This window comes from Lautropia dentalis, assembly GCF_003892345.1.
GTDB classification, from domain to species: domain Bacteria; phylum Pseudomonadota; class Gammaproteobacteria; order Burkholderiales; family Burkholderiaceae_E; genus Lautropia; species Lautropia dentalis.
In genome coordinates, this window is record NZ_RRUE01000001.1 from 850,412 (window position 1) to 908,082 (window position 57,671).

The following is a 57,671-nucleotide window of genomic DNA, read 5'->3' on the forward strand; positions in this document are numbered from 1 at the left end:
TCCCAGTATGTAACCAACCCCTTGATTTCAAAGGAGCCAAACCCCATGATGGGCAGGAGGCCGGCCGCCGTTTCCGTGCCGGCCATGAACTTTCGTGGAGGCCCCACCATGCTCTGGCTGCTCAAGATCCGCCGGCTCTTCAACGCCACTGGCCGCGAGGCCGTGATGCTCTGGTACGCGCTGCGCAACCCGGCCACGCCGCCTGGCATCAAGCTGGGCATCGTGGCGCTGGGGCTGTACCTGTTCTCGCCCATCGACATCATTCCGGACTTTGCCATCCTGCTGGGCCTGGTCGATGACCTGGCCATCCTCATGATCGGCATTCCGTTCCTGGTCAACCGGCTGCCGGCCCATGTGCAGGCCGATGCAGCCCGGCGTGCCGAGCGCTCGTGGCTCGGCCGCTGGTTCAGTCGCCGCGGGGCAGCGGCACGCTGAAGATCACTTGCTGCCAGACTTGCCGTGGTCGTGATGATCGTGGCCGTGTTCGTGGTCTTCGCCTTTGGCGTGGTCATGCGTTTCGGCCTTGCCGGCGGGGGAGATGGTAGTGATCTGCAGCACCACCGGCTGGTCACCGGTGCGGGCGAAATGCTGCTGGTTGGCGCGGTGGCTGAACACGCTGCCCGGGGGCAGGGTTTTCAGTTTGGTTTCGTCGAAGGTGCGGCCAAACCCGAACTGCAGCGTGCCGCTGATGACGGTCACGAAGAAATAGCCATCTTTCGGGCCGTGCGGCTCCAGCGTGCGGTTGGCTGGAATTTCCACGCGAACGGTGCGGGTGTTGTAGGCCGAATCTTCGTCCACCGTCACACGGCCGGAGGCGGTGCTCATCTGGTCGGGCGTGAGGACCAGATCGGTTTCCGATGCCGATGCGGGGGCCGACAGGGCAAACAGGCCGGCAGCCGCCAGGGCGGCAGCAAGGTGGGAGCGGATCATGCTGAAATCTCCAGGGTGAATGAAAACGGATTCATGATAGGCGGAATGATAAATGCTGCCGCTTGAGGGAAATCAACGCAGCCAGATCATCTGTGCATGCCGTTATTTGCCCTGTATGCCATGAGAGTTGGAGCGGAGCACGCAGCACATGCGGCCAACGCGGCAGCCAATGCACACCGCCGGTGCATACAGCCACGCCCGGCCATTGCAGCCGTACGACGGACGCAGCATACAGCCACAAGGCAGCGGTTTGCGCGGCTGTGCATGCGGCGGACTGCATGACGATCTGCTGGCTTCGGGGCAATCCGTATGGCTTCAGGGCAACCTGTACAGCCAGTCACGGGTGCCGAATTTGTGTTCCACCCGGGCCACGGCTTCCACCATTTCTTCGGGGGTGATGTATCCGGGGGTACCGCCGTGCAGCTGCACGAAGGTCTCCTTCATGCGTTCGATGATGGCCTCGCGTGGCAGCCCGGTCTGGCTGCGCAGCGGGTCCACACGTTTGGCGGCGCTGGTGGTGCCCTTGTCGCTGAGCTTTTCGCGGCCGATGCGCAGCACCTGCATCATCTTGCCGGCGTCCATGTCGTAGGCCATCGTCACGTGGTGCAGGATGGTCTTGCCGCCATCGGCCGGCACGTTGGAGAAGCGTTTCTGTGCGGCGCCGCCGATCTTCCCCCTGTCGCTGGAAATGTCGTTGAGTGGCTTGTAGAAGGCAGCGACGCCCAGTGACTGCAGCGCCTTCAGCACCCAGTCATCGAGGAAGGCGTAGGAGTCGGCAATGCTCATGTCGGCCACCAGCGAACCGGGGGCATAGAGGGAATAGGTGATAATGCTGCCGGCCTCGATGAACATGGCGCCGCCGCCGGTGATGCGCCGGGTCAGCGTCACGCCCAGCCGCTGGGCCGCTTCTTCGTCCACTTCGTTGCGTACCGACTGGAAGACGCCCAGCACCACGGCCGTGGTGTCCCACTCCCAGATGCGCAGCGTGGGCGGGCGCCGGCCGGCGGCCACTTCCTCGCTCAGCACCTCGTCCAGGGCGGCATGCAGTTCGGGTGAAAATGCGGGCTCGTGAACGATCTGCCATTCGAAATCCCGCCAGGTGGTGGCCAGCCCCAGCGCGCGGCGCACGGCAATGCCCACGGCCTCGGGGCTGAAGCCGAAGAGCTGGGCGTCGGCGGGCAGGGCGCTGCGAATGGCGGCAGCCAGGCTGTCTGTGCCGGCATCGGCCGGCTGGCCTTCCAGCGCGCGGCAGATATCGTCCAGGGCACTTTCGGGTTCGAGGAAGAAGTCGCCGGTCACCTGCACGCGGGCCAGGCGGTCGTTTTCCACGTCCAGATCGACCACCACCAGCTTGCCGCCGGGGACCTTGTATTCACCGTGTCTGACTGCCATCGGGGTTCTCCATCCGGATTCAGGGTCGACGCGTCCATCCCGTGGACACGCAGCCTCCGAATGATATCGGTTGCCGTATATCGACGATGGCGGCAGGGGTATGGGCAGGGCCTGGACTCAACTTTCAGGTGCAACACCCCATCCCCATATGAGGTGTTGCCATGGAACAGACCCGAACCTGCATCCGCCTGAGCCCCGAAGAGCGAGCCGCCATCATGCCGGACGTAACTGCACCACGCCCGTGAAGGCAACCGTTCCCGCAGAAATGCGAACGCCCGGCCGTGTGGGCCGGGCGCCTGCATGGGCCGGGGCACCGCCGGGCGCGGGGCCGCAGGAAGGGGGCTCAGCCCTCCACGCCACCCAGTGCGTGGGAATAGCCGGCATCCACGTAGGTGATTTCACCGGTGACGCCCGAGGCCAGGTCGGACAGCAGGAAGGCGGCGACGTTGCCCACTTCCTCGATGGTCACGTTGCGGTGCAGGGGCGCGGCGGCTTCCACGGCCGACAGGATGCTGGAAAAGCCCTTGATGCCGGCGGCGGCCAGCGTCTTGATCGGGCCGGCCGAGATGCCGTTGGCACGGATGCCCTTCGGGCCGAGGTCGCGGGCCAGATAGCGCACGCTGGCTTCCAGCGCGGCCTTGGCCACGCCCATGGTGTTGTAGTTGGGCACGGCACGCACGGCGCCCAGGTAGCTCAGCGTGACCAGCGCACCGTTGCGTCCCTGCATCAGCGGCTGCGCGGCGCGGGCCAGTGCCACCAGGCTGTAGGCCGAGATGTCGTGGGCCATGCGGAAGTTCTCGCGGGTGCAGCCCTCGAGGAAGTCGCCAGCGATGGCCTCGCGCGGGGCGTAGGCAATGGCGTGCACCAGGCCGTCGAAGCCATCCTTCCAGTGCTCGCCCACCTGTTGCATCAGCGCATCGATCTGGGCGTCTTCGGCCACATCGCAGGGGAAGACCAGCGACGAGCCGAATTCGGCCGCCAGCTCGGTGATCCGGTCCTTGAACCGGTCGCTCTGGTAGGTGAAGGCCAGCTCGGCCCCCTGGGCGCGACATTGTCTGGCAATGCCGTACGCGATGGAGCGGTTGGAGAGCAGGCCGAGGATCAGGATGCGCTTGCCGGCCAGAAAACCTTGGTTCATATGTCGCCTCGTGGCAAAAATAACATCGGCATTGTCGCATGAGCCGGGCGCCCGGGGCGTGTCGGAGGCGGATTCGTCCATGACACGCTCTACAATGGCGGCTGGCGTTTTCTGTGTGTTGACGGATGGTTGCGTGCATCGAGGGCCCCGGGGGGGGCGGGGAACAGGGAGTTGCGCCCCGGGGGGGCATGTCCCGCCGGGACTGGCTGCAGGGCATGCTCGGTCTCGGGGCGCTGGGGCTGCTCGGCTGGCCGGAGCGCCCGGCATGGGCGGCCCATGCGCTGTCCTGGGGCGGCGAGCCGCGCTATTCCGAATCCTTCCCCCATTTCGACTATGTGCGCCCCGATGCCCCGCGTGGCGGCATGGTGCGGCTGGCGGGTTTCGGCACCTTCGACTCGCTCAACCCCTTTGCGCTGCGGGGCATGCCGGCCGCCGGGCTGGGCACGCTGATGTTCGAGTCGCTGGGTGTGGCCAGCTGGGACGAACCCTTTTCCATCTATGGCCTGCTGGCCGAGGACATGATCCTGGCCGACAACCGCCTCTCGGTGATGTTCAAGCTGCGCGTCGAGGCCCGCTTCAACGACGGCTCGCCGGTGCTGGCCGAGGATGTACGCCATTCGTTCGAATCCGTCACTGGGCCGAAGGGCTTTCCGATGCTGCGCCAGTATTTCGGCGACGTGGCCCGGGTGGAGGTGATGGATGACCGGCTGGTGCGCTTTTTCTTCAAACGGCCCAACCCGGAGCTGCACCTGATCCTCGCCAAGGATCTGCCCATCTTCTCGCGCAGCTGGGGCAACGGCAAGACGCTCGATGCCATCGCCCACGAGTATCCGGTCACCAGTGGCCCCTATGTCATCGATGATCTCGACTTGGGCAAGCGCATCGGGTTCCGGCGCGTCGAGAATTACTGGGCCGACGGGCTGCCGGTGCGCCGGGGCATGTTCAACTTCGGCCGGGTGGTGTTCAAGTATTTTCGCGACGAGACGGCCCGGCTCGAAGGCTTCAAGGCCGGCGAGTTCGACTGGCTGTTCGAGAACTCGGCCCGCAACTGGGCGCGGGGCCATGTGGGCAGCCGTTACCTCAGCGGCGAGATCATCAAGCGCAGCTTTCCCCAGTCGAACGTGAGCGGCATGCAGGGCTATGCGCTGAACACGCGCCGGCAGCTCTTTCGGGATGTGCGGGTGCGCGAGGCGCTGGCGCTGGCCTTCGATTTCGACTGGCTCAACCGGCAGGTGTTCTACGGCCAGTACACGCGTACGCGCAGCTATTTTGCCAACAGCCCGATGGCAGCCACCGGTGCGCCGGATGCAGACGAAACCCGCTTTCTGCAGAGCCTGAAGACGCCGCTCGACCCGTCGCTGTTCGAGGCCGTGCCGGAAGTGCCCGACACGCCGGATGCCCAGACCCTGCGCAGCAGCCTGCGGCGCGCCCAGCAGCTGCTGGCCGCGGCGGGCTGGAAGGTGGGGGACGATGGCCGGCTGCGCAATGCGGAGCGGCAGCCGTTCCAGTTCGAGGTGCTGAATTTTTCGCCGACCTTCGAACGGGTGGCCACGCCCTGGGTGCACAGCCTGGCCCGGCTGGGCATCCGTGTGCGGCTGCGCACCGTGGATCCGGCGCTTTACCAGAAACGGATGGATGCCTTCGATTTCGACGTGACCACGGCCATCTACCCGATGAGTGCCACGCCCGGCAACGAGCTGTGGCAGATGGTGGGCTCGGCCGGGGCCAGCGAGGAGGGCTCGTCCAACTACGCGGGCATTGCCGATCCGGTGGTGGACGAGATCATCGGCCGCATTCTGGCGGTGAAATCGCGCGAGGAGCTGGAGGTGGCGGCCCGGGTGCTCGACCGGGTGCTGCGCCATGGCTGGTACATGGTGCCGCAGTTTCACAGCAGCAGCTATCGCGTGGCCTTCGATTACCGGCTGCGCTATCCCACCGTGCTGCCGCTCTTCTACGACCCGCAGTCCTGGATGCTGCAGACCTGGTGGTTCGACCCGGACGCAAGGCCGCAACCGCCGGAGGAATGATCATGTCGAGTTACATACTGCGCCGGCTGGCGCTGATGGTGCCCACGCTGCTGGGCATTCTGCTGGTGAGCTTCGTGGTCATCCAGTTCGTGCCGGGTGGCCCGGTGGAGCAGGTGGTGCAGAGCCTGCGCGGCGGTGGGCAGGGTGGCGAGGTGGCGGCGGCAGCCTCTGCTCCCGGCTATCGGGGGGCACAGGGGGTGGATGCACGGCAGCTGGCCGAAATCAAAGCGTTCTATGGTTTCGACAAACCGGCCACCACGCGCTTCGTCGAGATGGTGGGGCGCTATCTGCGTTTCGATCTGGGCGAGAGTTTTCATTACCAGCAGTCGGTGGGCTCGCTGATCCTGCAGAAGCTGCCGGTTTCCATCAGCCTCGGGGTGTGGAGTTTTCTGATCGTCTATCTGGTGTCCATTCCGCTGGGCATTGCCAAGGCGGTGCGCGATGGCAGCCGTTTCGATCTCTGGACCACCACGGCCATTCTGGTGGGCTATGCCATACCGGGCTTCGTGCTGGGTGTGGCGCTGCTGGTGCTGTTTGGCGGTGGCTCGTTCCTGTCGTGGTTTCCGCTGCGTGGCCTGACCTCCGATGACTGGGCGTCGCTGAGCCTCTTTGGCAAGGTGATGGATTATTTCTGGCATCTGGCGCTGCCGCTCCTCTGTCTGGTGGCGGGCAGCTTTGCCGTCACCACGCTGCTGACCAAGAACGTGATGCTCGAAGAGATTCGCCGCCAGTACGTGGCCACGGCGCGGGCCAAGGGCCTGCCCGAGCGGCGCATCCTGTACCGGCACGTGCTGCGCAATGCGCTGATTCCGCTGGTGACGGGGTTTCCGGCGGCCTTCGTGGGGGCTTTCCTTACCGGCTCGCTGCTGATCGAGACGCTGTTCTCGCTGGACGGGCTGGGGCTGCTGTCGTATGAATCGGTGGTGCAGCGGGATTATCCGGTGGTGCTGGGCATGCTCTATCTGTTTTCGCTGATCGGGCTGCTGACGAAGCTCATCACCGACATTGCCTACACGTGGGTGGACCCGCGCGTGAAATTCAGCGGATCGGGGCGGTGAACGGATGATGACGCAGAACCGGCGCATTTCACCGCCCTCGCAAGGCGCAGACGCCATGGCAACGCCTTCGCAAGGGGCAGACCCCATGGTTGAGCCCGTGACGGAAGGCGCCGTTTCCATGGCGCAAGGGAGCGTTTCCGGCGTGGTGGCCGATGGGGCTGTCGTGCCGGCAGGGGCCGGCGTGCGGGCGCATTCACCTGCCCGGCGTGCCTGGCAGCGCTTCAGGCGCCACCGGCGTGGCTACATCAGCCTGTGGATCTTTGCCATCCTGTTTGGCGTGTCGCTGTTTGCCGGCGTGCTCTCCAACGACCGGCCGCTGCTGGCAAGCTACGACGGCAACCTGTATGTGCCGCTCTGGAAGGATTATCCCGAAACCACCTTCGGGGGGGATTTCAACGCGCCCACCGAGTGGCACGACCCGTTCATCCGGCAGCAGTTCCAGAAGGGCGGCAACTGGCTGCTGTGGCCGCTGAACCGCTACAGTTTCAATACGCTCAACTACTATGCCGAGCTGCCCAATCCGGCACCGCCGTCGGCGCAGAACGTGCTGGGCACCGACGACCGGGGGCGCGACGTGCTGGCCCGGCTGCTGTATGGCTTCCGGCTGTCGGTGCTGTTCGGGCTGGCGCTCACCGCCATCGGCACGGGGCTGGGCATCGTGATGGGGGCGCTGCAGGGCTATTTTGCGGGGCGTGTGGACATCACGCTGCAGCGGTTCATCGAGGTGTGGTCGGCCATTCCGGAGCTGTACCTGCTGCTCATCCTGGCCTCGGTGTTCGAGCCGGGCATCGGCGTGCTGCTGGTGACCCTGTCGCTGTTCGGCTGGATGGGGCTGTCCGACTACGTGCGGGCCGAATTCCTGCGCAACCGGCAGCTGGAATTCGTGCAGGCCGCGCGTGCGCTGGGGCTGCCCCGGCGCACCATCATCCTGCGGCACATCCTGCCCAATTCGCTCACGCCGGTGCTGGCCTTTCTGCCGTTCCGGATGAGTGCCGCCATCGTGGCGCTGGCCAGTCTGGATTTTCTGGGGCTGGGCGTGTCCGAATCGAGCCCCAGTCTGGGCGAGCTGCTGGCGCAGGGCAAGACCAATCTGGATGCCTGGTGGATTGCGCTGCCCACCTTCGGCGTGCTGGTGGGCATGCTGATGCTGCTGATCTTCATCGGCGAGGCGCTGCGGGATGCGCTGGATCCGCGCAAACGGTGAGGGAGACGACATGACGAATGAAGGGCACACGCCCCGGGTACCGGGACAGGCACCGCAAACCGCCCAGGGCCGGACCCTGCTGGACGTGCGCAACCTGAGCATCGACCTGCCGGGGCCCGACGGTGCGCCGGCGCGCATCGTGCAGGACGTGAGCTTTTCCGTGGGGCCGGGCCAGCGTGTGGCGCTGGTGGGCGAATCGGGCTCGGGCAAGACGCTCACGGCCCATGCGCTGATGCGGCTGACCGAAGGTGCGCAGTACGGGGGCAGCGTGCTGTTCGAGGGGCGCGACATCCTCACGGCCGATGCGCGTGCGCTGCACCAGCTGCGGGGCGGGCAGATAGGCATGGTGTTTCAGGAACCCATGTCGGCGCTGAACCCGCTGCACACCATCGGCGACCAGATCGGCGAGGTGATGACGCAGCACGAGGGGCTGACACGCGCCCAGGCGCTGGAACGCACGCTGGAACTGCTGCGGCTGACGCGCATCCAGGATCCGCAGCGCTGTGCGGCCGCGTACCCGCACCAGCTCTCGGGCGGGCAGCGGCAGCGGGCGCTGATTGCCATGGCGCTGGCCTGCCGGCCGAAGCTGGTGATCGCCGATGAGCCCACCACGGCGCTGGACGTGACGGTGCAGACCAGCATCATGAAGCTGCTGGCCGACCTGCAGCAGCAGTTCGGCATGGCGGTGCTGCTGATCACGCACGACCTGCCGCTGGTGCGTGCCTTTGCCGAGCAGGTGGTGGTGATGCGCCACGGCCGGGTGGTGGAACAGGGGCCAGTGGCCGGGGTGTTCGACGCCCCACGGCACGAATACACCCGGGCGCTGCTGGCGGCCCATCCGAAGCGACTGGTGGAGCCCATGGCGGAGGCGCCGTCCGGCACGGAAGATTTTGGCGATCCCGGTTTCATGGTCAGTGCACGCCAGGTGGGCTGCACCTTCGTCAGCCAGAAGGGCTGGTTTGCCCGCGAACGGACCGAGGTGCTGAAGGATGTCGACCTGCAGGTGCCGGCCGGCACCACGCTGGGGGTGGTGGGCGAATCCGGCTCAGGCAAGACCACGCTGGCGCTGGTGCTGATGCGCCTGGCTGCCGGCGAGATGCACGGCGAGGTGAGCGTGGCCGGCACGCGCATCGACGCGCTGCCCGAGCGCACGCTGCGTCCGCTGCGGGCCGGCTTCCAGATGGTGTTCCAGGATCCGTTCAATGCGCTCTCGCCGCGGATGAGCATTGCCGAGATCGTCGGGGAGGGGCTTTGGCTGCACCGGCCCGATCTGACGGACGACGCGCACCGCACGGCGGTGATCGACGCGCTGCAGGAAGTGGGGCTGGATCCGGCCCTGGTGCTGCACTGCTATCCGCATGAACTCTCGGGCGGACAGCGCCAGCGGGTGGCCATTGCGCGGGCGCTGGTGCTCAAGCCCCGCCTGCTGGTGCTGGATGAGCCCACCTCGGCACTGGACCTGACCGTGCAGCTGCAGGTGCTGAAGCTGCTGGTGTCGCTGCAGCAGAAGCATGGCCTGAGCTATGTGCTGATCACCCACGACATGGGCGTGATCCGCGCACTGGCACACCAGCTGCTGGTGATGAAGGATGGCGTGGTGGTGGAGCAGGGGACGGTCGAGGATGTCTTCATGGCACCGGCTTCCGGCTACACGCGCGAGCTGCTGGCCGCGGCGGCATGGCGGGACGCCATCTAGATGGCCGGCCCTGTCTGTGGCCGGCACTGCCTGCACACGGTCGGGGCCTCCGTGGGGCGAATGATTCCATGACCCGCTCCAGAACGGGGTTGGGAATGCCGGGGGCAGACCGTGACGCCCTGGCACGACATGCTCCCTGCCGGGATCGTGGGATTGGCAGGCATTTCGGGCAACCGGTGAAATAATCGGCCGCCGAATGCATGGGAGCCAGGCCGCAGGGCTTTTGTCGCGGGTTCCCGGGGGAGTGCGTCGATCATGGGGCCCGGGATCCCTGTCATTTATCGCAAGGCGCTGCGTGATCTCTGGCAGCTGCGCAGCCAGGCGCTGGCCATCGTGGGCGTGGTGATGGCCGGCATTGCCATGCTGACCATGCTGCAGATCGCCTTTCACTCGCTGCTGGCCAGCCGCGATCACCTGTTCTCGGCCGCCCAGGGCAATCTGCCCGATGTCTGGGTGTCGCTCAAGCGGGCACCCGAGGCGGTGGCCCGGCAGGTCGCGGCACTGCCCGGGGTGGCCCAGGTGCAGACCCGCATCATGGCCAGTGGCAAGCTGGCCCTGGCGGGCGTGGATGAACCGCTGCAGACCCAGCTGGTGTCGCTGCCGGACGATGGCCGGCAGCCCGTGCAGAACCGGCTCTTCCTGCAGGCCGGACGCCGGCCGGCCCCCTGGTCACGTGATGAGGTGGTGATCAGCGAGGCCTTTGCCGCCGTGCATCACCTGCAGCCCGGCGCCCGGCTGCAGGTCACCGTCAATGGCCGCACCCAGGGCTTTCGGGTGGTGGGGGTGGGCGGCTCGCCGGAGTTTCTCTACCAGCTGGCACCGGGCAGCGTGTTTCCCGATCATGCCCATTTTGCCGTGCTGTGGGTGCCGCGCAGTACCCTGGCCGCTGCCATGAACATGAAAGGGGCGTTCAATGCCCTGTCGGCCACCCTGTCGCGGCAGGGGGCAGCACCGGGGCACGAGGCGAACGCGCTGGCCGCCATCGACCATGTGCTGGACCGCTGGGGCGGACTGGGGGCCATCGGCCGGGACGAGCAGATCTCCACCCGCCGGCTGCGGGACGAACTGGCCCAGATACAAATCAACGTGCGCCTGCTGCCCACCGTCTTTCTGGCGGTGGCCGCCTTTCTGCTGCACGTGGTGTTCACCCGGCTGGTGGGCCTGCAGCGCGGCCAGATCGCCATCCGAAGGCCTTCGGATACCGCACATCCACCGTGGTACTGCACTATGCCCTGATGGCGGCAACGATCTGTGTGGCCGGGGCACTGCTGGGCGTGCTGGCCGGCATGGCCGGTGCCAGCCAGGCGGTGCTGCGGGCGGTGCGCGAGCCGGTGGCCCAGGCCATGCGTCCGCAGCCTCCCGAGCGCTATCGTGTCGCCGGCATCGGGCAGGGACTGGTGGCGCGGTACCTGCCACAGCCGGCACGCATGGTGCTGCGGCATCTGGTGCGTCATCCGGGCCGGGCGCTGCTGACGGTGGCAGGACTGGCCATGCTGGTGAATTTCGGGGTGGTCTACAACGCGGCGCGCATCACATTGGCCGAACGGATGCGCGAACTGGCCAGCCTGCGCGTGCTTGGGTTCACGCGCAGCGAGGTGGCACACATCCTGATGGGCGAGATCGGGCTGCTGGTGCTGCTGTCCATTCCGCTGTCCTTTGCCTGTGGCTGGGGGCTGGGCTGGCTGATGGTGCAGGGCATGCAGAACGACCTGTACCGCGTGCCCCTGACCCTGCCGCCGGAAGGCTACGCGCTGGCCGCCCTGGTGACGCTGACCTCGACGCTCGTCTCGATGGCAGCGGTGCTGCGGCTGATGAACCGGATGGACATGCTGGAGGTGCTGCAGAACCGGGTGTGACGGGCATTCATCCTCAGCGGGTTCTGCCCGCTGCTCGCCATCTGCCCGTCTGCCCGACTGTCCGTCTGTCCGTGTTCCGGGTGGAGGAACCGGAAGATGGCGGGCATCCACACGCTGGTCCGTCTGCCCGTGTTCCGGATGGAAGAGGACGTACTCCGTTCGGGAAAAATGGCGCGCCGGCCGGAGAAAACCGTCGCGGCAGCAGGGCAGGGCCGACACGTGACGGTGTTACCATGGGCGATAATGGTCACGGATCGTTTCATGGCCCGTCGAGTGGGTCATGGACTCCATTCGAACGGGCATGACAGGGGCTTCCGCATGAACGCGACGGGGACGGACACGGGGATGAACGGGACAGGCAGGGCAGAGGCTTCTGCGGTGATGTTCCGTGCCGAGGGCATCACCCGCGTCTACCGGATGGGTGAGGTGGAGGTGCATGCGCTGCGCGGCATCGACCTCGAACTCCATCCGGGCGAGTTCGTGGTGATTCTGGGGCCGTCGGGCTGCGGCAAATCGACGCTGCTGAACATCCTCGGCGGGCTGGATGTGCCCACGGCGGGGCGCGTCTGGTACAACGGGCAGGATCTCACTCATGCCGATGACGGCACGCTCACCCAGTTCCGGCGCGACAACGTGGGTTTCGTCTTCCAGTTCTACAACCTCATTCCCAGCCTGACGGCGCGCGAGAACGTGGCCATCGTCACCGAGATCGCCCGGCACCCGATGCGCCCCGAGGATGCACTGGCGCTGGTGGGGCTGGATGGCCGGCTGAACCATTTTCCGGCGCAGATGTCGGGCGGCGAGCAGCAGCGGGTGGCCATTGCGCGCGCCATTGCCAAGCAGCCGGCCGTGCTGCTGTGCGACGAGCCCACCGGGGCGCTCGACTCCGCCACCGGTGTGCGGGTGCTGACGGCGCTGGATGAGGTCAATGCCTCGCTGGGCACCTGCACGGTGGTCATCACGCACAACGCCGACATCGCCCGCATGGCGCACCGGGTGCTGACGATGGGCGATGGCCGCATCGTCGACGTGAAGATCAACGAACACCGGTTGAAGGCCGATGAGTTGCGCTGGTGAAGCCTCTCCATCCGGTACGTCCCCCGGCACCGCTGCGTACCGCGCACGGGACGGTGGGCCGGCGGGCCATGGACCGGCAGGATGGGGACCCACCGGGGGCGGCCCCGATGGTGGTGGACCCGATGGGTGTGGACCTGCCGGGGGTGGCCCTGCAGGGGGTGGAGCCTCGGGGGGCGGAGGCGGAGGTGGTCGCCGGGTACGGCGCGCGCTGCTGCCGGCCATCTACCGCAAGGCGCTGCGCGACCTGTGGCTGCTGCGCGGGCAGGCCATCGCCATCATGGGGGTGGTGATGGCCGGCATTGCCATGCTGACCATGATGCAGATGGCTTTCAGCTCACTGCTGGAGAGTCGCGAGCAGCTCTTCGCGGTGGACAACGGCAACCTGCCGGACGTGTGGGTGACGCTCAAGCGGGCACCGGAAGGCGTGGCGAAGCAGGTGGCGGCGCTGCCCGAGGTGGCCGAGGTCGAAACACGGGTGCGGGCGGCCGGCAAGCTGAAACTGGCGGGGGTGGACGAGCCGATGCAGGCGGAGCTGGTGTCGCTGCCGGACAATGGCCAGCAGCCGCGGCAGAACCGCGTGTTCCTGCGGCGGGGCCGGATGCCGGCCCCCTGGACACGGAACGAGGTGGTGATCAGCGATGCCTTTGCGGATTTCCATCACCTGCAGCCCGGTGCCCGCCTGCGGGTGACGGTCAACGGGCGCAGCCAGTGGTTCACGGCCGTGGGCGTGGGGGGCACGCCCGAATATCTGTACCAGATCGCGCCCGGCGGCATCTTTCCGGACTACGAGCATTTTGCGGTGCTGTGGGTGCCGCGCGAAGCACTGGCTGCCGGCATGAACATGGATGGTGCCTTCAATTCGCTCACGGCCAGGCTCTCGCCCCAGACCGATGCGCAGGGGCGCGAGGCACGCGCCATTGCCGGCATCGACCGGGTGCTGGACCGCTGGGGCGGGCTGGGGGCCATCGGACGCGTGGACCAGCTCTCCACCCGCCGGCTGGATGACGAGCTGGGCCAGCTCCATGCCAGTGTCCGCATGTTGCCCACCGTCTTTCTGGGGGTGGCGGCCTTTCTGCTGAACGTGGTGTTCACCCGTCTGGTGGGCATGCAGCGCGGGCAGATTGCCATCCTGAAGGCCTTTGGCTACCGCACCACCACCGTGATGCTGCACTATGGGCTGATGACCACGGTGATCTGTGTGGCGGGGGCGCTGCTGGGCATCGTGGCCGGCAGCTGGATGGGCCAGTGGATGGCCCGGACCTATCTGGAAAACTTCCGCTTTCCGCAGCTGTATTTCTCGCTCGATGGCGGGCTGGTGATCACGGGGGGGCTGGTAGCCGTGCTGGCCGGCGTGGCCGGGGCCGGGCTGGCCGTGCTGCGTGCGGTGCGCGAGCCGGTGGCACAGGCCATGCGGCCACAGGCTCCGGAGCGTTTTCGCGGCGGGCTGGTCGGGCGCTGGCGCCTGCTGCAGCGGCTGCCGCAGACGGCGCGCATGGTGCTGCGCCAGCTGGAACGGCGGCCGGGCCGGGCGGTGCTGACCATCATCGGTCTGGCCATGGTGGGCGGGCTGATCGTGATGGTGCGCCTGCAGGGCGGGGCACTGACCTATCTGGTGGACAGCCGCTTCCGGATGGGCGAGCTGTATGATGTGGCGGCAACCTTCACCGAGGTGCAGCCGCGCCGGGCACTCTTCGAACTGGCGTCCATTCCGGGCGTGCAGTATGCCGAGGGGATGCGTGCCGTGCCGGTGGAAGTCTCGGCGATGAGCCGGCACCTGCGCACCACCATCGAGGGCCTGCCGGCAGAAGGTACCCTGCGACGTCTGGTGGACGCCAGTCTCCGGCAGCAGGTCGTCCCCCATGACGGGGTGGTGATGAACGACTATCTGGCCGCACGCCTGGGCGTGGGGGTGGGTGAGACGGTGTCGGTGCACGAGCTGCAGGGGCGCCGGCGTACGCTGCAGCTGCCGGTGATGGCGCTGGTGCGCGAACAGATCGGCGTGACGCTGTACATGGACGTACCGGCCATGAACCGGGCGCTGGGCGAGGGGGATGTGCTGGAGGGCGCGGTGCTGGATGTGGCGCCGGGGGCGCTGCAGGGCGTCAAGATGGCCCTGGACCGCCGGCCCGATGTGGCGGCCATCAGCGTCCGTGCGGATGCCACCAGCTCGTTCTACGACATGCTCAACCGCATCACCGGTCCGGTCACCATGATGGGCGTGCTGCTGGGCATCATGGTGAATTTCGGCGTGGTGTACAACTCGGCCCGCATCACGCTGGCCGAACGGGCCCGCGAGCTGGCCAGCCTGCGGGTGCTGGGTTTCACGCGGGGGGAGGTGGCGCGCATCCTGCTGGGCGAGATCGGCCTGCTGGTGCTGTTGTCCATCCCCCTGTCGTTTGTCTGTGGCCGGGGGCTGGGCTGGCTGATGGTGCAGGGCCTGCAGAGCGACCTGTATCGCATCCCCCTGCGGATCCCGCCCGAATCCTACGCGCTGGCCACGGTGGTGACGATGTGTACCACCCTGGTGTCGATGGCCGTGGTGCTGCGGCTGGTCAACCGGCTGGACATGATCGAGGCCCTGAAGGAGCGGGACTGAGCACGCATCATGGATACATTCAGCCTTACGAACGCATTTGGCATCACGAGCGTATCCGGTATCACGAGCGTATCCGGTATCACGAGCGTATCCGGCATCACGAATGCATCCGGCACCACGAAATCATTCGGCCTCACGATTCCCCTCCGGACTGCTGGATTCCACAGGTGCTGGAATTTCAGCAGCCCCGGACCCGGGGCAGCGACCGGGACATGGACATGGACATGGACATGCCGGAGATCGTGAGCGCTGTCCCTGGCATGCCGGGATTCTTCCCTGTCTGCGAGGCAGGCACCGGCTGGCGCCCATTTTCAATCTGACCTCTTTTGTGAACATTGCATCATGAAGCTGCCTGCCCGAAAAACCATCGTCACCAGTCTGATCGTCGCTGGCGTGCTGGGTACACTGGCTTGGCTGGCACTGCGCGAACCCACCCAGCTGGCCAGCGTGGCACAGGTCCGCTACGGCCCGATGGAAGAACAGTTCTCCGAGGAGGGCAAGACCAGGCTCAAGGCGCGGTATTCGGTCACCGCGCCGGTGGCCGGCACCCTGCAGCGCATCGGCCTGCAGCCGGGCGATGCCGTGAAGGCCGGCCAGACGGTGGCCTGGATCGACCCGGCCTCGCCCGGTCTGCTGGATGCGCGCAGCCGCACGCAGCTGCGGGCCGAGCTGGCCGCGGCCGAGCAGAAGTACCAGTCGGCACGCCATCATGTGAATGCCACGCGGGCTGCGCTGGATCAGGCCAGCAGCGCGCTGAAGCGTGCCCGAAAACTGCGTGACGGCAATGCCATTTCGCAGGAGGCGCTGGAAAATGCCCAGATGCAGGCCGCTTCCACCCGCGCCAACTGGTCCGCTGCCCGGGCCGATGCACAGACGGCCCAGCAGCAGGTGGCTGCAGCCCGGGCGGCGTTGCTGGAAGGGGATGCCGAGGCACCGGCAGGGGGAGAGGCTGGGTCTGCAGACAAGGCGGCGGTGAAGGCGGGCGCGAGCGGAAGAACCGAACCCGCATCGTCCCCCGTGCGAAAACCCATCGCGGTGCTGGCGCCCGTGGATGGCGTGGTGCTCAAGCGCCCGCTGGACAGCGCCGTGCCCGTCACGCTGGGCCAGCAGCTGCTGGAAATGGGTGACACCGCCCAGCTGGAAGTGGAGGCCGAGGTGCTGTCGTCCGATGCCGTGAAGGTGCGGCCGGGCATGACGGCACGCCTGCTGCGCTGGGGCGGGCCGGGCGAACTGCAGGCGCATGTGACCCGGGTGGAGCCGGGCGGCTTCACCAAGGTGTCGGCACTGGGCGTGGATGAGCAGCGCACACGCGTGATCCTGGACATCGACAGCCCGCGCCAACAGTGGATGGCGCTGGGGGACGCCTACCGGGTGGAACTGGAATTCGTGCTGCGCCACGAGGATCGCGTACTGCAGGTGCCGGCCAGCGCGCTGTTCATCGATACACGCAAGGTGGCGGAGGAAACGGCGTCTGATTCGGGCAGCCCTGCGACGGCTGCAGGGCAGGCCACCGGAAACGGTCAGCCCTCGGGAACGGACGGTGCTGCAGGTGCTGCGCCAAAGGCACAGATACGGGCAGGTGCGCAGGAAGGAGCACAGGCAGGAGTGCAGGAAGGTGCGCAGGGCTCCACGGCTGCAGCGGCACAGGCCGGCAGCCCGCGTTATGCGGTATATCGCGTGGAAAATGGCCGGGCCAGGCTTTCGCCCGTGAAAACCGGGATGCGTTCAGCCACCCATGTGCAGGTGCTGGACGGACTGAAGGAAGGCGATATGGTGATCGTGCAGCCGGATGACCGGGTGGCCGAGGGGGTGAGGATCGAGGGGCATTGATCCGGCCGGGGCTTCCCCCGATGTGTTCTGGTGTTTTTTCTCCTCGTGGATCATGGCGTGAACAGCGGGGTGCTCACGTGTGGCAGGCGAGGGCAGGGGTTTCGTGATCCGTGCCCCAGGTTTCGAGCCAGTCCAGAACTTCCTCCCCGGTCAGGTGCAGACCGGTTTCCTGATAGTCTCGCCAGGATGCGTCGGCTTCCTCCTTGAAGGCGAAATACGGATGCTGGCAAGTGTGATGCAGGGAGCGGATCGGATCGCGTGCTTCCATTGTTCAGTATCCCAAACCGAGTTTCTGGGCTTCGGCTGCCAGCTCTTCCAGAACGGCGTGACGGGCGTCGTCCGTGCGCTTCTTGTAATCAACCATATCCTGATACCGGACACGGCGGTGTGTGCCCGTTTTGTGGAACGGGATCTCGCCCTTTTCCAGTAGCTGGACCAGATAGGGGCGCGAGACGTTGAGCAGGTCGGCTGCTTCCTGGGTGGTCATCTCGGCGTGGATCGGGACGATGCTTACGGCATTGCCCTTGCCGATTTCGGTCAGTGCATCGACGAGCAGACGCAGGGCAGATACCGGTACACGGACCGGAAGTGATGTTCCTCTGTCTGTCCTGATTCTGATTTCCTGGGTTTCGGCATGGGTTTGCAGACAGGCGGACAACGTGCGGCCGCTTGTTTGTGCAATGGCGATCTCTTCCTCCGAAGGCAGCGTGTGAGGTGTCATGAGGGTAGCCATGGGCTTGTCTCGCTTGCTGGAATATGTTGGCGTGCAGACTAATCGAAATAAACGAAACAGGCAAGTGTCATCTGCTTTTGTCCGCCTGATGGTCGTCGGTTCCGGCCCGGTGCCGGGTAAGCCCATGCTGCGGCCCTGCCGTCTTGTCCTTCATGCCCAGAAGGGGGGAGGCTGCGGGGACGAATGAGTCCACGACATGTTCTGGTGATCATCATGCGTGCGCTTTCTGCTGCTTTCCTGTCAGCCTGCCGCTCCCCACCACACACCCCGCCGCGCCCAGCAGTACAACCGCCAGCCCCATCAGCAACAGCCGGACATCCGCCACCCGCCCGGCCAGCACCGGCCCGATGCTGGCACCGATGAACAGCACGAAGCCGTTCAGTGCCATGCCGGCCGCACGATCGGGGGCGGCGAGGGTACCGTACAGCACGATCATGGCCGGAATGGCCAGCGCCACGCCGGTGACGAAGATCAGGCTACCGCCGACGATGCCCGGCAGGTGCTGCGACAGAGCCGCTTCCAGCGCCACGCCGGCGGCGGCCAGCATGAAACCGGCGCAGGCCACGCCGGACATGCGGATGCGGGCCGCCAGTGGCCCGGCCAGCAGCGCCACGAACATCAGGGGCAGGCCAGCCAGACGCAGCAGGATGACCCGACCCCCATCCAGTCCCAGTGTCTGCAGATGCGGGCCGAGTGCCGTGTACATGGCCACGAAGGACAGCAGCAGGGTGATGTGTGCGCACGAGAGCAGCAGGATGGCGGGGCGTGCCAGCAGCCGGGCCATGGCAGCGAAGCGGTGGCCCAGATGACCGTACAGGGTAGCACGCCCGGGTTCGCGCGCGAGCAGGGCGATGAGCGGGGTCATGATGGCCAGCGCACCGCCTGTGACCAGGAACACCCACGACCAGTGCCCGTGCAGGGCGATCCAGCCGGCCAGGACCTGGCCGAAAATGCCGGCAACCAGAAAGGCGGTGGACATGGCGCCAATGGCCGTGGCGCGCAGATGGGGCGGCGTGGCCTCGATGAGATAGGCCAGTGCCACCGGTGCGAAGCTGGCGGCAGCCAGCCCCTGCGTGACGCGCAGTCCGCCCAGCCAGGGCAGTGAAGGCACGAAGGCGCAGGCCAGGGTGGCGATGGCCAGTGCCGCAAGCCCCGTCAGCATGACCGGACGCCGGCCGTACTGGTCCGACACCGGCCCCCAGAGCAGAAAGCCTGCTGCATAGGCCATGCTGAAGGCGCTGGCCAGTGCCAGCGTGGTGGTGGCAGGCGCACTGCCAAAGCTTTTGGCCACGTGGGGCAGCAGGGGGATGGCCAGGTAGAGCTGGGTGAGGACGAACAGCGCCGTCGTCACCAGCAGGGTGATGACGCCACCGCCGGCAGGATGAGGGGTGTTGTCAGGCATTGTCCGGTCGGCAGCGGAGGTGCTGCCATTGGCAGGCGTTGCCCATTGGGCGGAGGATGTGCTGGAAGCGGCAGGGGTGATGGGTGAGACGGGTCGGGAAGCACGGGACATGCAGTTCCTCCTGATTGAATAAATTCCAACTACAACGTTGGAGTTCATTCTAGTATGATTTCCGTCACACGCACAAACCATGTCGTCCCGCATGCCCCGGGTATGGCCAGGGCGAATGAGCCCATGACACGCGCCAGGGACGGATCAGGACGGATACGCAGACGATGGCCTGGGATACCGAGGGAACCAAACGCAGGATTCTGGAAGCAGCCGTGGACGAGTTCGCCAGGCTGGGTCCGGACGGGGCGACGATCGACCGGATTGCCCGGACGGCGGGCGTGAACAAGGAGCGGGTCTACAACTACTTCGGGGACAAGCGCGGGCTGTTCTCGGCCGTGCTGCGCAGCGAGCTGGCCAAGGTGGCGCAGGCGGTTCCGGTGGAGAGCTTTGCCGTGGAGGATGTGGGCGACTATGCCGGCCGGGTGTTCGACTACCACGAGGCGCATCCGGCCCTGAGCCGGCTGATGCGCTGGGAGGGGCTGTCCTTCGAAGGCGAAGTTCCGGATGAGGCACAGCGGCGCATGTACTACGGTTACAAGGTCCGGGCGGTGGAACGGGGACAGCAGCAGGGAACGGTCACGACGGCACTTGCAGCCGATCATCTGGCGTTTCTGGTGCTGGCACTGGCAGGATGGTGGTCGGCGGTGCCCCAGGTGGCCCGCATGCTGACGGGAGAGGATGATGCCCGCGAACGGAAGCGGCGCCGGGCTTCGGTGGTGGAGGCGGCACGGCGGCTGGCGCGGCCGGAAGACGAACGCATCCATGACATGCGCCAATGAACGGCCCGGGACGAATGGACCAGACTATGGTCGCTTTCCCACATCATTCATGTGATTCCTGAATGGAATCCGTTTTTCGGTGTCGACCGGCTCGACAGCCGGGGTGTGACCCTTTACGCTAGCGCGTACGCGCGTGCCGGGATTCCACGCGCGCAAGGGCACGCGAGACTCACCCCTGCGCCCTTGGGACCCTCTGCAAAAGTCCTGCGGTACTTTGATTCCCATGCCCGGGCGATCCAGTGCGTTGCCATTTGTCGGCAATAGCCCTGCTATTGCCGACAAATGGCGCCTTCTGGCTCATTCCGATCCTGGGCTCAAAGCGCTCGCAGACTTTTGCAGAGTGTCCCTTGCGCGGGGGGCAGAGTCTCCTGACGCGGGCCTGTCTTCCAACCAGCGAGGTAATTCGATGTCCAGTTCTTCTCTTCACGTGGGTGTCCTGACCGGCGGCGGTGACTGTCCGGGGCTCAATGCGGTGATCCGTGGTGTGACCAAATCGCTGCTTCGTACCGGTGCACGGGTCACCGGCATCGAGCGCGGCTTCATGGGCATGATCGAGCGACGCTCCCGTCTGCTGGATGCCCGGGCCGTGTCGGGCATCATCAACGAGGGCGGCACCATTCTGGGCACCCACAACTTCGCCAATCCGTTTGCCTGGAAGGGTGAGGATGTGTCGCCGCGCGTCATGGAGTATGTGAAGGAGCTGGGCCTGGACGCACTGGTGGCCATCGGTGGCGACGGCACGATGAGCATCGCCAACCGTTTCACCCCGCTGGGGCTGCCGGTGGTGGGCGTGCCCAAGACCATCGACAACGACCTGATGTACACCGACCGCACCTTCGGTTTCGACAGCGCCGTGTCGATCGTGGCCGAGGCGCTGGCCCGGCTGGAAACCACCGCGCGCAGCCATGGCCGCGTGATGGTGCTGGAAACGATGGGCCGCTACGCGGGCTGGATCGCGCTGGAAGGTGGTTTGGCTGGTGGTGCCGACATCATCCTGATTCCGGAGCGGCCGTACGACCTGCAGGAGGTCATCCGCGTCTGCAAGGAACGCGAGAAGAAGCAGGGCTACACCATCATCTGCATCGCCGAAGGGGCCCGTCCGGTCGATGGCGGCATGACCGTGCAGGCGCACCTCGAGAACAGCCCGGATCCGATCCGGCTGGGCGGTGTGGCCAACGTGCTGCGCGAGCAGCTCAAGGAGCACCTGGAGAGCGAGGTGCGCAGCACGCAGCTGGGGCACGTGCAGCGCGGTGGCACACCGACGCCGTACGACCGGGTGCTGGCCACGCGCTTTGGCTGGTATGCGGCCAAAATGGTGGCCAATGGCGAGTTTGGCCGCATGGTGGCCCTGAAGGGTGACGAGTGCACGAGCGTGCCCATCGAGGAGGTGGCCAACCGCACCCGCAACGTACCGGACGACAGCACGCTGCTGGATGTGGCCACGTCGCTGGGCATCTCGCTGGGCCAGCCGGCCTGAGCCTGGCAGGCCCCGGCCCAGACGCAAAAAAGGCCGCATGTGCGGCCTTTTTTGCGTCTGGGCCATGATTGCAACAGGGGAAAGATCAGCGGGCCGAGGCCACCTTGCCGGCCTGCCGCAGGCTGCTGGTGCGCGTTGCGCGGCTGGCACGCTTGCTGGTGGTGGCCTTGCGGGCCGTCCTGCCGGCGCTGCCGGAAGCCGCCACGCGGGTGGAGGCCCGCGATTTCACCCGGCTGGTCACGCTGGACGGGCGCTTGCGACCGGCCGCCACCTGCGTGCTGGTACGGGCCGTGGCTTTCCGGGTGCTGGTGCGGGATGCCGTATGGCTGGCTGCCGCACGCCTGGCCGTCGTGCCGGTTGCGACGGCCGTGCCTGCCCGCCGCGACCCGGAGGGCAGCACATGATGCGTGCTGCCGTGGCGGCTGGAGCGGGTGGTGATCTGTCGCGCCACCCGGCTGGCGGAGGTTTCGGCGCGGGCCGTATGGGCCGTCGTGCGGCCTGCATGGCCGTAGGTGACCAGGCGGATGCCGCTGCTCCGGGCGCTGGCCGTACCAGCGGTGGTGCGGCTGGCGGCAGCCGCTGTGCCTGCTGAACGCGCTGTCACCGTACTGCTGGAGGCCAGGGCATGGGCCACGACCGTGGGCTGGGTGCTCTGGCGGCTGATGACCTGCCGGGAACCGTCTTCGGCCACCAGCACGGTCTGGCGCTGGGTGCGGCGCACCACCAGCGTCTGGCCGGGCCTGAGCCGGGTGATGCGGCGGTTCATGCTGCGCAGCTCGGCCAGCGTGAGGCCATAGCGGCGTGCAATGGAGGCGCCCGTCTCGCCGCGGCGCACACGGTGCACCAGCGGGCCGGCATCGACCTGCTGGTACAGGCGCGGACCGTTGAACTGTTCGACCAGGCTGTCGTCACCGGCATGGCTCTGCGGCACCAGCAGCCGGGAACCGGCCAGCAGGTGGGTGCCCGGCGCGATGCCGTTGGCGCGCAGCAGTTCCGGGACGGACAGGCCGGCACGTCCCGCCACCCCGGCCAGGTTCTCGCCGCGCTGCATGGTGTACGGGTGCCAGGTGACGAAGGGCTTGCCCTGGGCCGCATGGGCCGCCATGGCGGCCTTGAACCGTTCGATGCGGTCGACCGGAATCTTGAGGGTGTTGGTGCGCGTGGCCGAGATGACCGGGCGGTTGTGTGCCGGGTTGAGTTCGAGGAACTCGGCCTCGGTCATGCCGGCAAACTGCGCCGCCAGCTTCAGGTCGATCGGGCGGGTCTTTTCGACCGTGACGAAGTAGGGCTGGTCGGGCAGCTCGGGCAGGGCCAAGCCCAGCCGGCTGGCGTTCTGCACGATGTGCTTGATGGCCAGCAGCTTGGGCACGTAGTTGCGGGTTTCGGCCGGCATGCGCAGGTGGGCATAGTCGGCCGGGCGGCCGGCCCGCTCGTTGGCCTTCACGGCGCGGCGCACGGCACCTTCACCCCAGTTGTACGAGGCCAGCGCCAGGAACCAGTCGTCGCCGTTCATTTCGTAGACGGTCTGCAGGTAGTCCAGCGCGGCACGGGTGGAGGCTTCCACGTCGCGGCGGTTGTCCACCCACCAGTTCTGGTTCAGGTTGTACTGGCGGCCGGTGGAGGGGATGAACTGCCAGAGGCCGGCTGCCTTGGCCGACGACATGGCGGTGGGGTTCATGGCACTTTCGACGAAGGGCAGCAGGGCCAGCTCGGTGGGCATGCCGCGGCGCTCGACCTCCTCGACGATATGGTGCAGATAGCGCGAGCCCCGGCCGAACATGCGCTGCAGGTATTCGGGGCGCGAGAGGTAATACTGTTCGTGTCGGGCCACCAGCGGGGAATCCAGCTCGGGCATGGCAAAGCCGGCACGGATGCGCCCCCACAGGTCGTTGCTGACCACCACCTCGGTGCCGGCGTCGTCACCCTGGGCCAGTTGCGCGGCGTCCAGTTCACGCACGGCGTCGCTTTCCGCCACGATGGCGGGCTGGCCGTTGCGGGAGGCGGTGCTGCTGCTGGCATGCTGGGGCGATACCGAGGAGCAGGCGGCCAGCCAGCCAGCCCCCAGAACCAGACCGGCCCGGGCCAGCAGCCGGGCCAGCCGGAGATGGCGCGAGGGCGGCAGGGCCGATGCGTGATCGGGGGAGGCGGAGGCAGCCATCCGGCTGCCGGGGTGTGGGATGCGCACGTGCGTTACCTGTGGGTTTGCGCCGGCGGGCATGAAAGCCCCGGTTTGGGGGCTTCGCTGCCGGCCCGGGGCGACGACGTGATGCCGGCCCCTGCCGGGCAAAATGAAAACGAACGGTCAGCGCGGGGACGCAGGCAGGCGTCCATGCCACGCTCCGGGGAGCCTCTGCAAAAGTCTGCGAGTGCTTTGGGCCCACGATAGCACAGGATCCTGTCGGGATCGGTAACCAAGATGGCATTTCTTCGGATGTTGCCGTCCACTGGTCGGGTGGTGCCGGCGCCGGGCAAGCGCCGGGGCATCCGGATCAGGGCGTGGCGGGCGGTTTGAAACCGTTTCGCCAGCGGCGCAGTGCGGCAAAGACGCCGAAGGCATCGGCCGTTTCCGGCTGCAGGTCTGCGGGCAGGTGACGGGACAGCGCGGGCAGGTGAGCGCGCAGGAAGGGATTGACCTGCAGCTCCCCGGAAAGCGTGGAAGGCAGCGTGGGCAGGCCGTCTTTACGCAACTGGCGGCAGTGGGCCAGGCGCTCGCGGATGGCGTCGTTGCCGGGCTCGGCACCCAGGGCGAAATGCAGGTTGGTGAGCGTGTATTCGTGGGCCGCACAGATGCGAGTGTCGGGCGGCAGGGTCCGGAGCTGCTGCAGCGACTGGAAGAGCTGCTCCACCGTTCCGTCGAATACACGGCCGCAACCTGCCGAAAACAATGTGTCGCCACAGAACAACGCCGGATGCGGGTGGCCGGGCAGGGGCGGGCAGAAATAGCTCAGGTGATCCTGGGTGTGACCCAGCGTGGCCATCACCTGCAGGTCCAGGTCCAGTGCGGGGAAATGCAGGGTGTCACCGTTGCCCATGGCCTCCTTCACGCCCAGCGGGACGCAGTGGGCGGGGCCGATGACGCGGGCATCCGGCCACTGCGCGAGCAGGCCGGCAATGCCGCCGACATGGTCGTGGTGATGGTGGGTGACGAGAATGGCGAGCAGACGGGCCGGCCCCGGACCGGCGTTTGTCTGGGGCGTGGCCGCCTCTGCCTGCGGCGGGAGGGCCTTTGCCCGGGGGGCAGTGGTGCCTGTGCGTGGCGCGGCGGCCTCATCCGGCCGGTTCGCTGCTGCCGTGGCCGGCATGAGTGCGTTCAGCACGGGCTGCGCCTCGCCGGGATCGACCACGATGAAGTCGCGTCCCCGGCCGATGCACCAGATGTAGTTGTCCTGCAGGGCGGGAATGGGCCGGATGGACAGGGTGTCTGCATCCTGGGCGTGCTCTGGCGCTGGTGGGGGCGTCCGGGGAAGGTGCGGGATGTCGGTCACATCGGTCATACTAGGGTTCCTCCATTACACACGCTGACCGGAGCGGGAACGAACGGGGCCGTGACACGCTCCGGGGGCCTGTCCATACGATACGGGCCGTCGGGGGCATGGGACGGGATCCTGCGGGTTCTCCTGACGCCCCTGCACACGTTTCCCGGCTCCCTTTCACACGACGACGGCAACGCATGGTACGACCGGACCGGGCAGCAGACGCTGCCCTGCAATCCCCCGATGGTAAAGGCAGTGACGCGGCCTGGGCGCGCTGGCTGGCATCGCCGCCCGGACGCTACATGCTGCAGTGGGAGGCTGCGCAGCTGGCACGGACCGTCGACGACATCTTTGGCTACTATGCCGTACAGCTGGGCATGCCGGCCCTGGACGCGCTGGCGGCCAGCCGCATGCCGCACCGGATTCGCGTGCAGCAGGGCACTGAACCGGTGGGGCCGGATGCGGCCTGGCAGCCCGACCTGCGGGTGGCCCATCACGGCGAGCTGCCCTTTGCCTCGCAGTCGGTGGACCTGGTGGTGCTGCCGCACCAGCTGGAGTCCGGCGGCTGTCCGCACCAGCTGCTGCGCGAGGTAGATCGCGTGCTGCGGCCGGAGGGGCATCTGGTGGTGACCGGCATCAATCCCTGGTCGCTCTGGGCGCTGCGGCATGCCCTGCCCGGCTGGCTGGGCGGAGGCTTCATGCCGCACGACGTGCCCTTCATCGGTCCGCTGCGGATACGTGACTGGATCCGGCTGCTCGATTTCGAGCCGGCCCCCACGGTCTACGGTGGCTACGCCCTGCCGATCGCGCGCCAGGAATGGCTGGCCCACAGCCAGCGACTGATGGAACGGGCCGGCGACCGCTGGTGGCCGGTCTGCGGCGCCTTCTTCCTGATGACGGCGGTCAAGCGGGTGCGGGGCATGCGTCTGGTGGGCCCCGTCTGGCGGAGCCTGTCGCCGCGCACGGCCACGATGCCCGCGGCCACCAGCCGTGAAGTGTCGTGCCGGGAGCACCCGTCCGGAACACGCTCTATCCGGAACACGCTCTAGAATGCCGGCCTTGCCTGCGTAGCGCCTTGCCGGCACGCGGCCGGGGCCAGCGCGGGAACACACGAGTTCATGACACCCTCCAGGGATTGAAAGACATATGACGACGAAATGGGTTGCCTACACCGATGGCGCGTGTGCGCCGACCAATCCGGGCCCTGCCGCCTGGGGGGTGGTGGTGTTTGCGCCGGATGGCAGCGAGCAGGCAGCCGATCATGGTTTCATCGGCCCCGGCACCAACCAGATTGCCGAGATCACGGCCGCCATCGAGGGCCTGCTGCGTACCCCCGAGGGCGTGGCCGTGGAGCTGGTGTCCGACAGCCAGTACGTGCTCAAGGGCATCAGCGAATGGCGGGCCGGCTGGGAACGGCGCGGATTCCGCAACTCGAAGAACGAACCGGTGGCCAACCTCGAACTCTGGAAGCGCCTGTTTGCCGTGGTCGATGCCCGGCAGGTGACGGTGCGCTGGGTGCGGGGTCACCAGGGCAATGTCAACAACGAACGCGCCGACCGCCTGGCCGTGGCGGCCCTGCAGAAGGCGCGCGGCGGTGTCTGAACCGACGGAGAGACGAACGGATGACTGAAGAAGCGCCCGAGCGCCAGGTGGTGCTCGATACCGAAACGACCGGCCTGGATGCCGGCAAGGGGCATCGCATCATCGAGATAGGCTGCGTGGAGATGGTCAACCGGCGCATCACCCGCAACAACCTGCACCTCTACATCAACCCCGAGCGGGAGGTGGACGAGGGGGCGGCCGCCGTGCACGGCATGACCTGGGACGACCTGCGTGACAAGCCCACCTTTGCGCAGATCGCCGGCCAGTTTCTGGATTTCTGCCGCGGCGCCGAGATCATCATCCACAACGCCCCGTTCGACACGGGCTTTCTGGATGCCGAACTGGCCCGGCTGGACCTGGGCACCTTTGCCTCGCACGTCTCGGGCATCACCGATTCGCTGCTGATGGCGCGCGAGCGCTACCCCGGCAAGCGCAACAACCTCGATGCGCTGTGCGAGCGCCTGATGATTCCCAACAAGCATCGGACCCTGCACGGCGCGCTGCTCGACTCGGAGCTGCTGGCCGAGGTGTATCTGGGCCTGACGCGGGGGCAGGGGACCTTCGACATCGGCGGTGGCAGCGAGGAAGAGGAAACCGGTACCGTGGCCGATGCCGGGGGGCGCTGGCCACCGAAGGGGCTGAAGGTCCGGCTGGCGGCCGATGCCGAGCGCCAGCTGCACGAGCAGGGGCTGCTGGCCCTGGAAAAGCAGTTCAAGTCCACCATGCGCTGGCGGGGCGAGCGCGGGGCCGAATGAGTTCCTGATGCCCGCCAGGCCATGTCGTCCGGCTGCACATCAGGCTGTACTCCGGCTGTACTTTTGGCTGCACATCAGGCTTCACTGCGGTTTGCCTCCTTTTGTACGTCCTGCCTGCGCCCGGCCCGTCCGGGCGTGATCTGCGGCCGTTCCGGTACCGCCGCGCGGGCTGGATTCCGGATACACTTTTCTCTCCACTTTCCGTTACACTGCCGGCATGTCCAGCAAAGCATCTTCTCTCTCGTCCCGCGTTCGTGCGCGCATTTCCCAGGCCCTGCCGGATGTGGAGAGCCTCGTCGTGGGGGCCGTCGGCCTAGCACAGAGCGGCTCGCGCACCGAAGCCCGGTTCTGGGAGGCCAGGCTTGCGCAGGCGCTCGGGCGCCTGCTGGATGGCGGGCATGCAGGCGCCGTTCTGGCCGCGCTCGACCGCATCAACCAGATGGACGGTACGGCCTACGGCGCGCTGCTCGAGGCGCTGGAGCACGCCGCCGAAGAAGTGCGCATTCCCGCCTCGGCACTGCGTGGCCAGGCGGCCGGCAGCGAACCGGCCGAGCCGCTGTACGGGCTGATGGTCAGCGCCCCCATCGTGGCCTGGACACGCTTCAGCATTCCCGCCCGTGTGCTGCCGGCGCCGGTGGCGGCCGAGCTGTCGCGCATCTGGCAGGAAGAGGTGCTGGCTCCCGGTGTGAAGTTCCAGATGCAGTCCTGGCTCTACAGCCTCGACCAGCTGCCGCACGACTTTTCCGACATGCGCAAGCTCACCCGGCGCATGGCCACGGCCACGGCCAATGGCAGCACGCTGCGTGCCGACTTCAGGTCCATGCCCGAAGCTCCCGAGATGCTGGCCGACGCCCGCTTCCTGCTGGGCAGCGTGGTGGCCAGCGGCGACCAGCCGATCTTTCGCTGGCAGCTCCCGGGTGAGGAACAGCGTTCCCGGCAGGACTGCCTGGATGCCTGGAATACCCGTATCCGCCCGCTGATCGAACCACTGCTGCCGGGCTGCGGCTTCGAATCCCTGCTGCCCGACGCCTATCACGCCAACCTGCGCGAGTCCGACCGGCTGGTGCGCGTCTGGGGCGTGAAGGCGGCTGTCAATTATCTCGTGCACAGCCTCGACATCGAGCCCACGCGCATTCGCGCCTCGGTGGCCTCGTGCGGCAACACGCAGGTGGACGAATACCGCATCGGCTTTTCGCTGGGCGACAGCGATGACGTGGTGCAGGGCGTCGTCTGGCCGCTGCTGGGCCCCGAGTCGGATGCAGACGATCCTTCACCGGTGCAGCAGATCCGCCGCACCCTGCAGGAGGTGGGCGTCAACGACATCCGCGTCTGGAATTCGCTGATGGAGCCCGAGTTCTGCGAAGACTGCGCCTCACCGTTCTATCCCAACCGCAGCGGTGAGCTGGTGCACGTGCAAATGCCCGAAGAGGCAGAATCGGTCAGCACGCAGTTCCACTGACACGGCGGCCGAACGGCCCCTTGGCCACGCGGCCGCCTGCCCACTATTGTTGGGGTGAATGGCCGTCTGAATTTTCGACGGATTTACGCCCGCCGGTGCGCATTCAGATTCGGCCGCCCAGCCGGCGCCACGGAGACTCTGCAAAATAGGCGGCTTTCAGCACGATTGGGTTGGCGCGCACGTTCAGCATCACCAAACGGCCTGCAACACGTTCGATATCTTTTTGATGGGCGTGAAATCTGTCGATCACGTCATCATCATAGAATGCCTCGGCATTGAGCGCCTTCAGGGCATTCAGTTCCAGATGGAAACGGTATTTGCGTCCGTCGGCGGCCACGGCCCCGAACTCAATACCATCCTCCGCCGTTTCCGGGTCGGTATAGGTCAGACCAACATGGCGGTTCCAGTGCATGTCGGTGGCTTTGTCATTGGTGTGCATGGTTTGCTCCAGAAATCCTGAATGGCGCAGGCCCGTCCGGCAGGCCGCTGTTCGCCGAAGCATCCAGACGCCGGAACGGCGGCGTCCCTGCCAGCCTCCGGGGGCTGCAGGCGCCGGTGTTCCGCAGCGGTGGAAGTGCTCCGTGCCGGGTCGTTCAAAGCGTGCAGATTAATGGGGGCGCGCGTTGTATGCCTGTTGAAGGCAGCCGCTGAAGCAGCCGCCAGCCTCCGTTCGGCTGGCCTGTTCCGTGGGGGTGATCCGGTTCTCCGAAACCGCACCACGAATGGTTGATCCCCGCCGACCGGCGTCGGCGCAGGTCGGCGGGGCATCGTGCTGCGCTGTTGCGTGGCATCGACGGTGTGGCGGCTGCACGACGGGCAACAGCACTCCTCCTTCCTTGTGGATATTCGACATGAGCATCGTCAAGCGGCTGGTGAAGAGCCAGCGCTGGATCAGTCAGCATGGCCCGATGGGACATGCCAGAACGGCCTACCTGAAGCACCAGTTCGTGCATGCCCGGGCAGCCCACCTGTTCAGGGGCGTGTTCGACAGTTTCGAGAAAGCCGTGGCCAGTGCACCGGACACGGCCCCCACCAGCTACGACAACACGGCGTCGGCCCAGCTCTACCTTGAGCGCCTGCAGCTCGACGACTACGACCATCCGGCGCTGTTCTGGATGGCCGATGCCGTCTATCGCGGCCTGACCCGCGTGGCCGACATCGGCGGTGCGGTGGGCATCAAGTACTTTGCGTTCCAGCCGTTCATCGACTACCCCGAGAACCTGCGCTGGCTGGTGATCGACATGCCTGCCGTGGCGGCGGAGGGGCGGCGCTTTGCCACGGTGCGCGGCGTTGACGGGCAGCTGCAGTTCTCCGACCAGCTGGCCGACGCCGATGGCTGCGAAGTGCTGTATGCCTCCGGGGCGCTGCAGTATCTGGACCGGTCGCTGCCCGACATCCTGGCCGGTTTCGAAACGAAACCGCGGCGCATCATCATCAACACCACGCCCATTCACGACCGGCACGCCTTTTTCACGCTCAACAGCATCGGCACGGCCTACTGTGGCTACCGGGTCGAGGCCCGCGAGCCGTTCATCGAGGCCGTGCAGGCACAGGGCTATGTGCTGCGCGACCAGTGGCGAAATCTGGGCAAGCGCATGCCCATCATCGGCAAGCCGGAATACAGCGTCGAGCATTACAGTGGCTTCTGCTTCGACCTGAAGGCGGATGCCGACAGAAATCTGCAGGCCGGTGCCGACGGAAACGGGCCTCCTGATGCCGGCAGGAATTCGAAGGCCAACGCTGGCCGGGACGGGCTTCCCGATGCCAACGGGAGTCCGAAGGCCCAAGCCGCCCGGAACGGGTCTCCCGGTGCCGATGGTGAATCTGCAGGCTGATGCCGGCGCAGGCACGTGTCTTCCGATGCCGGCAGTAACGTGTCTTCCTGATGACGGCAAGAACGTGTCTACTGATGGCGGTGTGACACAGGCATGGCATGGGGGTCGCTGGCGTGTGCAGGAAAGGGTGCCCCCAGGACGCGTTTCGTCCCCATGGACACCTGTGGCAGCAGGGTGAATGATGTTGCCGTGATGTAACGGGGCCTATAATGACAGCACTTATCAGCTCATGTTGGCCCTCATCATGGTTCCTCACCTTCCTTCCCGTTTTGCTCCTCGCAGCCTGTGCGCCCTGATGGCTGCGCTGCCGCTGGCGGCGCTGGCCCAGTCCTCTGCCTGGGAATCCCCCGAACAGATATTGCGTGACACCAAAGCTGACGATGCCGCCGTCAGCCGGGAACCGGTGTACGACATCAGCGACCGCGTCCGCGTCATGACGCCGCAGGCAGACAGCCCCGAGGAGGCCGTGCGCCCCGGAGACCGACCGGCTGCCCGTGAGGAAGAGGCCGTGGGGGCAACGGCGGCCGGTGCCGCGGCTGCCCGTGGCAAGGGGGCGACCATGCCGGCCAATGCGGGAAGCGGCCTTCGGCCTGCGACAGGTACCGGGGCTGCCGCACGGGAAACGGCCGGCGCTGCAGGGCAGGGTACCGGAGACCGTGTGTCCGTATCGGCCGCCGATGCCTCCCTGGCCGATGACGATGCCACCGCACTGGGCTCCGTGGTGGTGGTCGGCCGTGCCGAGCCGGTGCCGGTCGAGTACGAGAGCAGCTACCAGCCGGTGCAGGATGCCTCCACCCTGCGGTCGCTGACCCCGGTGCTCGAAACCCCGCAGGTGACCAATGCGGTGTCGGCCCAGGTGCTGCGTGACCAGCGCCCCCGCTACATGGACGATGCGCTGTTCAACGTGAGCGGCATCACCCAGGGCAACACGTTGGCCGGCACGCAGGACACCATCATGAAGCGGGGCTTCGGCGGCAACCGCGATGGTTCCATCATGCACAACGGCATGCCGCTGGTGCAGGGGCGGGGCATGAACGCGGCTGCCGAGAGCGTGGTGGTGCTGAAGGGGCCGTCGTCGATGTTCTACGGCATCATGGATCCGGGCGGCGTGGTCAACGTGGTCAGCAAGAAGCCGCAGCTCAAGGCACGCTCGTCACTGGGGCTGACGGCCTCCACCTATGCCCATGGCCGCACGGGTGGTGGCGTGACCTTCGACACCACCGGCCCGATTGCCGATACGGGCCTTGCCTGGCGCCTGGTGGCCGATTACGTCAACGAGGACTACTGGCGCAACTTCGGCAAGCGCAAGGATCTGCTGGTCGCGCCGTCGGTGGCCTGGTATGGCAAGGACACGCAGGCTGTGTTCTGGTATGAGTTTCGCGACTACGATGCGCCGTTCGACCGCGGTACCGTGCTGAATCCGGACACGAAGGCGCCGCTGGACGTGCCTGCCAACCGTCGTCTGGACGAGCCGATGAACCAGATGAAGGGCAAGAGCCATCTGGCGCAGTTCTCGCTGGACCATCACATCGTGCCGGGCTGGTCGGGCCACGTGAGCCTGAGCTACAACCGCGAAACCTACGATGCCGACCAGCTGCGCGTGATGGGCATCAACACCACGGCCCACACGCTGCGCCGCCGCGCCGATGGCACGAAGGGCGCGCTGAGCACCGACAGCTACGGTACCGCCTACGTCGACGGCAGCACCCAGCTGCTGGGCATGCAGCACGACGTGCAGGTGGGCATGGATGCGGAATACCGCAAGATCTACCGCGCGGACATGATCCGCGGCACGGCCAACGGCAATTTCAATTATCTGAATCCGGTCTATGGTCTGGTGGCGCCCGGCACCAATGTGGTGGCCAGCGACAGCGACCAGCGCGATCAGCTGCACAACCAGTCGCTGTTCTTCCAGGATGCCGTGCACCTGAACGACCAGTGGATCCTGACGGCGGGCATCCGCTATCTGCACTGGACGCAGATTGCTGGCCGGGGTCGTCCGTTCCAGCGCAATACCGATACCGATGACAGCAAGTGGCTGCCGCGTCTGGGGCTGGTGTACAAGCTCACGCCGCATTCGTCGCTCTATGCCAGTTACACGTCGTCGCTCAAGCCCATTTCGACCATTGCGCCACACTCCAGTGGTCTGATCGATTCCAGCGTGAAGCCCGAAACGGGCAAGTCGTGGGAGATCGGTGCCAAGTACGAGATGCCGGGCGGGCTGACGGGGTCGCTGGCGTTGTTCGACATCCGCAAGAAAAATGTGCTGGTGTCGCAGTTCAACAGTGTCACGGGGCTGACCGAGTGGCGGACGTCGGGGGCGGCCCGTTCGCGCGGGATGGAGCTGGATGTGGCGGGCGAGATCGACTCGCGCTGGAGCACCATCGGCAGTCTGGCGGTGCTGGATGCGAAGACCACGCGTGATCCGGAGTATGCGGGCAACCGGCTGTGGAACGTGGCGCGGGTGACGGCGTCGGCGGGTGCTGTGTACAACGTGGGTGAGCTGCTGGGCAGTGACCAGCTGCGGGTGGGGGCGCGTGCCCGCTACAGTGGCCGGCGTCCGGGAGATTCGGCCAATTCGTTCTGGCTGCCGTCGTTCACGGTGGCAGACCTGTTTGCCACGTACGATACGGCGATCATGGACCGGAAGGTGCGCTTCCAGTTCAATGTGAAGAACCTGACGGACCGGACCTACTATACGTCGAGCGTGAACGAGTATGGTCTGGCGCTGGGGGATGCACGGCAGGTGTCGGTGACGGCGAGCTTCGAGTTCTGATGGCGCGTTCTTCGTTGCTGCAAGTGACTTCGTTGTGGCACGCGCCGCGGACCGGTACGTCCCTGCGGCTCATACGCTCACTGAAGCTTTGTTGCCCACGACCTGCGTCGTGGTCAACAAACCTTCAGCGCTAAAACACTTTCCGACAACCGGGGCTGCGCCCCGCCTGTCAGAAAGTCGTTCACGCGTACCGCGAAATCGCCGCAGTGACGTCCCGCTCCGCGGCGCTCGATGCAGGGCGGGGCAGCAACCCGGTGACGCAGGGATGGACACAGTACCTCTCTGGGGGGACGAATGAGTTACGCACTGTTGGCGAACCGCGCATGAACTGGCTTCTTCTCGTCGAAGTCGCGACAGGCGAGTCTGGGAAGCGGTGCGGGGAGCGGACCCCTCCTGCGGCGATTTCGCGGTAGGCGGTAAACACTTTCTGACGGGCGGGGCGCAGCCCCGGTTGTCGGAAAGTGTCAGCCCGACAAGTTTGTTGACCACGACGCAGGTCGTGGGCAACAAAGTTGGCGTGAGCGTATGAGCCGCAGGAGGGGTCCGCTCCCCGTGCCGCCCCACCCGGGGCCGTCTTCCGTGAATCCGTGCCCCTGCCCGGAGTTGTCTTTCATGGATCCGCGCCCCAGTCCATAGCCGTCGTCCATGAACCGCCAACCGTGCAAAAGGAAACGCCCGGGCTATCACAGGGATGTCCGGGCGTTTCCTTTGCCTGGGGTAGCTGCAGGGAATGAAGCAGGCCGGGAAAGCCTGCCCATTCCCCGCCAGGGGATCAGTAGACGCCCTGTTGCAGCATGGCGTCGGCCACCTTCACGAAGCCGGCGATGTTGGCACCGGCCACGTAATTGATGCTGCCGTCGCTGCGCTTGCCGTAGCGCACGCAGTTTTCGTGGATGCTGTTCATGATGCCGTGCAGACGCTGGTCGACCTCTTCGGCCGTCCACGACAGGCGCATGGCGTTCTGGCTCATTTCCAGGCCGGAGACGGCTACGCCGCCGGCGTTGCTGGCCTTGCCCGGTGCGTAGAGGGTGCGGGCCTTCAGGAAGATGTCCACGGCGTCCAGTGTGGTCGGCATGTTGGCACCTTCGGCCACGGCCTGCACGCCGTTGGCGACGAGGGTTTTGGCGTCTTCGGCGTTCAGTTCGTTCTGGGTGGCGCAGGGCAGGGCGATGTCCACGGGCACATGCCACGGGGTGCGGCCTTTTTCGAAGCGCAGGCCACGCTCGGCGGCCAGTTCGGAGAGGCGGCCGCGTTTTTCATTCTTCAGGTGGAAGATGGCATCGAGCAGTTCGCGGTTGATGCCGGCTTCATGGATCAGCGTGCCTTCGGAGTCGGACATGGTCAGCACGCGGGCACCCAGTTCCAGCGATTTGAGCGCTGCATACTGGGCCACGTTGCCCGAGCCGGAAATGGCCACGCGCTGGTTTTTGAAGTCCTGATTGACGGCCTTGAGCATTTCCAGGGCGAAGTACACCACGCCGTAGCCAGTGGCCTCCGGACGGATCAGGCTGCCGCCAAACGACATGCCCTTGCCGGTGAGCACGCTGCCGGTCTCGTTGGCCAGCTTCTTGTACATGCCGTTCAGGAAGCCCACCTCGCGGCCGCCCACGCCGATGTCGCCGGCGGGCACGTCGGTGTCGGGGCCGATGTGACGGTAGAGTTCCATCATCAGGGCCTGGCAGAAGCGCATCACCTCACCATCGCTCTTGCCCTTGGGGTCGAAGTCGGAGCCGCCCTTGCCGCCGCCCATGGGCAGCGTGGTGAGGGCGTTCTTGAAGGTCTGCTCGAAGGCAAGGAATTTCAGGATGCCCAGATTGACGGACGGGTGGAAGCGCAGGCCGCCCTTGTAGGGGCCGATGGCGGAGCTGTGCTGCACGCGCCAGGCGCGGTTGACCTGGACCTGACCCTTGTCGTCCACCCAGGCCACGCGGAACTGGATGGCGCGCTCGGGTTCGACCAGGCGCTCGAGCAGGCCCTGGCTGGAATAGCGGGGGTTGGTCTGCAGGAAGGGCCAAAGGCTGTCCATCACCTCCTGTACGGCCTGCAGAAATTCGGTCTGGTGCGGATCGCGCCGCTTGACCATGTTCATGAAGTCGTCAACGGACTTGTATTGCATACGTGCTGCCTCCCTGGGATTGAACATAACCGGCTGTGCCGGTGCGGACCTGGATGGAATGGCCGGGTGCCTCGCCGTCTCGCGCTGAGGCGCACCTGTTTCAGGCCATTCGTGCGGGCCAGCACGAATGCGTTCATTCATATTAATACAAAAGTAACCATGTGCCAGGACAGGGCATCGGGGTTTTACCGGAGGGCGGGCAGGTAACAGCGCTGAAACCGGGGAGCGTCGGTGCCGGTGAGCGTGATGGTGGTGGCCGGCCGGGACAGGCAGGGTGGCCGCCGGGGCTGGTGCATGCTGCGGGTGAGGATGGTGCCGGTGCCTGTTCCAGAGGGCTTTCCGCATGCCGGCGGGATGTGGTGACGGTGCTTCGGAGGCAGGGGTGGGCAGGCAGGGGAATGCCGGGGTCTGTGGACGATTTCTTTCGGGTGGCAGGGGGGTGTCGGCATGAGATAATCACGGCGCCCGCAAAACCTTCCGGTGTACGGAGTGCGGCTTGTGGCGCGGGATTCGGCGCCATGGGCACCATGGCAAGGCATCCGTGTGCGGCACTTTTCCGGGACCATCGGCGGTACCGGTTTCAGGGTGGCCCGCATGCCCCGGTAAGGGCTTTTGGGGGGGGCGTCATGGTGGTCCGCCGCGGTGGCGTTCAGCCTGTTTGCGTCCGGCATGCCGGACGGTTGCGGCCCTGCCCAGACCCCGCAGGCGGGGGCGCCGTGGTGGCATGCGTGCTGCGTTGTGCAGCTTCTGCATGGCACGGGCCGGGTGCCGGAGGCATACCGGAAGTCCCGGTGCCGGGCTGTTTCCGGTGCGGTTCCATAGTTTGCCGCTATGTTTGTCATGGCTGTGAGCTATGGATTTCTGGCTGTGGGCCATGAATGTCTGCCCAATATTTCGGCATGTACGACGGCATGTGCAATGCCCGGACGGGGGCCGGACCTGTCCGGCCGGTTGCAGGCCGGCTGCTTTCGCTTGTTTCACTTCCAACGACAGGATTCAATATCACCATGTTCAGCGTCAAACCCCTGCTGGATATGCCCCGCTGGGAGGCGGGGCTCGTGGCCATCATCATCGTGGCGCTGATGGGCTACGTCATCATCGCGCTGGAATGGGTGCCGCACATGGCCATTCTGGTGGCCATGATCTGCCTGCTGGTGTATGGGCTCAGCCGGGGCGTTTCGTACAACGACATGCAGTCACGAATGGTGTCGGCCGTGGGGCAGGGCATGGGGGCGCTGTACCTGTTCTTCTTCATCGGGCTGCTGGTGGTGGCGCTGATGATCAGCGGGGCCATCCCGACGCTGATGTACTACGGCTTCGGCATGATCTCGCCGGGGTATTTCTATTTCTCGGCCTTTGCGCTGAGTTCGCTGATCGGCATTTCGCTGGGCAGCAGCCTGACCACCTGTGCCACGGTGGGCGTGGCCTTCATGGGCATGGCGCACGCCTTCCATGCGGACATGGCGATGACGGCCGGTGCGGTGGTGTCGGGGGCCTTCTTCGGGGACAAGATGTCGCCCATTTCCGATACGACCGGCATTGCGGCCTCCATCGTGGGGATCGACCTGTTCGAGCACATCCGCAACATGATGTACACGACGGTACCGGCCTGGCTGCTCAGTGCGGCGGTCTATCTGTGGGTGCTGCCGGATGTGGCGGCGCATGACCTGAACAGCGTGACGGTGATCCAGGACCAGCTGGAGAAGTCGGGTCTGATCCACGGGTATTCGGTGCTGCCCTTCGTGCTGCTGCTGGCGCTGGCACTGCGCAAGGTCAATGCCATCGTGTCGCTGATGGCCACGATCTTCCTGGCCACGGCCATCACCTACCTGCACCAGGCGCCGAGCCTGACGGAGCTGGGGACGTGGTTCTTTGCGGGGCCGTCCTTCCCGGAAAGCTGGGGGGATATTGCAAAGCTGCTGTCGCGGGGGGGCATCCAGAGCATGTTCTTCACGCAGACCATCGTGATTCTGGGGTTGAGCTTTGGTGGGCTGCTGTTTGCGCTGGGGGTGATTCCGGCGCTGCTGGACGGGGTGCGCAGTTTCCTGACGACGGCGGGGCGTGCCACCTTCAGTGTGGCGGCCACGGCGGTGGGGGTGAACACGCTGATCGGCGAGCAGTACCTGAGCATTCTGCTGACGGGCGAGACCTTCAAGCCGGTCTATGAGCAGTTGGGGCTGCATCCGCGCAATCTGTCGCGTTCGCTGGAGGATGCGGGGACGGTGATCAACCCGCTGGTGCCGTGGAGCGTGTGCGGGGTGTTCATCTTCAATGTGCTGGGGGTGCCGGTCTGGCACTATCTGCCGTTTGCGGTGTTCTGTTACATGAGTCTGGTGCTGACGCTGCTGTTCGGCTGGACGGGGGTGACGCTGACGAAGGCGGAGTGACTCTGCGACTGCTTGGGGGCGTGAAACAGGTAGCCCTCTGTCGGGCAAGTCTCCGTTCGTGGTTTGCCTGGTGTGAGGAAGGCTGGCTTTGGAGGGAGGACTGCTGGGAGGGGGTCTGCACGCGGAAGACGGCTTCGTTGTGGCACGCGCCGGGGAGCGGTATGCGATTGCTGCTCAACGCTCACTGAAGGTTTGTTGCCCACGACCTGCGTCGTGGTCAACAAACCTTCAGCGCTAAAACACTTTCCGACAACCGGGGCTTACGCCCCGCCTGTCAGAAAGTCGTTCACGCGTACCGCGAAGTCGCAGCACTCGCATCCCGCTCCCCGGCGCTTGTGGCAGGTTGGGAGGCCTGTGTTCTGACGGGGAGCCTGCTGCCCGTTGCCCGTTCTTCCTGCTGGAGGAGGCGTCGTCCAGATGATGAGCGCCGCGGAGCGGGACGCCACTGCGGCGATTTCGCGGTAGCCGTAGAACCTTTTTTGCCCGCAGGGCAAAAAAGTTCATAGGCGCCCGTTTTTGCCGGCCACGACGAAGGTCGTGGACGTCAAAAATGGGCTGAGCGTATGAGCCGCAGGGGTGTACCGGTCCGCGGTGCGTGTTTCAGCGGAGTCGTCTTCCTTCCGAAGGGGAAATTGCCCGGGGGATTACCGCAATCCGGTCCCCGCGCCCGTGTCATCGGCACGCTGGATGAGTTCGACCTTGTAGCCGTCGGGGTCGGTGACGAAGGCGATGACGGTGGTGCCGCCCTTGACGGGCCCCGGTTCACGGGTGACGTTGCCGCCGGCGGCCCGGATGCGTTCACAGGCGGCGTAGGCATCGGGGACGCCGATGGCGATGTGGCCATAGGCGGTGCCCTTCTCGTATTCGGTGGTGCCCCAGTTGTAGGTGAGTTCTAGCTCGGCCTGGTCCGGATTGCCGCCACCGTAGCCGAGGAAGGCGAGCGTATATTTGTATTCGGGGTTTTCGGACTTGCGCAGCAGGCTCATGCCGAGGACTTCGGTGTAGAACCGGATGGAGCGGTCGAGGTCGCCGACGCGCAGCATGGTGTGCAGCATTCGCATGGGGTTTCTCCTGTTGTGAGGGGGAAGAGGACCCATTCTAGAACGAGTGGCTGGGGAGAGAGGCCCCAGGGTGGTTGATCAAGGTAGTGAAGTGATCGGGGCGGTGATCGGGGTGTGCGACGGCCGTGGGTCTGGCCGGGAGCATGGTCCGGGAGGTGGGCAGGAAGTGGGCAGGAAGTGGGGGGCCGGGCGCGATACCGGCATGGTGCCGGGAACTCTACAATGACGGGCAGATGTGAATGGCCGGCGTTTGCCGCTGCCGGCTTCCCGCAAGGGGAAGCTGCCCGTGGTCTCCTGCACGGAGGCCGGGTGTTCGCCATTTTGTGGGCATGCCGCTGTCCAGGTGCCGGCGTGCCGTTTTCAGTTTTCAGGGAGAACCGTGATGAGTGCATCTACTTACACCCCACCTGCCGTGTGGGTCTGGGACAAGTCCAATGGAGGCAAGTACGCGTCGGTCAACCGGCCGACGGCGGGCGCGCAGTACGAGCAGACGCTGCCGGTGGGTGACCGGCCCTTTCAGCTGTATTCGCGCGGCACACCCAATGGCCAGAAGGTCACGATCATGTTCGAGGAGCTGCTCGAAGCGGGGGTGAAGGAGGCAGCCTACGATCTGTGGGCCATCGACATCGGCAAGGGCGACCAGTTCGGGTCGGGCTTCGTGGCAGTGAATCCCAATTCGAAGATTCCGGCACTGGTGGACCGCAGCGGTGACAGTCCGGTGAACGTGTTCGAGTCGGGGGCGATTCTGGTGTATCTGGCCGAGAAGTTCGGCCGGTTCCTGCCGGTTTCGGGGGCTGCCCGGGCGGAGTGCCTGTCGTGGCTGTTCTGGCAGGTGGGCAGCGGGCCGTATCTGGGCGGCGGCTTCGGGCATTTCTATGCCTATGCGCCCGAGAAGTTCGAGTATCCGATCAACCGTTTTGCCATGGAGACCAAGCGCCAGCTGGACCTGCTGGACAGGCATCTGGCCAGCCGCGAGTTCATCTGCGAAAGCGGTTATTCGGTGGCCGACATGGCCATCTGGCCGTGGTATGGGCGGCTGGTGCTGGGTGAGCTGTATGGGGCGGCGGAGTTTCTGGATGTGGCCTCATACAAGAACGTGCTGCGCTGGACGAAGCAGCTGGCCGAACGGCCGGGGGTGCAGCGAGGCAAGGATGCACAGCACCGGCCGCTGAAGTGAGTTTGCGCATGCCCCCACAGCAGAGGTGACGCCCCTGGAACCGGCTGCGCTGCTCCACTGTCGTGGGGCAGCGCAAGGGGGCAGGATTCCTACATTCCCAATGGTTTCAGGGCTCTGCCAATGCAGTCTCACTGCGCCCAAACAGGGAGTCACTTCGGGGGCAGCGCGGGGATGAATGGGTTCCTGACATACGCTACGGGGGCAGGCAGACGGGAGATGTTCATGGGCATGCTCCCGCCGGTTTTTCGCCTGTCGTGGTTTACTGCGGATAACGCAGATAGAGGTTCTCCCCGTTGTCGCTGGCGATGTCGAGATAGGGGCCGACGTAGCGCAGCGGCTGCGGATTGCGCCAGTAACTGCCGGGAACCTGCCAGACGTTGCAGGTGAGCCGGTGGACGAGAATGGTGTTGATATTGAAGCAGACCCGGAACTGGTCGTGCCGTTCTCCCTTGAGCAGCATCAGCTGGATGCGCTGGGGGCCTGACCCCGAGTTCCAGTCCTGTATGACCTGTTCGAAGGGAATGCGTTCTCCCTGTTTCAGAACGAGTTCGCTGCTGGCCTGGACGCTGGCGGAATGGCGGCGTCGGAACCAGGTGCTGCCGGAGGTGCGCACTTCAAGGATGTTGAAGGCGCTTTGCCCGACTGACAGTAATGGCGTACCGGGGCGGGACCATTTCAGGTTGTCCAGTTCGCCTGAAGGCAGGCGCCACGACACTTCGGTACGGCTTTGCTCCAGTCCCTGGCTGATGTCACGGGTGTCCTGGTCTGTGTGACTGATGTACTGCAGCGTGTTGCCCTCCAGCTGGTTCTGCTGCAGCCGCCTGTTTTCGTGGCCGGTGCCGGTCAGCGGCGTGCCGCCGGGCATGGCCTGCGACCACGGAACGGCCACCTGACGGCCCTGGTCATTGGTGGTGCTGGCGGTGAGTGCGCGCGCCAGTACATCGGCCCGTACGCCCTGGCTGGAAATGGGCTGCATCCATGCCCAGATGCGGCGCAGACTGGTGCCCTGGGTGCTGGCACTGGCCGCTGAGCCGGTGGCGGCGGTTGAGGCCGTGGTTTCCGCAACCGGGGTACCGGCAGCCGTGTTGTCCGGGGCCGCGGTGGCTGTATCGCTCTGGGGGGCGGTGGAAGCCCCGGTTTCGGCTGTGGACGGTACTTCCTGCGCCTGCAGGGACTGCCAGGCGGGAATGGAAACCAGCAGGGCCGCGATGCTGGCGGCGAGCAGACGGGGTTGGCTGCGTTTCATGGTGCATCCTCTGATCGTTGATGTGTGTCTGAGGGCGCGACCCTGCGGGTGGGAGGGAATGGAGACGCCCGCAGGTGACCACAGACGGCTTCATTGTGACGGTAGGCTTTACAACAGGTCACTGTTGTTAGTAAAGGTTGTAGCCGGAAACGATAGTTTGACGGAAAACTTTACAAAGTCTGCGGAAGTGATGGCGGCGGGCAACGCAGGCGCCCCCATTATGCGCAGGGGGTGTAGTGGGAATGGCTACAGCCAACGCGCCGGAATGGGGTGTTGATGGGGGGCGGGCACGTGCCGCTCAGTTCAGGACTGGGGAGCTGTCCCCAGCCATTGTTGCACCTGCTTCTCGGCCTCGGCCGCGGCGCGGCCGCGGATGGCGTTGGTGCTGCTGTTGTTGTCGGGGTTGCCGATGAGGGTGAGGCCGGGCAGTACGGTGCTGTCCGGGCAGAGCTGGCCGATCTGGACAAAGCTTTCGCCGGCGCCACCGCCCGCGTGGGTGGTGAAGGGCACGAGCGTCTTGCCGGCCAGATTGCTGTTCTTGAGCCAGGTCTTGACCGGTGGGGGAAGCTGCGCGTCCCAGACGGGGAAGCCGATGAAGATCAGCGGGTAGGGGCTGATGTCGGTGTCGAAGCGGCCGAGCTTGGGCAGGTAGCCCAGCTGGTTCTCCAGCTGCACCTGTTCCATCGCGTTCTTGTAGTCGCGCGGATAGAGCATCAGCGGCTTGAGGTCGGCCACGTCGGCGTTGGTGTATTTCTGGATCATCCACGCCACGGTCTCGGTGTTGCCGGTGGGCGAGAAGCAGACGATGAGCGCCTGCTGGCCGGCGGTGAGCCCCGTGGGCAGGGGGGCCGGGGTGGTGGCTGCGGACGCGGATGTGGTGGTGGGGGCTACGGCGGCGGCACCAGCAGCACCGGCTGTGCCGGCTGCAGCGGTTGCTGTGGCCGTTGCTGGGCTGGCAGTGGGGGCAAGACTGCCTGCCAGGGAGGAGGGGACGCTAGCGCCTGATGTGACGGCCGGGGTACCTGCGCGGGTGCCGGCCACCGAAGGTGCGGAACCGGTTCCTGTGCCCGGGCTGGCGCCCGCGGGCGCGTTTCCGGGGGCGGATGCCGTTCCCGGGGCTGTGCCTGCCGTGCTGGAGGCCGGAGCGGCAGCTGGGCCGGCAGCTGCACTGGTGGCCAGCGGCATGGCCGGAACCCGTGGCAGCGGCGGCAGCGCCTGCAGGAGCGTGACGGTGGCCGTGAGATCGATGGCGGCCACGGGGGCGGCTGCTCCCGGTGCGGCATCCATCAGGAAGGCACCGCGGGGCTCTCCCAGGCGTTCGGCAAAGGCGACCAGGCCCTGAACCGATTCGGCATTGTTCAGGTCCACTTTCGTGCTGCGCGACTTCAGGCCGGCGCGGCGGAGCACCTTGGCGAGGGCTTCGGCCGGGCGCGGGGCGGTCTCTGCCGGGGCCGTGGCCGGTGCGGCCGGGGTGCTGGCGGCAGACGTGGTGCCTTCAGCGCTTCCCGTGGCAGGATCCGTGGCGACGGCTGCGGGTGCCGGGCTGTCGAACAGCAGGTCTGCCAGCACCAGCTGGCGGTCGGTGCCCAGGTGCCGGGCCACGGTTTCGGTAGCCGGGTTGATGCCGATCAGGATGATGACTTCCTTGGTCATGATGCGCGCTCAGCCTTTCACGAAGGGCGTGGCCCAGGCCTGCAGTTCGCGCCCGGCCGCTTCGAGCTGCTCGTCTTCGAGCGGGTAGAGCACGCCGTCTTCCTCGACGCCGCCCAGCAGGGCCAGCGGTGGCAGGAGGGTGGCGCCGGGGCACAGGGTCTTCAGGGTGTCGAATGCTTCGCCGGGGCCGACGCCGCTGTGGGTGCAGAACGGGGCCAGTGTCTTGCCGGCGAGGGCGGCCGCGTTGTCGCGGATCCAGGCTTCCATGGTGGCGGGAATCTGGTTGGTCCAGATGGGAAAGCCCAGGAAGATGAGGTCATGGGCGGCCAGGTCGATCTGGTCTGGCTCCAGCGGTTCGGGGCTGTCGTCCTCGTCGAGGCCCAGGGCGTAGTCGGCGGGACGCTCGACGGCCATCAGGGTGGCGCCAGTCTGTTTCTGCAGCAGTCTGGCCACGCTCTGGGTGCTGCCGGTGAACGAAAAATAGGCGATCAGGGTACGGCTGGCGGGAAAGGGGGCTGTCATGGTGCGTGGTGCAGGCGGTCCGGGTTGCATCGGCAGACCGTTATGATAGCCGCGCGCCCCGGCCTGGCGTGCAGCCGGCCCTGTCCATGCCGTTCGGCTTCGTCGTGAAGTCTGGCGCCGTCCATGCGGTCTGGCCTTGTCGTGGAGCCTGGCACCATCCTTGCGGTCCGACCCCATCATGAAATCTGGCGCCATCCATGCAGCCTGCTTCATCGTGCAGTGAGGCCGCCTCCATGCCGTTCGGCCCCATCGTGGAGCCCGGTCCCGCCACGCAGCCCGGACGGCGGGGCGTCCGGGTGCGGTGGGGGGGGGCCGCAGGGCAGCGGTGGCTCTGAACACCGCGCCCTGCTCACCGGTCGAGTGAGAGTAGATAAGACCGATGGTCTCCAGCTCGTTGTTGTTGTCGGGCCGGGGGGACTCAGCCGGGTGACTGAACCGGCCCTGCGTAGTGCGCAGACCGGAGCGTATCAGCGGTACGGATTGTAAGTGGTTGCCATTGGCTGTCCATTTCGTTGTCTGGTGAATACGAACGTCCACGGCATGGCCCGTACATGAATGGTCTTGTACACAAAGCAGCCGGTGAGTACGCAAACCGTTGCATGAAGGTCGTTGTTTTCCCGATGGGGACAATGATTTGTGTGACGCCATATTTCGACGGGGCAATGTGTTTTTACAACCGCAAATCTATGTGCCGCGTGATGTGTAAAGAATTTCGTCGTAGTGCGGCGTCTTGCGTGGTGAGCCCCCTTCGGGTGTGCATGCGTGTGCTGGCTGTGCCCTGAAGTGGATGAACAAGTCCGCGACACGTTCTAGAATGAAACGTTTTCAAACCGTTTCCGGGCATTCCGGCCGGATGTCCCCCTGGGACACTCTGCAATCCTGGGTTCAAAGCGCTCGCAGGCTTTTGCAGAATGGTCCCTACCTGCGGGGGAGGCCGGCCGGGCTGTTCTTCCACATTCTGGGGTGGACCATGGTGGGGCACCCCTTCATTCAGGGTTCACACCGATGACGCAGACTGCTTCCCCGTCGCTGCCGCCGCTCGAAATCAATGCTGCCGGGGGGCCGTGGCCGCTCGGCATGCCGCCCGAACAGTTTCTGCGTGATTACTGGCAGAAGCGTCCGGTGCTGATCCGCAATGCCTTTCCGGACTTCGAATCGCCCATTCAGCCGGAGGATCTGGCCGGGCTGTCGTGTGAGGAGGGGGCGCTGGGGCGGCTGGCCAGTCACGATCCGGCCACGGACAGGTGGACGCTGCGCACGGGGCCATTCGATGAGGCGGAGTTTCCGGGCATGCCCGACCACGACTGGACGCTGCTGGTGCAGGACGTGGACAAGTGGGATGCCGATGTGCGCGGGCTGCTGGATCACTTCCGTTTCCTGCCGGCCTGGCGGATGGACGATGTGATGGTGAGTTTCGCGGCCCGGGGCGGCAATGTGGGGGCGCACATCGACAACTACGATGTCTTTCTGGTGCAGGGCGTGGGCCAGCGCCGCTGGATGATCGACAGCAAACCCAATCCGGATACGCGCTACCGTGACGATGTGCCGCTGCGGCTGCTGCAGCACTTCGATCCGGACTGCGACTGGGTGCTGAATCCGGGCGACATGCTGTATCTGCCGCCGGGCGTGCCGCATCATGGGGTGGCGGTGAATGCCTGTCTGACGATTTCGGTGGGTTTCCGGGCACCGTCGGCATCGGAGCTGCTGGAAGACTACATCGACGTGCTGACTTTCGATGCCGACGAATCGGTGCGTTACGACGATCCGGATGTGCAGGTGGCGGCCGATCCGTACGAGATCGACCGGTTTGCGCTGGATCGCGTCTGGGCCACGATGCAGCGGCTGAAGATGGACGATCCGGAGCGCTTTGCGGCGTGGTTTGGCCGGTTCATCTCCGGCTACCGGGTGGCGGCCGGCCAGTCACCGTCGCCGGAGCAGGGCAGCACCGAATCGGTGGCCGAGACGGTGGCCGACGGTGTGGTGTGGCAGCGGCACCCGTATTCGCGGATGGCCTGGCGGCGGTGTGCGGATGGCGGTGCCCAGCTGTTTGCCAACGCGCACGACTGGCCGGTGGATTCGGTGGAGGATGCGGCGCGCATCTGTGCGGCCGGGCATATCGATGCGCACGTGCTGGCGTCGCTGTCCCCGGCGGGCCGTGTGCTGGTGCAGCAGCTGGCCGAAGCGGGGCATTATGCGCCGGTGGATGCCGATGAGGTGTACGGCGAGGAGGATGACGGGCTGTACACCGAAGACGATGAAGACTGATTTCGGGTTGTTCCGGGGGCACCGCTCTGGCGGCTAGCCCGCTTGCATTCCTGACGGTGGGCAAAATACTTGTCCCGGTGTCTGCTGCCAGGTATTCAGCGAAACAGGCTGCGGTATTCGCCGTCAGGTGGCTCACCTACAGGTGTGCCTGCAGTGGCTTGCCCGGCCATATGGCAGGCACTCAGTTCAGACCTGCAGCCCCTTCGCCTGCCAGATAGCTGATCCCCAGCGCCACGACGCCCCAGAGCAGCAGCCGGAGTACGGCGCGGCCGGCCGGTGCGCCGCCGAGGCGGGCCGACAGCCAGCCCAGCCCGGCCAGTCCGGCCAGCGTGCTGGTGCACAGGGCCGGCAGCAGGGCATGGTCGGGCGTGGCGAAGACCACCAGCACCGGCACGATGGCGCCGCAGATGAAAGCCAGTGCCGAGGTCCAGGCGGCCTGCAGCGGGTTGGTGTCGATGGTCTCGCTCAGGCCGATCTCGTCGCGGGCGTGGGCTTCGAGGTCGTTGTGCCGGGTGAGCGCCTCGGCCACCTGCCGGGCCAGTGCGGGGGTGAGGCCACGGCTTTCGTAGATGCTGGCCAGCTCGCCCAGTTCGGCCTCGGGGTTGCGGTCCAGCTCCCGGCGCTCCTTGTCGAGGTCGGCACGCTCGGTGTCGGCCTGGCTGGAGACGGAGACGAATTCGCCCGCCGCCATGGAGAGGGCACCGGCCACCAGCGCCGAGAGACCCGCGATGACCAGGGCGCCACGGCCCGTGCTGGCGCCGGTCAGTCCCATCAGCAGGGCAGACGTGGAGATGAGGCCATCGTTGGCACCGAGCACGCCGGCGCGAAGCCAGTTGTTGCGGCTGCTGTAGTGGCGTTCGGGGTGGATGCTGCGGGACATGGCGAATGGTGACGGCTGAACATCGCCCAAGTCTAACGGTTTGCCGGCACCGGGGGTATCTGTTGTGCGTCCCCCGAAGGTCGTGTGTTTCGCAAATGACGGGGGTGCACCAAAGGAAAAGGGGCATGCTTCCATGGCTGGAAGCATGCCCCGGAAAATCGGGTGGGTGCTTTCCCTGCGGGCTTTCCCGTGGGTTCTGTCCAGGGGGATGGCTGTTCCTGCCTGACCCCCCTGAAGGTCAGCCCGCTACGGGCTGATGCCCGCTGCTGCTGCCAGCCTCGCGGCTGCTGCGCTCCTCGCGTTCCACTTCCGCTTCTTCTTCGGGGCTCATGCGCTGCACGCCAATGCCCAGGAAAGCCATGATGATGGCAATGATGGGGATGGAGTAGTTGAGGATGGCGTAGGGGCCGTATTCGAAGGCGGTGACGCCCAGCATGGACGAGGCGAACACGCCGCAGGTGTTCCAGGGTACCAGCACCGAGGTGATGGTGCCGCCGTCCTCGAGGGCGCGGGAGAGGTTGCGGGACTTGAGCCGCATCTTGCGGAAGGCCTCGACGTACATGCGGCCGGGCAGCAGGATGGAGATGTACTGCTCGGAGGTGGTGGCGTTGGTGAGAATGGCCGAGGCGATGGTGGCGGTGATCAGGCCGGCGGCGTTGCGGGCCATGTGCAGGATCTTTTCCACCAGGGCGCGCAGCATGCCGGTCTTTTCCATGACGCCACCGAAGGTCATGGCGACGATGGTGAGCGAGACGGTACCCATCATGGCGTCGATGCCGCCGCGGTTGAAGAGTTCATCCACCATGGCGTTGCCGCTGTTGAGCTTGAAGCCTTCCTGCAGCGTCTTGACGGCGGTGTCGATCTGGCCGTGCTGCACCCACACGTGGCAGGCCCAGCCCATCAGGATGCCGGCGGCCAGCGCGGGCAGGGCGGGCACCTTGCGGGCGATCAGCACGATCACGGCTACGGGGACCAGCAGCAGCCACGGCGAGATGACGAAGCTCTTCTGCAGCACGCCCAGCACCTCGTTGATCTTGCCGGCGTCGAGATGGGCGCCGGAGAACTGCATGCCCATCACGTAGTAGGCCACCAGGGCAATGACGAGGCCCGGGATGGTGGTGTAGAGCATATGCTTGATGTGGTCGAACAGGTCGGTGCCGGTGATGCCGGCGGCCAGGTTGGTGGTGTCGGAGAGCGGCGACATCTTGTCGCCGAAGTAGGCGCCGGAGATGACGGCGCCGGCCACCATCGGGGCGGGGATGTTGATGCTGTGGCCGATGCCCATGGCAGCCACGCCGATGGTGCCCATGGTGGCCCAGGAGCTGCCGATGGCCAGCGTGACCACGCAGCAGATGGCGCAGATGGTGAACAGGAAGAGCGAGGGCGAGAGCAGCTCCAGGCCGTAGTACACCATGGTGGCCACGATGCCGCCGCCGATCCAGCTGCCGATGGTGAGGCCGATCATGATGATGATCAGGATGGCGGGCAGGGCCATCTTGATGCCGGCGTAGCAGGCTTCCTCGATGTAGTTCCAGGTGTAGCCGAAACGCGTGGCGATGAAGGCGGCCGTGGCGGTGCCGATGAGCAGCGGCACGTGGGGGCTTGCCTTGAGCACGATGACGCAGATCCCCATGACGATGATCATGACCAGCATGGGAATGAGTGCAAAGGCAAAGGGGATGGGTGTCTCGTTGATTGTCTGGTTCTGGCTCATGGCCGTGCGTCCTTTGTCATGTGGCATGACGCTGCGGAAGGTGGACTGCCGATCCTTCCCGGGGTTGAAAGCGTCCGCCGGGGCGGGCGTGATGACCCGTCCGCGCCGGTGCGATGCCGGCCGCCTGTCGTTTCAGGCAGCCGGGCGGTTCCGGACAGGGGCAGCGCGGTGACGCGGACACAGGATGCGGGTGTCCGGTCTGCCGCCCGTGTCCGGGTCGTTCAGGTGGTGCAGAAGCATACCGCAGTGTTCATTCCGGGTGTTCGGTTTTCCGCCGTGCACGCCTTGCAACCCCACGATATCAGGAGCGTGCACGCACGGGGGAGGGGCGTAGGCCGGCCAGGTGCGCACACGCATCCCGCATCCGGGCGCGCCCGCGCACATGTGGATACCGAGGTCGGCCGGGTTCGGCACGCGTGGCCCGTACCCGGAAGCGCCTGCACACGGGGCCAGGCCGCGTGTGTCAGGCGGCGCGGCGCATGCGGGCCCGGCTGCGGCCACCCCGGGTGTAGCGGAACAGGTCCTTGGGATCGTCGCTGTCGGGCACCAGTTCGATGTCCACACCGACGCCGCGCAGCAGGGCCTGCTGGTAGACGTAGCGCAGCACCGAGTAGTCTTCCAGTGCAAAGCCGACCGAGTCGAAGATGGTGATCTGCTCGGGGCTCTGCCGGCCTTCCTCGATGCCGGCCAGCACCTTCCAGAGGTCCACCGTGGGGTGGTCGGCGGGCAGCTGCTGGATGTCGCCCTCGATGCGGGTCTGCGGCTCGTACTCGACGAAGATGCGGCCGGCCTTCATCACGTCGGCGTGCAGCTCGGTCTTGCCGGGGCAGTCGCCGCCCACGCCGTTGATGTGCATGCCCGGTTCGAGCATGTCGGGGGTGATGATGGTGGCGTAGGTCTTGTCGGCAGTGACGGTGGTGACGATGTCCGCCCCCCGCACGGCCTCGGCCGTGGAGTTGCAGCGGATGATTTTCAGCGACGTGTACTCCGCCATGTTGCGGATGAACTTTTCGGTGGCGGCCGGATCGACATCGTAGACGGCGATTTCATTTATGCCGAGGTGGGCGTGGAAAGCCAGTGCCTGGAACTCGCTCTGGGCGCCGTTGCCGATCAGGGCCATGCGCTTGGAGTCGGGACGGGCCAGTGCACGGGCGGCCATCAGCGAGGTGGCACAGGTGCGCAGTGCCGTGGCCACGGTCAGCTCGGACAGCAGCACGGGGTAGCCGGTGTCGACATCGGCCAGCACGCCGAAGGCCATGACGGTGGGCATGCCCTTCTGGTAGTTGTTGGGGTGGCCGTTGACGTACTTGAAGGCGTAGCGTTCGGCGTTGGAGACGGGCATCAGTTCGATGACGCCGATGTCCGAGTGGTTGGCCACGCGGGCGGATTTGTCGAAATCCGGCCACTGCCGGAAGTCGTCACGGATGGTGTCGGCCAGTTCGCCGATGAAGCGGGGTACGCCGATGTCGTACACCAGTTTCGACATCGTGGGCACATCGATGAAACGGGTCATGTTCGGGCTCCGGGTGAGGATGCTGCGCGGTGCTGGGCCGGCCGCAGCAGTGCATCGAAAGGGAGGGGTCTGCCACGGGCAGGGCGGCCTCCGGGAAGGCGTGATTGTTCCCGCGAGGGCTGCCAGTTTGAAGTGGCTTTGTTGTCAGTAATACCGCTTTTATGTACATTGTGGATGGTATATGCAGGCAGAATGAATGGCACGCCCCGGTGCTCAGGGATATCCCGAATGGAGACGATAACGGCATGAACGATCTGGACAGGCAGCTGATCGCCCTGCTGCGCGAGAACGCACGCATGCCGGTGGTGGCGCTGGCGAAGAAGCTGCAGGTGGCGCGGGCCACGGTGCAGAACCGCATTGCGCGGCTGGAGCAGGACGGGGTGATCGTCGGCTATACGCTGCGGCTGCGCCCCGAGGAGGATGCGCAGCAGATCCGCGCCATCATGAGTGTGGCGGTGGAGAGCAACCGCGAGGAGGCGGTGATGCGCATGCTGCGTGGCCATGTGGCCGTGGTCACGCTGCATTCGGTGAATGGCCACTGGGATCTCGTGGCCGAGCTGCGGCTGGAAAACCTGGAGGCCTTCGAACAGCTCATCGGCAGCGTCCGTGCCATGTCCGGCGTCAAGGCCACCGAGACGAGCATCGTGCTGGCCACCTACAAGATGTAGCCGATGCGGCCGCGACCGTCGCAGCCGTGTGGAAGCTGTCGTGCCGGCGCTGCCATGCGGAAACTGTCGTGCCGGAGCAGCAGCGGCTGCGTTCATGTGACGGCCGGCCCTGCCTGCGCTGCCGGCGTTGCCCTGCCTGGCAAGGCGGCCAGTCTTGCCTGTGCCGCGCCTGGTCTAGAAAGCGCTGCCCGGTGTCTGCAGGAAGGCGATTTCCTCCGCGGTGGCGGTACATCAGCCAGGAATGAACGTCGGATACAGAAATGAAAAAAGCAGCCGGGGCATGTGCCTGGGCTGCTTTTTGAATTGGTGGGCGATACTGGGTTCGAACCAGTGACCCCTGCCGTGTGAAGGCAGTGCTCTACCGCTGAGCTAACCGCCCGGAAGGAAGTTTGGCACCCTGCAGGCTGTACTGCGTGGCGTGCCGCATCCGGTAAGCCAGCAGTATAACGGGAAAATTCCGTTCGTCAAACCTGGGCCTGAAAAAAGTTTGGTGGCGGTTTTGTTCTACCATCGGGCCACCCAGCCGTTTTCATACCTGTGAACATCATGACTGCTCCTGCTACACCCGTTGGCCGGGTGCGTACCCGCTTTGCGCCCAGCCCCACCGGTTTCCTGCACATTGGCGGGGTGCGCACGGCCCTCTATGCCTGGGCCTTTGCCCGGCACTTCGGTGGCGACTATGTGCTGCGCATCGAGGACACCGATGTGGAACGCTCCACCCCCGAGGCGGTGGCCGCCATTCTGGAAGGGCTGGCCTGGCTGGGCCTGAAGGAGGACGAGGGGCCGTTCTACCAGATGCAGCGGATGGACCGCTATCGTGCGCTGATCGGCGAGATGCTAGCCGATGGCCGTGCCTACCATTGCTATGCCACGCCCGAAGAGCTGGAAGCGATGCGCGAGGCGCAGCGTGCCCGGGGCGAGAAGCCGCGCTACGATGGCCGCTGGCGCCCCGAGAACGCTACCGGCCGGACGCCGCCGGCCGGCGTGAAGCCGGTGGTGCGCTTTCGCAACCCGGACGACGGCGTGGTGAGCTGGGACGACATGGTCAAGGGCACCATCAGCATCGGCAATGCCGAGCTGGACGATCTGGTCATTGCCCGCTCGGACGGCACGCCCACCTACAACTTCTGTGTGGTGGTGGACGATCTGGACATGGGCATCACGCACGTCATCCGCGGCGATGACCACGTCAACAACACACCGCGGCAGATCAACATCCTGCGCGCGCTGGGGGCCGAGCCCCCGGTCTATGGCCACCTGCCGATGATCAACGGGCCGGACGGGCAGAAGCTGTCCAAGCGGCATGGGGCGGTGTCGGTTCTGCAGTACCAGGAAGAGGGCTTCCTGCCCGATGCCATCATCAACTATCTGGCCCGGCTGGGCTGGAGCCATGGGGACGATGAGCTTTTCTCGCGCGAGCAGCTCATCGAATGGTTCGATGGTTCGCACCTGTCGGTGTCGCCGGCACAGCTCGATTTCGACAAGTTCCGCTGGGTGAACCAGCAGTACCTGAAGGCGTTGCCCGATGCCGAACTGGCGGCGGAGGTCGGCAGGCGCCTGCAGGCACGCGGCGTGCCGGCGGTTTTGGGTGGCCAGCCCGTGCCGGATGACCGGCTGGCGGCGATGTGTGCGCTCTGGAAGGACCGTTCGCCCACCTGGGTGGTGCTGACCGACTGGGTGGCCCATTTCTTCGCGCCACCGGCCCCGGATGCGGCCGTGCTGGCCCAGAAACTGACCGATGCCGTGAGGCCGGCCGTGGCCGAATTCATGGCGGGGCTACCGGCCGTGGCGGGCGACCGCGAGGCCATCGGCGCGCTGATGAAGACGGTCCTGAAAAATCATGGGCTGAAGATGCCGCAGCTGGCGGTACCGTTGCGGCTGATGGTGTTCGGCGTCGAGCAGACACCGTCGGTGGACGCCATGCTGGCCCAGCTCCCGGCCGGCGAGATCGCGGCGCGGGTGGGGCGGTACGTGTCGTGAGAGGGTTCCCCGGGGGGGCTGGGGGCGAGGTTTTCGGGGGCTGCCAGCAAGGCTGACAGGCAAAGAGGCTGATGACAGGCAACGAGGCTGACAGGTAGAGAGGTTATGGCAGGAAACACACTGGGACGGCTGTTTGCCGTCACGACCTTCGGGGAATCGCACGGACCGGCCATCGGCTGCGTGATCGACGGCTGCCCGCCGGGCATGGCGCTGGACGTGGGCGACATCCAGCCCGATCTGGACCGGCGCCGGCCGGGCACGTCGCGGCACGTGACGCAGCGCCAGGAGGCCGATGCGGTGGAAATCCTTTCGGGCGTGTTCGAGGGCGTTACCACCGGTACGCCGATTGCGCTGCTGATCCGCAACCAGGACGCCCGCAGCAAGGACTACGGCAACCTGGCCGATACCTTCCGTCCGGGCCATGCCGATTACAGCTATTTCCAGAAATACGGCCTGCGCGACCATCGTGGCGGCGGACGTTCGTCGGCGCGGCTGACGGCTCCGCTGGTGGCGGCCGGCGCCGTGGCCCGCAAGTGGCTGGCCGAACGGCACGGCGTGCGCATCCGCGGCTATCTGTCGCAGCTCGGGGACATCGCCGTGCCGTTCGGACGCTGGGAGGACGTGCACCAGAACCCCTTCTTCGCGGCCGACATCGACCGGGTGCCCGAGCTGGAGGCATACATGGATGCGCTGCGCCGCGAGGGCGATTCCATCGGTGCCCGCATCGAGGTGGAGGCCTCGGGCGTGCCGGTGGGGCTGGGCGCGCCGCTCTACGACCGCCTGGATGCCGACATCGCCCACGCGATGATGGCCATCAACGCGGTGCGGGGCGTGGAGATCGGTGCCGGCTTCGGCGCGGTGACGCAGAAGGGCTCGGTGCATGGTGACGAACTGACGCCGGCAGGCTTCGTCGGCAATGAGGCCGGGGGGGTGCTGGGCGGCATTTCCACCGGGCAGGACATCCGTGTGTCGCTGGCCATCAAGCCCACGTCGAGCATCCGCATCGAGCGCCGCTCGATCGACCGGCAGGGCCATCCGCAGCACGTGCAGACGCTGGGCCGGCACGATCCCTGCGTGGGCATCCGGGCCACCCCCATTGCCGAGGCGATGCTGGCGCTGGTGCTGATCGAGCACTGCCTGCTGCATCGGGCCCAGTGTGTCGACGTGGATTCGGGCCTGGCGCCGATTGCGGCGCAGGCGCCGGCCGGGGCCGTATAGAACACCTCCATTTTTTTCATTTCAACCTGGGACATACATGCGCACAGCATCCATGCTGACCAAAGCCATCCGTTCGACCTCCGAAGCTGCGTCCGCCGGACGTGTCGCCCGCCGGCGCCTGCGGCGTCTGGCCCTGCAGACGCTGGGAGCCTCCCTGCTGGCCGGCGCCGTGGTGGCCTGTACCACCGTACAGACGACGGGCGAGGGGGCCATTGGCCTGAACCGCAAGCAGCGCATGTCGCCGCTGGTGTCGGAGGCGCAGCTGGAAGAGAGTGCAAAGGTGGCCTATGCCGAGGTGATGCAGGGCGCCCAGCAGAAACATGCACTCAACGTCGATCCGGCCATGACGGCCCGGGTGCGCAACGTGGCCGGACGGATCATTCCGCAGGTGGGGGCCTTCCGGCCGGATGCGCTGAAGTGGAACTGGCAGGTCAACGTCATCCAGTCGGACGAGCTGAATGCCTGGTGCATGCCCGGCGGCAAGATTGCCGTGTACAGCGGCATCATCAACCAGCTCAAGCTCACCGATGACGAACTGGCTGCCATTCTGGGCCACGAGATCGCCCACGCGCTGCGCGAGCATGCCCGCGAGCGCGCCTCCGAGCAGGCCACGGCCGGGCTGCTGATCAACGTGGGCGCGGCCGGCATGGGCCTGGGCAATGCCGGGGCCGACATGGGCCGGCTGGCCTACCAGACCACCTTCGGGCTGAAGAACAGCCGCACGCACGAAACCGAGGCCGACCGCATCGGCGTGGAGCTGGCGGCCCGGGCCGGCTACGATCCGCGGGCGGCCATCACGCTGTGGCAGAAGATGGCCTCGGCCAGCCAGGGGCGGAGCACGCCGGAGTTCCTGTCCACGCACCCGTCGGCCAGCACCCGGATCAGGGATCTGCAGGATTATTCCGGACGGGTGCTACCGCTGTACCAGCGGGCACATCCCTGAGCATGCCGGGCAGGGGCAGTCCGCCGGGATTCCGCAGGGGGACGGCGGGTGGCCACCAGGGTGATGCAGGGGGCAGGGGCGGGCAAAACCGTGCAGGAACCCGATGCGGGAAGCTGATGCAGAAGCGCGGTGCGGAAGTTCGGTGCGGAGGTCCGATGCGGAAGCCCGGCCACAGGGGAAGCGACGGGCCGGTGGCCCTGGTGGCCCGTCGGCCGCTGAATCGCATCCACCCGGTCTGGACAGAGTTGCCTGCAGCACCTCCGGCAGCCACTGGTCTGCAACATGATGCAACATATCCGGGCTCCGGAACCATGTTCGTCATGTCCACTCACCATTTGCTAAATTTATCGATCGGCATGGCATAATCGGAAAATGGAACCTATTGCCCGCACACTCTACGACAAGCTCTGGGATGCACACGTCGTCCGCAACGAGCCCGATGGCAGCAGCCTGCTCTACATCGACCGTCACCTGCTGCACGAGGTGACCAGCCCGCAGGCCTTCGAGGGGCTGGAGCAGGCGCACCGGCAGCCGTGGCGGCTCAATGCCAATCTGGCGGTGGTCGACCACAACGTGCCCACCACCGGCCGCGAGCACGGCATTGCCGACCCGGTGGCGCGCCTGCAGGTCGAGACGCTGGGCAAGAATGCCCGTCGCTACGGCGTGACCTATTTCGACATCGCCGACCGGCGCCAGGGCATCGTGCACGTCATCGGTCCCGAGCAGGGGGCCACGCTGCCGGGCATGACGGTGGTCTGTGGTGATTCCCATACCAGCACGCACGGTGCCTTTGCGGCGCTGGCCCATGGCATCGGCACCTCCGAGGTCGAGCACGTGCTGGCCACGCAGACGCTGGTGGCCCGCAAGTCGAAGAACATGCTGGTGCAGGTCGACGGCCGGCTGCCGGCGGGCGTCACGCCCAAGGACGTGGCGCTGGGCATCATCGGCCGCATCGGTACGGCGGGCGGTACCGGCTATGCCATCGAGTTCGGCGGGTCGGTGTTCCGCGAGATGTCGATGGAAGGGCGCATGACCGTCTGCAACATGGCCATCGAGGCCGGAGCACGCAGCGGCCTGGTGGCCTTCGACGGCATCACCATGGCCTACCTGCGCGACCGGCCCATGACGCCGAAGGGCAACGACTGGGAGGTGGCCGTGCGCTACTGGCGCACGCTGCACAGCGACCCGGGGGCCCATTTCGACCTGGTGGTGCGGATGGACGCGGCCGAGCTGCGCCCCTACGTCACCTGGGGGACCTCCCCCGAAATGGTGGTGGCGGTGGACGAGCGCGTGCCCGATCCCGACCGCGAGAAGGACAGCGTCAAGCGCGAGGGCATGGCCCGCGCGCTGCAGTACATGGGCCTGCAGCCCAACATGCCCATCTCGTCCATCCAGGTGGACAAGGTGTTCATCGGTTCGTGCACCAACTCGCGCATCGAGGACCTGCGGGCTGCCGCTGCCGTGGTGCGTGGCCGCCGCCGGGCCGACAATGTCCGTCTGGCCATGGTGGTGCCCGGCTCGGGGCTGGTGAAGGCCCAGGCCGAGGCCGAGGGGCTCGACCGCATCTTCCGGGAGGCGGGCTTCGAATGGCGTGATCCGGGCTGCTCGATGTGCCTGGCCATGAACGCCGACCGGCTCGACCCCGGTGAACGATGTGCCTCCACCTCCAACCGCAACTTCGAGGGGCGGCAGGGGGCTGGCGGCCGTACCCATCTGGTCAGCCCGGCCATGGCGGCTGCGGCGGGCGTGTTCGGACATTTCGTGGACGTGCGGAGGCTGGCATGAAGGTATTCAATGTGCATCGCGGCATCGTGGCCCCGCTCGACCGGGCCAACGTCGATACCGACGCCATCATCCCCAAGCAGTTCCTGAAGTCGATCAAGCGCTCGGGCTTCGGCCCCAACCTGTTCGACGAATGGCGCTATCTGGACGTGGGCGAGCCCGGCAAGGACAACAGCACGCGGCCTATCAACCCCGATTTCGTGCTCAACCAGCCGCGCTACAAGGGCGCGTCCATTCTGGTGGCGCGCGAGAACTTCGGCTGTGGTTCGTCGCGTGAGCACGCCCCCTGGGCGCTGGACGACTACGGTTTCCGCTGCATCATCGCCCCCAGTTTTGCCGACATTTTCTACAACAACTGTTTCAAGAACGGGCTGCTGCCGCTGAAGATGAGCGAGCGCGAGGTGTCGCGCATCTTCGACGACGTGAAGGCCTTCGTGGGCTATGAGCTGATCATCGATCTGCCCAACCAGGTGGTCACCACCACCCAGGGCGAGGTGATCGGCGCCTTCGAGATCGATGCCTTCCGCAAGAACAACCTGCTCAACGGGCTGGACGAGATCGGGCTGACGCTGCAGCACGCCGACGACATCCGGGCCTACGAGGCCCGGCGCTTCCAGGCCGAGCCCTGGCTGCAGGCCAGTCTGGGCCGGTGAGGGGCGGACAGCCGGCCGTGAGGCCCCCGTCATGTGGACGGGGCAGGGCGGCTGCGTGCGCGTCGCGTGACGGGGGCGACCGGACATGGAGTTCAGGGGACCACACCCGGCGACATCGTGCGCGCCGTGCGATGAAGGCAACCAGGACAGGAAGGCGGACGCTTCACGGCAACGGGATGCTGCAGGGCATCCGGCCGTGCGGCGTTTCGGCCTTCCTGTCCGTTTTTGAGGGATCCGCAGGACATGACGAAGAAGATTGCAGTGCTGGCCGGTGATGGCATCGGTCCCGAAATCACCGCGCAGGCCGTGCGGGTACTGGATGTGCTGGTGCGCGACGGGCTGGAGGTGCAGACCGAAAGCGCCCTGGTCGGCGGGGCAGCCTTCGATGCCAAGGGCGATCCGCTGCCCGACGAGACGCTGAAGGTCTGCGAATCGGCCCAGGCCATCCTGTTCGGGGCAGTGGGCGGCCCGGCATACGATGCGCTGCCGCGTTCCTCGCGGCCCGAGCAGGGGCTGCTGCGCCTGCGCAAGCACTTCGACCTGTTCGCCAACCTGCGTCCGGCACTGGTCTATCCGGAACTGGCCGAGGCCAGCCCGCTCAAACCCGACCTGGTGGCCGGGCTGGATCTGCTGATCCTGCGAGAATTGACGGGCGACATCTACTTCGGAAAACCGCGGGGCATTCAT

At 66.2% G+C, this 57,671-nt stretch carries 45 protein-coding genes and 1 tRNA gene (1 of these 46 cut by a window edge); 28 read left to right on the forward strand and 18 right to left on the reverse strand.

Translation table 11 applies throughout. The annotated features are described in order from the left end of the window. The first annotated feature begins 84 nt into the window (after positions 1–84). Positions 85–435 (forward strand): YkvA family protein, encoded by a 351-nt coding sequence (locus EHV23_RS03330; RefSeq protein ID WP_238990253.1) that lies wholly within the window; start codon positions 85–87, stop codon positions 433–435. Between the two features lie 3 nt (positions 436–438). Here the strand turns inward: EHV23_RS03330 and EHV23_RS03335 are convergent, their stop codons facing one another. From EHV23_RS03335 to fabI, 3 genes are all read right to left on the reverse strand, one after another. Then, positions 439–930 carry a cupin domain-containing protein gene (locus EHV23_RS03335; protein ID WP_125094705.1) on the reverse strand — a complete coding sequence of 164 codons (492 nt, stop codon included), beginning with the start codon at positions 928–930 and terminating at the stop codon, positions 439–441. A 315-nt stretch (positions 931–1,245) separates the two neighbouring features. Further along, positions 1,246–2,046, reverse strand: coding sequence for a lipoate--protein ligase family protein (locus EHV23_RS03340; RefSeq protein WP_238990353.1), 801 nt, complete (start codon positions 2,044–2,046; stop codon positions 1,246–1,248). A 619-nt stretch (positions 2,047–2,665) separates the two neighbouring features. Further along, on the reverse strand, positions 2,666–3,460 hold the full coding sequence (fabI, locus tag EHV23_RS03345; protein WP_125094707.1) for an enoyl-ACP reductase FabI: 795 nt from the start codon (positions 3,458–3,460) through the stop codon (positions 2,666–2,668). Between the two features lie 188 nt (positions 3,461–3,648). Here fabI and EHV23_RS03350 point away from each other — a divergent pair, with 188 nt between their 5' ends. The 9 genes from EHV23_RS03350 (at position 3,649) to EHV23_RS03385 (ending at position 16,804) form a co-directional block, all read left to right on the forward strand. Beyond that, the gene (locus tag EHV23_RS03350) at positions 3,649–5,487 is read left to right on the forward strand and encodes an extracellular solute-binding protein (RefSeq protein ID WP_158615816.1); all 1,839 of its coding nucleotides are present in this window, start codon (positions 3,649–3,651) and stop codon (positions 5,485–5,487) included. Between the two features lie 2 nt (positions 5,488–5,489). Then, complete coding sequence (locus EHV23_RS03355; RefSeq protein WP_125094709.1) at positions 5,490–6,545, forward strand: microcin C ABC transporter permease YejB; 1,056 nt, start codon at positions 5,490–5,492, stop codon at positions 6,543–6,545. Positions 6,546–6,663: 118 nt separating this feature from the next. After that, positions 6,664–7,749, forward strand: a complete 1,086-nt coding sequence (locus EHV23_RS03360; RefSeq protein ID WP_238990354.1) for an ABC transporter permease — start codon at positions 6,664–6,666, stop codon at positions 7,747–7,749. A gap of 10 nt (positions 7,750–7,759) precedes the next feature. Continuing rightward, positions 7,760–9,445 carry an ABC transporter ATP-binding protein gene (locus EHV23_RS03365; protein WP_125094710.1) on the forward strand — a complete coding sequence of 562 codons (1,686 nt, stop codon included), beginning with the start codon at positions 7,760–7,762 and terminating at the stop codon, positions 9,443–9,445. A 255-nt stretch (positions 9,446–9,700) separates the two neighbouring features. Then, the gene (locus EHV23_RS15505) at positions 9,701–10,681 is read left to right on the forward strand and encodes an ABC transporter permease (protein ID WP_203228858.1); all 981 of its coding nucleotides are present in this window, start codon (positions 9,701–9,703) and stop codon (positions 10,679–10,681) included. After that, positions 10,660–11,301 (forward strand): ABC transporter permease, encoded by a 642-nt coding sequence (locus tag EHV23_RS15510; protein ID WP_203228859.1) that lies wholly within the window; start codon positions 10,660–10,662, stop codon positions 11,299–11,301. The genes EHV23_RS15505 and EHV23_RS15510 overlap by 22 nt, the downstream gene beginning before the upstream one ends. A gap of 345 nt (positions 11,302–11,646) precedes the next feature. Then, complete coding sequence (locus EHV23_RS03375; RefSeq protein WP_125094711.1) at positions 11,647–12,378, forward strand: ABC transporter ATP-binding protein; 732 nt, start codon at positions 11,647–11,649, stop codon at positions 12,376–12,378. Then, entirely contained in the window at positions 12,362–14,974 is a 2,613-nt protein-coding gene (locus EHV23_RS16350) for an ABC transporter permease (protein ID WP_125094712.1), read from the forward strand. Before EHV23_RS03375 ends, EHV23_RS16350 begins: the two co-directional genes overlap by 17 nt. Before the next feature lie 342 nt (positions 14,975–15,316). Continuing rightward, positions 15,317–16,804 (forward strand): efflux RND transporter periplasmic adaptor subunit, encoded by a 1,488-nt coding sequence (locus EHV23_RS03385; RefSeq protein WP_125094713.1) that lies wholly within the window; start codon positions 15,317–15,319, stop codon positions 16,802–16,804. 73 nt (positions 16,805–16,877) lie between these two features. Here the strand turns inward: EHV23_RS03385 and EHV23_RS03390 are convergent, their stop codons facing one another. From EHV23_RS03390 to EHV23_RS03400, 3 genes are all read right to left on the reverse strand, one after another. Further along, positions 16,878–17,072, reverse strand: a complete 195-nt coding sequence (locus EHV23_RS03390) for a hypothetical protein (protein ID WP_125094714.1) — start codon at positions 17,070–17,072, stop codon at positions 16,878–16,880. A 3-nt stretch (positions 17,073–17,075) separates the two neighbouring features. Continuing rightward, a complete protein-coding gene (locus EHV23_RS03395; protein ID WP_125095489.1) occupies positions 17,076–17,537 on the reverse strand; it encodes a helix-turn-helix domain-containing protein in 462 nt (153 codons plus the stop codon). 211 nt (positions 17,538–17,748) lie between these two features. Further along, complete coding sequence (locus EHV23_RS03400; protein ID WP_203228860.1) at positions 17,749–19,050, reverse strand: MFS transporter; 1,302 nt, start codon at positions 19,048–19,050, stop codon at positions 17,749–17,751. A gap of 164 nt (positions 19,051–19,214) precedes the next feature. On the opposite strand from EHV23_RS03400, the gene EHV23_RS03405 reads away from it, so the two are divergent. Beyond that, positions 19,215–19,829 carry a TetR/AcrR family transcriptional regulator gene (locus EHV23_RS03405; protein ID WP_125094715.1) on the forward strand — a complete coding sequence of 205 codons (615 nt, stop codon included), beginning with the start codon at positions 19,215–19,217 and terminating at the stop codon, positions 19,827–19,829. Positions 19,830–20,235: 406 nt separating this feature from the next. Then, entirely contained in the window at positions 20,236–21,306 is a 1,071-nt protein-coding gene (locus EHV23_RS03410) for a 6-phosphofructokinase (RefSeq protein ID WP_125094716.1), read from the forward strand. An 85-nt stretch (positions 21,307–21,391) separates the two neighbouring features. Here EHV23_RS03410 and EHV23_RS03415 read toward each other — a convergent pair whose 3' ends face one another. Both EHV23_RS03415 and gloB read right to left on the reverse strand, forming a co-directional pair. Continuing rightward, on the reverse strand, positions 21,392–23,491 hold the full coding sequence (locus EHV23_RS03415) for a transglycosylase SLT domain-containing protein (protein ID WP_158615817.1): 2,100 nt from the start codon (positions 23,489–23,491) through the stop codon (positions 21,392–21,394). A gap of 304 nt (positions 23,492–23,795) precedes the next feature. Beyond that, positions 23,796–24,800, reverse strand: a complete 1,005-nt coding sequence (gene gloB, locus EHV23_RS03420) for a hydroxyacylglutathione hydrolase (protein ID WP_125094718.1) — start codon at positions 24,798–24,800, stop codon at positions 23,796–23,798. A 176-nt stretch (positions 24,801–24,976) separates the two neighbouring features. On the opposite strand from gloB, the gene EHV23_RS03425 reads away from it, so the two are divergent. The 4 genes from EHV23_RS03425 to EHV23_RS03440 all read left to right on the forward strand — a co-directional run bounded on the left by EHV23_RS03425 (position 24,977) and on the right by EHV23_RS03440 (position 28,595). Then, the gene (locus tag EHV23_RS03425; protein ID WP_125094719.1) at positions 24,977–25,828 is read left to right on the forward strand and encodes a class I SAM-dependent methyltransferase; all 852 of its coding nucleotides are present in this window, start codon (positions 24,977–24,979) and stop codon (positions 25,826–25,828) included. Between the two features lie 97 nt (positions 25,829–25,925). Then, the gene (locus EHV23_RS03430) at positions 25,926–26,381 is read left to right on the forward strand and encodes a ribonuclease H family protein (RefSeq protein ID WP_238990254.1); all 456 of its coding nucleotides are present in this window, start codon (positions 25,926–25,928) and stop codon (positions 26,379–26,381) included. A gap of 20 nt (positions 26,382–26,401) precedes the next feature. Then, a complete protein-coding gene (gene dnaQ / locus EHV23_RS03435; RefSeq protein WP_125094721.1) occupies positions 26,402–27,136 on the forward strand; it encodes a DNA polymerase III subunit epsilon in 735 nt (244 codons plus the stop codon). A 217-nt stretch (positions 27,137–27,353) separates the two neighbouring features. Beyond that, on the forward strand, positions 27,354–28,595 hold the full coding sequence (locus EHV23_RS03440) for a DUF2863 family protein (RefSeq protein ID WP_125094722.1): 1,242 nt from the start codon (positions 27,354–27,356) through the stop codon (positions 28,593–28,595). A gap of 103 nt (positions 28,596–28,698) precedes the next feature. On the opposite strand, the gene EHV23_RS03445 is transcribed toward EHV23_RS03440, so the two are convergent. Next, positions 28,699–29,034 (reverse strand): hypothetical protein, encoded by a 336-nt coding sequence (locus tag EHV23_RS03445; protein ID WP_125094723.1) that lies wholly within the window; start codon positions 29,032–29,034, stop codon positions 28,699–28,701. Positions 29,035–29,446: 412 nt separating this feature from the next. On the opposite strand from EHV23_RS03445, the gene EHV23_RS03450 reads away from it, so the two are divergent. After that, the gene (locus tag EHV23_RS03450) at positions 29,447–30,430 is read left to right on the forward strand and encodes a TIGR04325 family methyltransferase (RefSeq protein ID WP_158615818.1); all 984 of its coding nucleotides are present in this window, start codon (positions 29,447–29,449) and stop codon (positions 30,428–30,430) included. A gap of 229 nt (positions 30,431–30,659) precedes the next feature. Beyond that, on the forward strand, positions 30,660–33,206 hold the full coding sequence (locus tag EHV23_RS03455) for a TonB-dependent siderophore receptor (RefSeq protein ID WP_238990255.1): 2,547 nt from the start codon (positions 30,660–30,662) through the stop codon (positions 33,204–33,206). Between the two features lie 772 nt (positions 33,207–33,978). On the opposite strand, the gene gdhA is transcribed toward EHV23_RS03455, so the two are convergent. Continuing rightward, entirely contained in the window at positions 33,979–35,322 is a 1,344-nt protein-coding gene (gene gdhA, locus EHV23_RS03460) for an NADP-specific glutamate dehydrogenase (protein ID WP_125094725.1), read from the reverse strand. A 1,007-nt stretch (positions 35,323–36,329) separates the two neighbouring features. On the opposite strand from gdhA, the gene nhaC (EHV23_RS03465) reads away from it, so the two are divergent. Beyond that, entirely contained in the window at positions 36,330–37,709 is a 1,380-nt protein-coding gene (gene nhaC, locus EHV23_RS03465; protein ID WP_125094726.1) for a Na+/H+ antiporter NhaC, read from the forward strand. A gap of 644 nt (positions 37,710–38,353) precedes the next feature. On the opposite strand, the gene gloA is transcribed toward nhaC (EHV23_RS03465), so the two are convergent. Continuing rightward, positions 38,354–38,770, reverse strand: a complete 417-nt coding sequence (gene gloA, locus EHV23_RS03470; protein WP_125094727.1) for a lactoylglutathione lyase — start codon at positions 38,768–38,770, stop codon at positions 38,354–38,356. Positions 38,771–39,152: 382 nt separating this feature from the next. Between gloA and yghU the strand changes: the two genes are divergently transcribed. Next, the gene (yghU, locus tag EHV23_RS03475) at positions 39,153–39,947 is read left to right on the forward strand and encodes a glutathione-dependent disulfide-bond oxidoreductase (protein ID WP_125094728.1); all 795 of its coding nucleotides are present in this window, start codon (positions 39,153–39,155) and stop codon (positions 39,945–39,947) included. A 259-nt stretch (positions 39,948–40,206) separates the two neighbouring features. Here yghU and EHV23_RS03480 read toward each other — a convergent pair whose 3' ends face one another. From EHV23_RS03480 to EHV23_RS15160, 3 genes are all read right to left on the reverse strand, one after another. Continuing rightward, positions 40,207–41,193 (reverse strand): hypothetical protein, encoded by a 987-nt coding sequence (locus tag EHV23_RS03480; RefSeq protein WP_125094729.1) that lies wholly within the window; start codon positions 41,191–41,193, stop codon positions 40,207–40,209. A 303-nt stretch (positions 41,194–41,496) separates the two neighbouring features. Then, positions 41,497–42,846, reverse strand: a complete 1,350-nt coding sequence (locus EHV23_RS03485; protein ID WP_125094730.1) for a flavodoxin — start codon at positions 42,844–42,846, stop codon at positions 41,497–41,499. A 9-nt stretch (positions 42,847–42,855) separates the two neighbouring features. Then, complete coding sequence (locus tag EHV23_RS15160) at positions 42,856–43,368, reverse strand: flavodoxin family protein (protein WP_158615819.1); 513 nt, start codon at positions 43,366–43,368, stop codon at positions 42,856–42,858. A 1,005-nt stretch (positions 43,369–44,373) separates the two neighbouring features. Here EHV23_RS15160 and EHV23_RS03495 point away from each other — a divergent pair. After that, positions 44,374–45,633: a cupin domain-containing protein gene (locus EHV23_RS03495; RefSeq protein WP_125094732.1), complete on the forward strand. Its 1,260-nt coding sequence runs from the start codon at positions 44,374–44,376 to the stop codon at positions 45,631–45,633. A gap of 181 nt (positions 45,634–45,814) precedes the next feature. Here the strand turns inward: EHV23_RS03495 and EHV23_RS03500 are convergent, their stop codons facing one another. The 3 genes from EHV23_RS03500 to EHV23_RS03510 all read right to left on the reverse strand — a co-directional run bounded on the left by EHV23_RS03500 (position 45,815) and on the right by EHV23_RS03510 (position 49,740). After that, on the reverse strand, positions 45,815–46,513 hold the full coding sequence (locus EHV23_RS03500) for a VIT1/CCC1 transporter family protein (RefSeq protein WP_125094733.1): 699 nt from the start codon (positions 46,511–46,513) through the stop codon (positions 45,815–45,817). 238 nt (positions 46,514–46,751) lie between these two features. Then, positions 46,752–48,227: a Na+/H+ antiporter NhaC gene (gene nhaC / locus EHV23_RS03505; RefSeq protein ID WP_125094734.1), complete on the reverse strand. Its 1,476-nt coding sequence runs from the start codon at positions 48,225–48,227 to the stop codon at positions 46,752–46,754. Between the two features lie 463 nt (positions 48,228–48,690). Next, on the reverse strand, positions 48,691–49,740 hold the full coding sequence (locus tag EHV23_RS03510; protein ID WP_125094735.1) for an ornithine cyclodeaminase: 1,050 nt from the start codon (positions 49,738–49,740) through the stop codon (positions 48,691–48,693). A gap of 245 nt (positions 49,741–49,985) precedes the next feature. Here EHV23_RS03510 and EHV23_RS03515 point away from each other — a divergent pair, with 245 nt between their 5' ends. Then, positions 49,986–50,408, forward strand: a complete 423-nt coding sequence (locus EHV23_RS03515; RefSeq protein WP_125094736.1) for an Lrp/AsnC family transcriptional regulator — start codon at positions 49,986–49,988, stop codon at positions 50,406–50,408. Positions 50,409–50,712: 304 nt separating this feature from the next. Here EHV23_RS03515 and EHV23_RS03520 read toward each other — a convergent pair. Beyond that, positions 50,713–50,787, reverse strand: a tRNA-Val gene (locus EHV23_RS03520). 167 nt (positions 50,788–50,954) lie between these two features. On the opposite strand from EHV23_RS03520, the gene gltX reads away from it, so the two are divergent. The 6 genes from gltX to leuB form a co-directional block, all read left to right on the forward strand. Beyond that, the gene (gene gltX / locus EHV23_RS03525; protein ID WP_125094737.1) at positions 50,955–52,388 is read left to right on the forward strand and encodes a glutamate--tRNA ligase; all 1,434 of its coding nucleotides are present in this window, start codon (positions 50,955–50,957) and stop codon (positions 52,386–52,388) included. Positions 52,389–52,493: 105 nt separating this feature from the next. After that, positions 52,494–53,606: a chorismate synthase gene (aroC, locus tag EHV23_RS03530; RefSeq protein WP_125094738.1), complete on the forward strand. Its 1,113-nt coding sequence runs from the start codon at positions 52,494–52,496 to the stop codon at positions 53,604–53,606. A 52-nt stretch (positions 53,607–53,658) separates the two neighbouring features. Then, complete coding sequence (locus tag EHV23_RS03535) at positions 53,659–54,549, forward strand: M48 family metallopeptidase (RefSeq protein WP_125094739.1); 891 nt, start codon at positions 53,659–53,661, stop codon at positions 54,547–54,549. 381 nt (positions 54,550–54,930) lie between these two features. Next, entirely contained in the window at positions 54,931–56,334 is a 1,404-nt protein-coding gene (gene leuC, locus EHV23_RS03540) for a 3-isopropylmalate dehydratase large subunit (protein WP_125095492.1), read from the forward strand. After that, positions 56,331–56,984 carry a 3-isopropylmalate dehydratase small subunit gene (leuD, locus tag EHV23_RS03545; RefSeq protein WP_125094740.1) on the forward strand — a complete coding sequence of 218 codons (654 nt, stop codon included), beginning with the start codon at positions 56,331–56,333 and terminating at the stop codon, positions 56,982–56,984. The genes leuC and leuD overlap by 4 nt, the downstream gene beginning before the upstream one ends. Positions 56,985–57,227: 243 nt before the next feature. Further along, positions 57,228–57,671: the beginning of a 3-isopropylmalate dehydrogenase gene (gene leuB, locus EHV23_RS03550; protein ID WP_125094741.1), read on the forward strand. The gene runs 627 nt beyond the window's last position; 444 of the gene's 1,071 nt are visible here — the first part of the coding sequence; it begins with the start codon at positions 57,228–57,230; the stop codon falls past the right edge of the window.

Coding starts and splice junctions, on each gene's coding strand:
- EHV23_RS03330 (WP_238990253.1), top strand. CDS start 85: ATGAACTTTCGTGGAGGCCCCACCATGCTCTGGCTGCTCAAGATCCGC.
- EHV23_RS03335 (WP_125094705.1), bottom strand. CDS start 930: ATGATCCGCTCCCACCTTGCTGCCGCCCTGGCGGCTGCCGGCCTGTTT.
- fabI (WP_125094707.1), bottom strand. CDS start 3,460: ATGAACCAAGGTTTTCTGGCCGGCAAGCGCATCCTGATCCTCGGCCTG.
- EHV23_RS03350 (WP_158615816.1), top strand. CDS start 3,649: ATGTCCCGCCGGGACTGGCTGCAGGGCATGCTCGGTCTCGGGGCGCTG.
- EHV23_RS03355 (WP_125094709.1), top strand. CDS start 5,490: ATGTCGAGTTACATACTGCGCCGGCTGGCGCTGATGGTGCCCACGCTG.
- EHV23_RS03360 (WP_238990354.1), top strand. CDS start 6,664: ATGGCGCAAGGGAGCGTTTCCGGCGTGGTGGCCGATGGGGCTGTCGTG.
- EHV23_RS03365 (WP_125094710.1), top strand. CDS start 7,760: ATGACGAATGAAGGGCACACGCCCCGGGTACCGGGACAGGCACCGCAA.
- EHV23_RS15505 (WP_203228858.1), top strand. CDS start 9,701: ATGGGGCCCGGGATCCCTGTCATTTATCGCAAGGCGCTGCGTGATCTC.
- EHV23_RS03375 (WP_125094711.1), top strand. CDS start 11,647: ATGAACGGGACAGGCAGGGCAGAGGCTTCTGCGGTGATGTTCCGTGCC.
- EHV23_RS16350 (WP_125094712.1), top strand. CDS start 12,362: ATGAGTTGCGCTGGTGAAGCCTCTCCATCCGGTACGTCCCCCGGCACC.
- EHV23_RS03385 (WP_125094713.1), top strand. CDS start 15,317: ATGAAGCTGCCTGCCCGAAAAACCATCGTCACCAGTCTGATCGTCGCT.
- EHV23_RS03390 (WP_125094714.1), bottom strand. CDS start 17,072: ATGGAAGCACGCGATCCGATCCGCTCCCTGCATCACACTTGCCAGCAT.
- EHV23_RS03395 (WP_125095489.1), bottom strand. CDS start 17,537: ATGGCTACCCTCATGACACCTCACACGCTGCCTTCGGAGGAAGAGATC.
- EHV23_RS03400 (WP_203228860.1), bottom strand. CDS start 19,050: ATGTCCCGTGCTTCCCGACCCGTCTCACCCATCACCCCTGCCGCTTCC.
- EHV23_RS03405 (WP_125094715.1), top strand. CDS start 19,215: ATGGCCTGGGATACCGAGGGAACCAAACGCAGGATTCTGGAAGCAGCC.
- EHV23_RS03410 (WP_125094716.1), top strand. CDS start 20,236: ATGTCCAGTTCTTCTCTTCACGTGGGTGTCCTGACCGGCGGCGGTGAC.
- gloB (WP_125094718.1), bottom strand. CDS start 24,800: ATGACCGATGTGACCGACATCCCGCACCTTCCCCGGACGCCCCCACCA.
- EHV23_RS03425 (WP_125094719.1), top strand. CDS start 24,977: ATGGTACGACCGGACCGGGCAGCAGACGCTGCCCTGCAATCCCCCGAT.
- EHV23_RS03430 (WP_238990254.1), top strand. CDS start 25,926: ATGACGACGAAATGGGTTGCCTACACCGATGGCGCGTGTGCGCCGACC.
- dnaQ (WP_125094721.1), top strand. CDS start 26,402: ATGACTGAAGAAGCGCCCGAGCGCCAGGTGGTGCTCGATACCGAAACG.
- EHV23_RS03440 (WP_125094722.1), top strand. CDS start 27,354: ATGTCCAGCAAAGCATCTTCTCTCTCGTCCCGCGTTCGTGCGCGCATT.
- EHV23_RS03445 (WP_125094723.1), bottom strand. CDS start 29,034: ATGCACACCAATGACAAAGCCACCGACATGCACTGGAACCGCCATGTT.
- EHV23_RS03450 (WP_158615818.1), top strand. CDS start 29,447: ATGAGCATCGTCAAGCGGCTGGTGAAGAGCCAGCGCTGGATCAGTCAG.
- EHV23_RS03455 (WP_238990255.1), top strand. CDS start 30,660: ATGTTGGCCCTCATCATGGTTCCTCACCTTCCTTCCCGTTTTGCTCCT.
- gdhA (WP_125094725.1), bottom strand. CDS start 35,322: ATGCAATACAAGTCCGTTGACGACTTCATGAACATGGTCAAGCGGCGC.
- nhaC (WP_125094726.1), top strand. CDS start 36,330: ATGTTCAGCGTCAAACCCCTGCTGGATATGCCCCGCTGGGAGGCGGGG.
- gloA (WP_125094727.1), bottom strand. CDS start 38,770: ATGCGAATGCTGCACACCATGCTGCGCGTCGGCGACCTCGACCGCTCC.
- yghU (WP_125094728.1), top strand. CDS start 39,153: ATGAGTGCATCTACTTACACCCCACCTGCCGTGTGGGTCTGGGACAAG.
- EHV23_RS03480 (WP_125094729.1), bottom strand. CDS start 41,193: ATGAAACGCAGCCAACCCCGTCTGCTCGCCGCCAGCATCGCGGCCCTG.
- EHV23_RS03485 (WP_125094730.1), bottom strand. CDS start 42,846: ATGACCAAGGAAGTCATCATCCTGATCGGCATCAACCCGGCTACCGAA.
- EHV23_RS15160 (WP_158615819.1), bottom strand. CDS start 43,368: ATGACAGCCCCCTTTCCCGCCAGCCGTACCCTGATCGCCTATTTTTCG.
- EHV23_RS03495 (WP_125094732.1), top strand. CDS start 44,374: ATGACGCAGACTGCTTCCCCGTCGCTGCCGCCGCTCGAAATCAATGCT.
- EHV23_RS03500 (WP_125094733.1), bottom strand. CDS start 46,513: ATGTCCCGCAGCATCCACCCCGAACGCCACTACAGCAGCCGCAACAAC.
- nhaC (WP_125094734.1), bottom strand. CDS start 48,227: ATGAGCCAGAACCAGACAATCAACGAGACACCCATCCCCTTTGCCTTT.
- EHV23_RS03510 (WP_125094735.1), bottom strand. CDS start 49,740: ATGACCCGTTTCATCGATGTGCCCACGATGTCGAAACTGGTGTACGAC.
- EHV23_RS03515 (WP_125094736.1), top strand. CDS start 49,986: ATGAACGATCTGGACAGGCAGCTGATCGCCCTGCTGCGCGAGAACGCA.
- gltX (WP_125094737.1), top strand. CDS start 50,955: ATGACTGCTCCTGCTACACCCGTTGGCCGGGTGCGTACCCGCTTTGCG.
- aroC (WP_125094738.1), top strand. CDS start 52,494: ATGGCAGGAAACACACTGGGACGGCTGTTTGCCGTCACGACCTTCGGG.
- EHV23_RS03535 (WP_125094739.1), top strand. CDS start 53,659: ATGCTGACCAAAGCCATCCGTTCGACCTCCGAAGCTGCGTCCGCCGGA.
- leuD (WP_125094740.1), top strand. CDS start 56,331: ATGAAGGTATTCAATGTGCATCGCGGCATCGTGGCCCCGCTCGACCGG.